This is a genomic window from Bradyrhizobium sp. CCBAU 53351, assembly GCF_015291745.1.
Lineage (GTDB): Bacteria > Pseudomonadota > Alphaproteobacteria > Rhizobiales > Xanthobacteraceae > Bradyrhizobium.
This window is the reverse complement of sequence record NZ_CP030059.1, coordinates 6,563,747-6,619,049: the sequence shown is the minus strand read 5'-3', so window position 1 is coordinate 6,619,049 and position 55,303 is coordinate 6,563,747. Positions and strand designations below refer to the sequence as shown.

Sequence of the window (55,303 nt, the reverse complement as noted above, 5' to 3'; positions counted from 1 at the left end):
GTTCTTGGTATTGCGCAGATTGGCGAGGTCAGGGGCGGCCACGATCAGGATGTCGTCGGCTCCGATCAAGGCGCGCTTGGTCCAGCCCGACCATTGGTGCGGGATGTCGAGCACGATGCAGGGCATGGTGGAGCGCAGCGTGTCGAACACGGAGTCGAAGGCGTCGGTGCCGAAATCATAGACCCGGTCGAGCGTCGCCGGCGCCGCCAGCAGGCTGAGATGGTCGGTGCATTTCGACAGCAGGCGGTCGATGAAGGCGGTGTCGACCCGGTCGGGCGAGAACACGGCGTCGGCAATGCCCTGCGGCGGATCCTGGTTGTAGTCGAGCCCGGCGGTGCCGAAGGCGAGGTCGAGATCGGCGACGACGGCGTCCATTGCGAGGTCGCGTGCGATCGCCCAGGCGACGTTGTGGGAGATCGTGGACGCCCCGACGCCGCCCTTGGCGCCGACCACGGCGATGATGCGGCCGACCGCTTTGGCTTCCGGCGCCGAGAACAGGTTGCAGATCGAGCGAACGACGTCGATCGCGCCGACCGGCGCGAGCACATAGTCGCTGACGCCGCGGCGCACCAGCTCGCGGTAGAGCATGACGTCGTTGATGCGGCCGATCACGACCACGCGGGTGCCGGCGTCGCAGACGGTGGCGAGGTGGTCGAGCCCGCCCAGCAGGTCGTTGCGGCCGTCGCTCTCGAGCACGATCACGTTCGGGGTGGGAGCCGAGCGGTAGGCTTCGATCGCGGCCGCCATGCCGCCCATCTGGATCTTGAGGTGGGCCTTGCCGAGACGGCGATCCTCGCCGGCCGACTGGACCGCGGCAGCGGTTTCCACGGTCTCGCAGAAGGCCTGGACCGAGACGCGGGGCGCAGGCGCAATATGCTCCTCGACCGGCGGAAGCGCTGCGTCCGGCTGCTCTTCTTGTGTCTGGCGAGCGTAGCTGATCATTTGCCGGTATCGCTGAGTTTGGCCTTGTCGGCCTCGGGATAGGTGGTCGCGCTCGTCGTTCCCTTGCGATACTTCTCGAAGCCGGTGATGCGCCGGGGCGTGTAGGACGGCGTTTCAGGTCGTGGCTGCTCGAGGTCCGACGGATTGTCGACCATCGCGGCGAGGTTGCGCTGATAGGCGCAGCCGTAATTGTAGTAGTCCTTGTTCTCGAACCAGGTCTTGTTCTTGATCGAAGGGCCGATGTCGTCGGGCCACAGGCCACAGGGGCCCGCGATCGCGGCGACCTTGGAATAGGTGAGGCGGATCGGCGGCAGGAAGCGCTTGTCGTCGGGCTGGTAGGGGCGAACATTGATGCCCCGCGGCGGAACGCCTGCCCCGGCCAGCATCGCCTGGATTTCGCGCATTGAGTCCGCGACCGGACGCGCATTGGGCGTGCCGGACGGCACGTCGATGCGGATGGCGCCTGTCCCCTCGTGCAACCAAGCCGATGCGACGCCCATCACGTCGGCGCGCTGGGCAGCGGTCAAGCCGCCGCGGGCATGGCCGACGAAGACGACGATCGAGCGGTTCTGCTCCTCGATCGCGATCGGATGGCGCTGCTTGTAGTCGTCCGGAATGGAGGCGGTAACGACCTCGTCGTGTTGGCAGCCGCCGAGTGCGAGCGCCATGCCGACGAGCGCACCGCCGAGGCGAATGGCGCGTTTGCGAAGCTGGGGTGGTCTTGTGATCATCGTGAATCCCCGTTTCGCATCAGTCGGTAATGAAGCCGTAAGTGCCGCGGTAGTTCTTGGCCGGTTCGGTCCGGCCGGGCACGCCGTAGATGCGGTTGATGTTGCCGAGCAGCTGGGCCTGAGGATCCGCAGGCGGGGTGAAGCCGTCATCCGGTCGCGACAGGTCCTTTGGCGCCACCGCGCGAACGACATAGGGGGTCACGATCACGACCAGCTCGGTCGCGTTGTTGACGAAGTCGCGGCTGCGGAACAGCGTGCCGAGGACCGGGAGCTGCATCAGTCCCGGCAGGCCGCTGATGGCCTGCTTGGTCTGCTGCTGGATCAGGCCGGCCATCGCCATCGCGCCGCCGGAGGGAATTTCCAGCGAGGTCTCCGCGCGGCGGGTCCTGATCGAGGGCACCGTCAGCGAATTCACCGAGGTCGAGGTGACGGCCTGCGACAGCGTGATCGCGTTTTCGTTCGAGAGCTCCGAGACCTCGGTCATCACGCGCAGGCTGATCTTGCCTTCGCTCAGCACCACGGGGGTGAAGTTGAGCGAGATGCCGAACTTCTTGAAGCTGATCTGGGTGGTACAGACATGGGTGGTGGGGTCGCACGCATAGCCTGCCGGGACCGGGAATTCACCGCCGGCGATGAACGTCGCCGATTCACCGGAGATTGCGGTCAGGTTCGGTTCGGCCAGCGTGCGGATCACGCCCGCGGTTTCCATCGCGCGCAGGGTGGCCTGCACCGACGACGCGCCGCCGAACTTCGTCGTCAAATTGTTGCCGTCCACGAGGTTCTTGCCGAGAGCCGTGAACGGATTGGAGTTGGTGAAGCTCACCACCGACGTGCCGTAGTTGAGGCTGGCGCTCAGGTCGATGCCGAGCTGCTTGACGATGGTGCGCTGGACTTCCGCGACCGTCACCTTGAGCATGACCTGGTCGCGGCCGCGCACCACGATCGAGTTCACGACCTTGTCGGCGCCGCCGGCCAGGCGCGCCGCGAGATCGTTGGCCTGCTGCGCCTCCATCGGATTCGCCGCCGTGCCGGTCAGGACAATGCCGTCGCCGAGCCCGTCGATTTGAATGTCCGAATTGGGCAGGATCTGCTTCAGCGCGGCGCGCACGCCGTTGAGGTCGCGCTTGACCGCGATGTCATAGGCCGCGATCTGCTGCCCCGCGGAATCGAAGAACACGATGTTGGTCTGGCCGACCGTGGCACCGATGATATAGGCGCGCTGCGCCGAGCGGACCACCGCGTTGGCGATCTTGGGATCGGCGACCAGCACATCCTTGATGTCGCGCGGCAGGTCGATCACGATGGATTTGCCGACGCCGAGCGAGAGGAAGCGCGCGTTCATCTGGCCGTCCGCGGCGGCCGAGGCCACGGGACGGTAATCGGCGGCGACCACGGGGTTCAGCACCGGGTTGAGCGCCAGCGCGAAAGCGGCCGAAAACGACAGGGCGCGAACCGCCGAGGTTCGCATCGTCGTCAAATCCACCCTGTGCTTCATATCGACTGTCTTCATCGTGCTTTCGCCGTCTGACTTGGAATGCCGTAGCGAATGATCGAAATACCGTCCCGCTTCTGCGCGGAATCATCGAGCGTGATTTCGCTCATCTTGACGTCGACGATGCTGCGCAGCGCCAGCGACAGCGTTCCGCTCTGGCGGGCCGCGGAGAGTGTCGCGGTCTGCGCGGGATTGAGCTCGAGGGTGACGGTCTTGCCGACCACCGCGTTCTGGCCGTCCTTCTCCTTTGGCGCCTGGTCGATGGCCAGGACGCGGATATTGGCCAGGATGATCTCGGAGGTGACGACGTCGGGGGCGCCGCTGGTCTGGTCCGGGTTCTTCAGCCGGCGCGTCAAAAGGACGTCGACGCGATCGTTGGGCAGGATGAAGCCGCCCGCGCCGGTTTCCGGCGAGATCTCGGTCGAGATCGCCCGCATGCCGGTGGGCAGGATTGCCGCCATGAAGCCGGAGCCTTCGGCCTTGACCAGCTTCTGGTCGCGGATCGGCTCACCTTGAATGAAGGGGGCGCGGGCGATGGAACCGGCAACCTGGGTCGCGCCCTCGGGACGCTCGTTGCGGCGAATGAAGGTGGCGCTGGCGGTCGCGGCCGGCCAGGTCTGCCATTGCACGTCTTCCGGCTTCACGGTCTGGCCGAGGCCGATGTCGTTCTTGGCCACGAGAACGTCGACGGTTGGAAGCTGTGCGACCGGAGCCGCCGGAGGCGGCGCAGATTGGTCCGAGCCGCTCGCCAGGTACGCGGCGACACCGCCGGCGCAGATGGCGACCGTCAGGACGACAATGCGTGCCCTATTCATACGCTTCACTTTCCAACAAGACGCCGCGACGCTGCCGCCGCCGTAATCGGCAGTTGACCAGCTATTCGTCAAAGCATGGTTAATGAGGCGTATCTAAATCGCCTTAACGCCGGGTTTACCCGGCGCGTTCAGCGCAGTGCGAGGTGGGCGAGGTCGATCGCCTTCACCCATTCGGTCTCCGGGTAGACCATCAGCGCGCCAAGCGTGAGCGCGATGCCGTAAGGAATGCCGGTTTGCTTGTCGTGCAGCCGTGCAAGCCAAGCCTGTCCCGCAAGGCCGTAAGGCAGGGGCCATTGCCGGAACTGGAGCAGCAGCAGCGTCAGCGCGCCGCCGAACAACGAGGCGTAGAGTAGGAAGTCCATCAGGGGCGTGAAACCAAACCACAGCGCGACGGAGGCGGCGACCTTGGCATCGCCGCCGCCCATCCAGCCCATTGCAAAGCAAGCAAAGGCAATGACCAGCAGCAGCGCGCCGGCGCCGACATGACTGAGCATCTCGTAAGGTGCCATGCCACCGGCGAGGGCGAGCGCGAAGAAGCCTGCGACCAGCGCCAGCGACACGCGGTTCGAGATCGTCATCGTGAAGAGATCGCTCGCGGCGGCGAACGCCATCAGGGCAGGGAAGAGCAGAAGGCGCGCAAGGTCGAGGATCATGGGCTGCGTCTTGAGGCCTGGGTTTGCCGCGGGAACTGGCGTCGCCGGAGTCTAGCCACGAGTTGCTAAACAAACCGACAACGGCAGCTAAGGGCACGCGGGGCCGAAACCGCGGAACGCGTGCCTACCAGAGGCTGGCAATGCGGGCGGCGAGTGCGACCGTCGCGAGCAGCAGCGCAAGGCAGACCCAATAGACCGGCGAGCCGGCCTGCGCCGCCACCGCCTCGTTCGCCGCGACCGCGGCATCGGTTCTGTACTCGCGCAACGCCACTGGAACTCGCCGTCTTCGGAAAAACAAAGGCCCCGGAGGTCCGGGGCTTTTGCCGTCGTTCGCTTGTCGCTTACTTCAGCGAGGTGCTGATCGCGGTGAACTTGGCGTTCAGCGTGGTGCCGAGGCTGTTGACGACGGTGATGATGGCCAGCGCGATGCCGGCGGCGATCAGGCCGTATTCGATGGCGGTGGCGCCGGACTCATCCTTCGCAAAACGCGCAATCAAGTTCTTCATGAACAAAACTCCATTCGGTTGGGATCGCCTCGTTCGGCGCTGTCTATGACGCGGTGAACATGGGAGCCGAGCTCTTTCGGTAGAGTTAATTCGATCGCGCAAACCGGCTTCTGGCGAGATGCTTTGGTCCAGAGTGAATTTCGCCTTAAAGCCGGGCTTCAATTCTCTCCGGTTCCAGATGCATCGCCAGCGCAGCGGCCGCTTCATCCTCCCTTAAATTTCACGGAGTAGGCGTAAGAGGATTGGAATTCGCGGAGAGAGGCGACGATGTCGAGCCTGCCCATGGAAGTCGCCCTGATGCTCGGCGAGACCATCGCGAAAGTGGTCCCCGTCACCTTCGTGCTCGCGGCGGTCTTCACCGTGCTCGAGCATTTCTGGGCGTGCAATCCCGGCGCCCCGTGGTGGCGCAAGCGCGAGATCATCACCGACATCTGCTACTGGTTCTTCGTTCCGGTGTTCGCCCGCACCATGCGGATCGGACTGCTGATCGTCGGCGCCGGCGCCGTCTTCAACATCCACGATGCCGACGAGCTCATCGCCTTCTACGACAACGGCCATGGTCCGCTGGCGCAGCTGCCCCTGTGGGTGCAAGCCCTGCTGTTCCTGGTGCTGTCTGATTTCATGCTGTACTGGATCCACCGGCTTTTCCACGACGGCGGTTTCTGGAAGTACCACGCCATTCATCATTCGTCGGAGGAGATCGGTTGGATTTCCGCGGCCCGCTTCCATCCCATTAATCTCATGCTCGGGACGATCAGCGTCGACGTCGTTCTGCTGATGGCCGGCATCTCCCCGAACATCATGCTCTGGGTCGGCCCGTTCACCACCTTCCATTCGGCCTTCGTGCACGCCAATCTGAACTGGACCTTCGGACCGTTCAAATATCTGCTGGCAACCCCGGTGTTCCACCGTTGGCACCACACCTCGCTCGCGGAGGGCGGCAACACGAATTTCGCCGGGACGTTCCCGGTCTGGGACGTGCTGTTCGGCACCTTCCGCATGCCGGAGGGGCAGCTTCCGCAGGACTACGGCAAGGACGAAGCGGCCATACCGAAGGAGATCGCGGGCCAATTGGCCTATCCGTTCCGCCGCTAGGCTGGAGATAGCGACCGCGCAAATGCCGGTCCGTCGAACAATCGTCTGCGAGTTTGCGGAACGTTCATGAATTAAGGGCAGGTTAGCCGGGTCGGGCACCGGCTCCGTTGTTATCCGTTCGCTTCTGCCGGTTTGTGACGTCCCGGGGGTAAGAGTATGCGTAAAGAATTGCTGCGCCGTCATGCGCGGGTCTGTCTTCTGGTTGCTGCCGCCGTGCTGGCATCGCCGGCTGCCGGCCTTGCCGAACCGACCGCCGACACCATCGCCGTCAATGTCGACCAGGCCAAGCTGGTGCGGCTGCCCGGCAAGGTGGCGACCATCGTGGTCGGCAATCCCCTGATCGCCGATGTCACGCTGCAGCCCGGCGGCATGATCGTCGTGACCGGCAAGGGCTACGGTGCCACCAATTTCATCGCGCTCGACCGGAGCGGCGAGATTCTGGTCGACCGCCAGATCCAGGTCGAAGGCCCGAGCGACCGGCTCGTCACCGTCTATCGCGGGATCGAGCGCGAGTCCTACAGCTGCATGCCGCTTTGCCAACGCCGGGTGACGCTCGGCGACAGCGACACCTACTTCAACAACACGATGAGCCAGGCCGGTTCGCTGAGCAGCAGTGCCAGCGGCAACGCCGGTGCGGCCACCAAATCCAACTAGCCAGACCGATTGACCGGTTCGCGCCGGGGTGGATCGCCTGATCCGCCTCGGCGCTTCCCGGACGCCAGGCGACTTCCGGCTGCGCGCGCCGTCTTTTCCTGCCGCCGGCATGCGTGGTTAACGCATCCTTAGCCGTGCGGTTCGCGCAGCGTGAATCGCCTGCAACACTTAAACAATCAGTTTTAGCTATTGAATGAAGCAGAGGATCGCCGCTGCTGGGGAATCTGACGCGATGCCATCGCTTCCGTCTACGAGATTTACGCTCCGCAAGGCGCTAAGCCGGTTTCGCGGCAGCCGCCGCGGCTCTGCGGCGGTCGAGTTCGCGCTCGTTGCTCCGATCTTCTTCGGGCTGCTGTTCGCCATCATCGAGACGGCGCTGGTGTTCTTCGCAGGCCAGGTGCTCGAGACCGTCACCCAAGCTTCGGCACGTGCGATTCTGACCGGTCAGGCGCAAGCGCAGGGCGGCTCGGTGGCGGCCTGTCAGACGGTGCCCAACACGGTGTCGGCGTGCGATCAGACCACGTTCAAGGCCTATGTCTGCAGCCAGATCCCGGCGCTGTTCGATTGCAATAAGCTCTACGTCGACGTGGTGAGCACCAGTTCCTTCACGACGCTGAGCCTCACCAATTACGGCGATTCCTGCACCTTCAATCCGGCCGGCGTGCAATACAATCCCGGCAGCGCCAGCCAGGTCGTCGTGGTGCGGCTGTTCTACCAGTGGCCGCTCGTCGTCACCGGCCTCGGCTACAACATCGGTTGCAGCAACAAGCGGCTGCTGGTGGCGACCGCAGCCTTCAAGAACGAACCCTTCTGAGGCAGATGGATCTGGGCGGACCAATGCAGGCGATTGCGAATTTCTTGGGAAATGCCCGCTGCTCATTGCGTGACTTCGTCGCCGACAAGCGCGCGCTCGCGGCGACCGAATTCGCGGTCATCGTCCCGCTGATGCTGGTGATGTTCTTCGGCACCGTCGAGTTCTCGTCGGCGGTGGCGATCGATCGCAAGGTCACGTTGATTGCACGGACCCTGTCCGATCTGACGTCGCAGTCGACGACGCTTGCCGATTCCGACATGCAGAACACGTTCACGGCCAGCATCTCGATCATCATGCCTTACGACGCAACGCTCGTGAAAGGCGCGATTTCCCAGATCTATATCGATGAGAACAGCATTGCCACGGTCCAGTGGAGCAAGGCCGGAACCATCGCGAGCGGCGCGACGCAAGCGACGCTGGCGACCTCGGCTCGGAAGGCTGGCGACAAGGTGACCAACGAAATTCCATCGACGCTGCTCATTCCGTCGACCTACCTCATCCTCAGCGAGGCGAGCTACACTTACACACCGTCGGTGGGCTACGTGTTGAAGTCGAGCCTGCCGCTGAGCGATCTGTCGTATACGCGGCCGCGCCAGGTCACTTGCGTTCCCTACAACGGCGTACCGTCCTCGTGCTGATGTCCTCGAGCAGGGTGTAGAATGAAAATGAAAAAGGCCGTGCGGTGCGCACGGCCTTCTTGTTTCTTGCGAGCCGATCGGGCGAGGCCCGGCGGGTTCAGCCTGCGTCGCGGAGATTGTCTGCCGCCGACTTGCCGGAACGACGGTCGGCCACGATCTCGTAGGAGATCTTCTGACCTTCACGCAGCGTGCCGAGGCCGGCACGTTCCACGGCGCTGATGTGGACGAACACGTCCTGGCCGCCATCGTCGGGCTGAATGAAGCCGAAGCCTTTGGTCGCGTTAAACCACTTCACGGTTCCCATGCTCACGGGGGTAGTCCCTTCTCAGATAACACAAGGTTGGAGCCCACTCGCGCGGGCCGGTTAGATCGAATTTTTGGAAGGGTCGTCAGCGTGTCTGAACCGGCTGTACCGGTGGATGCTAATGTCGTCCGGCCGAAAATCGATAAATTCCTTTTATCGGAATTGGGGACTCAAAACAATCGGGGCGCGCACGATTTTTTGATCCGCCGTGGGTGCACGGCGGATCAAAATAAAGATCGGCATTTTATTTCCGCGCTTGCGCGCCAACCATAGGCTAGCGGCGACGGAACTGACCGCCGCGCTGTCCGGGACGAGGCGGTCCACCCACCCCGCTGGGACGTTCGTCCTTGTGGCGGAAAATCAGCCGGCCCTTCTCCAGGTCATAGGGCGACATCTCCACCGTCACGCGGTCGCCCGCCAGCGTCTTGATGCGGTTCTTCTTCATCTTGCCGGCCGTGTAGGCGACGATCTCGTGTCCGGCGTCGAGCTGCACGCGGTAGCGGGCGTCGGGGAGGATTTCGGTGACCAGTCCTTCGAACTGGATCAGCTCTTCCTTAGCCATGTGGGGGTCTCCAGTCGTGGACTGTTAGTTCGAATGAGGATTGCGGTTCGGTCGGCCGTTGGGGCGACTCTCGCGACGCAAAAAGGCAACGCCTTGTATTCCATCAGGCTTGCCGGCGCTATGCGCGGGACGCTGTTCCGACCGATCGGCTGGTGAGGAATTCATCTTACCACCCGAACCGCGGCGGCGGCGAGACCCTTTGGAGGCCTTGTGGCCCTCTCCGGGCCTGCCATCAACAGGTCTGCCCTCGCCATAACGTCCTTCGCCGGGCCGTCCGTCGCTGGGCCTGCCGGCGCTATGATGGCGTCCGTCGGCATGCCGTTCGTCGCCACGCCGTCCGTCGCCGTGCCGGGCGCCTTGCGGACGCTGGCCCGGGCGGCCACCCGGCCGGCCCTGCCGTTGCTGGGACGGGGGAGGACCGGCGTCGCGGCGGCCGGCATCGGTACGGAGGTCTTCGCGCGGCAGCGCCACCTTGATCAGCCGCTCGATGTCGCGGAGGTAGCTGAGTTCCTCGCCGCCGGCCACCAGCGAGATCGCGGTGCCCTCGGCGCCGGCGCGCGCGGTGCGGCCGATACGGTGGACATAGGTTTCCGGCACGTTGGGCAGGTCGAAATTGATGACGTGGCTGATGCCGTCGACATCGATGCCGCGGGCGGCAATGTCGGTGGCGACCAGGGTGCGGATCTCGCCCGAGCGGAACTGGGCGAGCGTGCGCTCGCGATGGTTCTGCGACTTGTTGCCGTGGATGGCGCTGGCGGGAATGCCGGCCTTCTCGAGTGACTTCACCACCTTGTCGGCACCGTGCTTGGTGCGGGTGAAGACCAGTGCGCGGTTGACCGGCTCGTCTTTCAGCAGCTTGGTCAGGAAGGCGGGCTTGGCGGAGAAGTCGACCTGGACGATGCGCTGGTTGATCCGTTCGGCGGTCGAGGAGACCGGGGTCACCGCGACGCGGGCGGGGTCACGCAGCATGGCGTCGGCGAGCTCGGCGATGTCCTTCGGCATGGTGGCCGAGAAGAACAGCGTCTGCCGCTTGATCGGGAGTTTCGCGACGATTTTGCGGATGTCGTTGATGAAGCCCATGTCGAGCATGCGGTCGGCTTCGTCGAGCACGAGGAATTCGACGCTCGAAAGTTTCAATCCGTTGCTTTGCACGAGGTCGAGCAGGCGGCCGGGGGTGGCGACCAGCACGTCGACGCCCTGCATCAGGGCACGGACCTGGCGGCCCATCGGCACGCCGCCGATGGCGAGCGTCGAGGCCAGGCGGAGGTGGCGGCCATAGGCGTTGAAGCTATCGAGGATCTGGCCGGACAGCTCGCGGGTGGGCGACAGCACCAGGACGCGGCAGGTCTTGGGCTGCGGCTTGATGCGGTTCTCGAGCAGGCGGTGGAGGATCGGCAGCGCGAAGGACGCGGTCTTGCCGGTTCCGGTCTGGGCGATGCCGACGACGTCGCGCCCGGTCAGCGCGATCGGAACAGTCTGGGCCTGGATGGGGGTGGGGGTGACGTAGTTCTCTTCGGCGAGAGCACGCGCGATCGGTTCGGCGAGGCCGAAATCTTGAAACGAAGTCAAAAGATGGGTTCTTTCCATGTCAAAAGCGCAACGCCCGGCGCATTCAGCGCGGCGCGCGCAAAAGGGTGTCGAGAAGACACCTGCGTGTTTAGGGTGTCGGATGGCTTGGGAGATATGGGGCAAGCCAGAGGCCCGTAGGGGGCTTAAGAACACGCGGCTCGCAACGACCCCTTGATTCGCAAGAGGTCTCGGCTGTTCATATGGAACATTCAGCGGGCGCTTTCAAGGCAAGCGTGCCCGAAACGGCGGTTGCGGTGCAGAAATAGTTATGCCGGAAATTTAGCCAGAGCTAGCATTTTGCTCAAAAAATAGACCGCCTGCCGCTTTGGCATACATTTGAATTGCTCAAGTTTTGAGCTGCTTCTTAATGGCGAAACTTTGATTTCGGGCGATTTGTTTAGCGAAACCAATTGGTTGATGGGTGCTCAGTCCATGGCACGGTTCTTGCGAATCCGTTAATCGCAGGCGGCCGTGGGGCCGTTTCGCAGCGTTTTCACGTCTGCGTCAGGGAGATGAGACACTCATGCTTAGCAAATCCATTCACGATATAGCGGCGTCATTTAGCCGCCGTGGCGTTCTCGCCGCGACCGCCGGACTGATGCTCGGACTGGCTCCATTGACCGGCGCGAAGGCCGCCGACGACACCATCAAGGTCGGTGTGCTGCACTCTCTTTCCGGCACCATGGCCATCAGCGAAACCACGCTGAAGGACACCATCCTCTTCCTGATCGACGAGCAGAACAAGAAGGGCGGCGTGAACGGCAAGAAGCTCGAGGCCGTCGTCGTCGATCCCGCCTCGAACTGGCCGCTGTTCGCCGAAAAGGCGCGCGAGCTGATCACCAAGGACAAGGTCTCGGTCGTGTTCGGCTGCTGGACCTCGGTGTCGCGCAAGTCGGTGCTCCCGGTGTTCAAGGAGCTGAACAGCATCCTGTTCTACCCCGTGCAGTACGAGGGTGAGGAGAGCGAGCGCAACGTCTTCTACACGGGCGCGGCACCGAACCAGCAGGCGATCCCCGCCGTCGACTATTTGATGAAGGAAGAGAAGGTGAAGCGCTGGGTGCTCGCGGGCACCGACTACGTCTATCCGCGCACCACCAACAAGATTCTGGAAGCCTATCTGAAGTCCAAGGGTGTCGCCCAGGAAGACATCATGATCAACTACACGCCGTTCGGTCACTCCGATTGGCAGACGATCGTGGCCGACATCAAGAAGTTCGGCTCGGCCGGCAAGAAGACTGCAGTAGTCTCGACCATCAACGGCGACGCCAACGTTCCCTTCTACAAGGAGCTCGGCAACCAGGGTATCAAGGCGAAGGACATCCCGGTCGTCGCGTTCTCGGTCGGTGAGGAAGAGCTCGCCGGCATCGACACCAAGCCGCTGGTCGGCCATCTCGCTGCCTGGAACTACTTCCAGTCCATCAAGTCGCCGGAGAACGAGAAGTTCATCAAGGCGTGGCAGGCCTACACCAAGAATCCGAAGCGCGTGACAAACGATCCGATGGAAGCGCACGTGATCGGCTTCGACATGTGGGTCAAGGCGGTCGAGAAGGTGAAGTCGACCGATCCCGACAAGGTGATCGACGCTCTCCCGGGCATCGAAGCCAAGAACCTGACCGGCGGCGTGTCGAAGATGCTGCCGAACCACCACATCACCAAGCCGGTGTTCATCGGCGAGATCAAGGGCAACGGCCAGTTCGACGTGGTCTGGAAGACCCCGGGCCTCGTCGCGGGCGATGCCTGGTCGAAGGAGCTCGACGGCTCCAAGGACCTGATCGGCGACTGGGTCGGCAAGAAGTGCGGCAACTTCAACACCAAGACCAACAAGTGCCTCGGTTCCGGCTCCTGATCCGGATCTGACACGCCATTGCACGATCGGAGAGGGCGGCGATCCCGCCGCCTTCTCCACCCATTTCTGCCGGGGTCATTCACAGTGCCAGCCTATTTGTCCGCGCGCCTCTGCTCGCTTGCGTTCTCGTTGTTGCTGATCGCGTTCGCGCTGCCGGCCTTCGCCGGTCCGTTCGAGGACGGGGTCGCCAAATTCGCCAATGACGATTTCTCCGACACTGAAGAGGCGATCGGCGTGGTTGCCGGGAGTGGCAACAAGCTGGCTTTTCCCATCATCAGCGCGCTCCAGGACGGCCGCCTCATGGCCGATCCTGACAGCAAGAAGGTTTACGTCACGGGCGCCGACGGCAAGTCGATCGATGCCGCGACCGGCGAGGCGGTCGCCAGCGTTCCCGACAGCGCGAGCGCCGTGCGCCTCAATAACCGCCTGCGCCGCAGCGTCGATGCTGCGCTCGGCGGCCTGACGCTGCAATCGCCGGATGTCGGGACGCGCCTGCAGGCCGCGCAGTCCGTCTTCAAGTCGCATGAGGAGACGGCGCTCGAGGCCGTCGACGGCGCGCTCGCCAAGGAAACCAACAAATCGGTCAAGGCTGCGCTCGGCGAGGCTCGCGCGGCCATCCTGCTGTTCAAGACGGATGCCTCCGAGGTCGAGAAGCTCGAGGCGGTTGCCACGCTCAAGGCGCGCGGCGATCAGGAAGCGCTGGCGCTGCTCACCGGCATGGGCGACCAGCCGGCCTCGGTGACCAAGGCCGCCGCGAGCGCGATCGGCTCGATCCAGTCCTCGCTCGCCGTCTGGTCGGGCGTGCAGAATGCCTGGTACGGCCTCTCGCTCGGCTCGGTGCTGCTGCTCGCGGCGATCGGGCTCGCCATCACCTTCGGCGTGATGGGCGTCATCAACATGGCCCATGGCGAGATGGTGATGATCGGGGCCTACACCACCTTCGTGGTGCAGGAGGTGATCCGCACCCGCTATCCCGGCCTGTTCGACTATTCCCTGCTGATCGCCGTGCCGCTCGCCTTCCTCGTCGCCGGCGCCATCGGCGTCCTGATCGAGCGCAGCATCATCCGCTTCCTCTACGGCCGTCCGCTGGAGACGCTGCTGGCCACCTGGGGTCTCTCGCTGGTGCTGCAGCAGGCGGTGCGCACCATGTTCGGCCCGACCAACCGCGAGGTCGGCAATCCCTCCTGGATGAGCGGCGCGTTCGAGCTCGGCCAGATCACCATCACCTATAACCGGCTCTGGATCCTCGTGTTCACGCTGGCCGTGTTCGCGATCCTGCTCGCAATGCTGCGCTACACCGCACTGGGCCTCGAGATGCGCGCAGTGACGCAGAACCGTCGCATGGCGGCCTCGATGGGCATCGCCACCTCGCGCGTCGACGCGCTGACCTTCGGGCTCGGCTCGGGTATCGCCGGTATTGCCGGCGTGGCGCTGTCGCAGATCGACAATGTCAGCCCCAATCTCGGCCAGAGCTACATCATCGACAGCTTCATGGTCGTGGTGTTCGGCGGGGTCGGCAATCTCTGGGGCACGCTGGTCGGCGCCTTCACGCTCGGCATCGCCAACAAATTCCTGGAGCCGGTCGCCGGCGCCGTGCTCGGCAAGATCGCCATCCTGGTTCTGATCATCCTGTTCATTCAAAAGCGGCCGCGCGGCCTGTTCGCGCTCAAGGGCCGTGCGGTGGAAGCATGACCCCTCACATGCTGACGCGATCGCTGGACCGCAGCGCGACGGTCTTCCTTGCCGTCGTCGTGGCCTGCGGCATCCTCATCCCGCTCTCCAACCTGCTGCTGCTCGCGGGCTCGTTCCTGCAAGTGCCGACCTATCTCGTCGCGCTCTGGGGCAAGTATGTCTGCTACGCCATCCTGGCTCTGGCGATCGACCTGATCTGGGGCTATTGCGGCATTCTCTCGCTCGGCCACGGCGCCTTCTTCGCGCTCGGCGGCTACGCGATGGGCATGTACCTGATGCGGCAGATCGGCACCCGCGGCGTCTACGGCAATCCTGTTCTGCCCGACTTCATGGTGTTCCTGAACTATTCGAAGCTGCCCTGGTACTGGTACGGCTTCGACATGTTCTGGTTCGCCGCACTGATGGTGCTGGTCGTGCCCGGCCTGCTCGCCTTCTGCTTCGGCTGGCTCGCCTTCCGTTCCCGCGTCACCGGCGTGTATCTCTCGATCATCACGCAGGCGATGACCTATGCGCTGCTGCTCGCCTTCTTCCGCAACGATTTCGGCTTCGGCGGCAACAACGGCCTGACCGACTTCAAGGACATCCTCGGCTTCAACGTGCAGGCGGAGGGCACCCGCGCGGCGCTGTTCGCGCTGAGCTGCCTGGCGCTGATCGTCGGTTTCCTGATCTGCCGCGCCATCGTCTCGTCGAAGCTCGGCAAGGTGCTGATCGCGGTGCGTGATGCGGAATCGCGCACGCGCTTCCTGGGCTACCGCGTCGAATCCTACAAGCTGTTCGTGTTCACTGTGTCGGCCTGCATGGCCGGCGTCGCCGGTGCGCTCTACGTCCCCCAGGTCGGCATCATCAATCCCTCCGAGTTCGCGCCGGGCAATTCGATCGAGGCGGTGATCTGGGTCGCGGTCGGCGGCCGCGGCACGCTGGTCGGCGCGGCGCTCGGCGCCGTCGTCGTCAACTACGCCAAGACGTTCTTCACCTCCGGCATGCTCGCGCCTTACTGGCTGTTCATGCTGGGTGCGCTGTTCATCCTGGTGACGCTGCTGCTGCCCAAGGGCATCGTCGGCACCTTCAACGCCTGGTGGGACTCCTCGAGGGAGAAGCGCATCGCCGCGGCCTCAACGAGCGCTGCGGCCGAGGACGGCGTCACCGAACCCAAGATGGCGGAGTAGCGCGATGAACGTCATGGACAACCGCGCGACCTCCGCGATGCTTTACCTGGACGGCGTGCACGTCTCGTTCGACGGCTTCCACGCCATCAACAATTTGTCGTTGACCCTCGAGCCCGGCGAGATGCGCGCCATCATCGGCCCGAACGGCGCCGGCAAGACCACCATGATGGACATCATCACCGGCAAGACCAAGCCCGACGAGGGGACGGTTCTGTTCGACGGCGTCACCGATTTGACGCGGCTGGACGAGACCCGCATTGCCGAGCTCGGCATCGGCCGCAAGTTCCAGAAACCGACCGTGTTCGAGAGCCAGACCGTGCAGGACAACCTCCTGCTCGCGCTGAACGTCGACCATTCGGTCCGCGGCACGCTGTTCTGGCGCGGCAGCAAGGCCGAGTCCGAGCGCATCGACAAGGTGCTGGAGACGATCCGCCTCACCGACGCCCGCAATCGCCTTGCCGGCAGCCTCAGCCACGGCCAGAAGCAATGGCTCGAGATCGGCATGCTGCTGGCGCAGGATCCGAAGCTGCTGCTGGTCGACGAGCCCGTCGCCGGTATGACCGACGTCGAGACGCATCTGACCGCCGAGCTGCTGAAAGAGATCAACAAGACCCACACCGTGATGGTGGTCGAGCACGACATGACGTTCGTGCGCGAGCTCGGCGTCAAGGTCACCTGTCTGCACGAAGGCACGGTGCTCGCGGAAGGCACCATCGACCAGGTCTCGTCCAACGAGCGGGTCATCGAAGTCTATCTGGGGCGCTGAGCGATGCTTGAGGTCAAGGACATCAACCTGTTTTACGGCGCGGCGCAGGCGCTGCGCGGCGTGTCCATCTCGGCCGAGCCGGGCAAGGTCACCTGCGTGCTCGGGCGCAACGGCGTCGGCAAGACCTCGCTGCTCCGTGCCATGGTCGGGCAATATCCGATCTCGTCGGGTGCGATCGTGCTCGACGGCAGCGACATCACCGGGCTGAAGCCCTATGAGCGGGCGCGCAAGGGCATCGGCTTCGTGCCGCAGGGACGCGAGATCTTCCCGCTGCTGACGGTCGAGGAAAACCTCAAGACCGGTTTCGGTCCGCTCAAGCGCGAGGACAAGCACATCCCGGACGACGTGTTCTCGCTGTTTCCGGTGCTGCAATCCATGCTCGGCCGTCGCGGCGGCGACCTCTCAGGCGGCCAGCAACAGCAGCTCGCGATCGGCCGCGCGCTGGTGATGCGGCCGAAGCTTCTGCTGCTCGACGAGCCGACCGAGGGCATCCAGCCCTCCATCATCAAGGACATCGGCCGCGCCATCTCGTACCTGCGCAATCTCGGCAACATCGCCATCGTGCTGGTCGAACAATATCTCGACTTTGCCTGCGAACTCGGCGACAGTTTCGCCGTGATGGATCGCGGCGCGGTGAAGTTCACCTGCGACCGTTCCAATCTCGACCCGGCCGAAATCAGCCGCCAGATGGCGCTGTAGTCCCAAGATTTTTGCCGCGGCCGGCCGGGGAGAGGGATGCGCAGCGACGCTTTGACGACATCTTCGGTGTTCGAAGCCAACCGTGCCCGTGGCGCGGTGCGCTTCGACGTCCATGCGCGCGATGGCGTGACCCGGCGCGGCACCTTGCATGAATCCGGCTCCTTGCGAATCCGCTTCCCTTCGCCGGAAGACGAGGGGCTATCCGGCGTGTTCGTCAACACGGCCGGTGGCGTTGCGGGCGGGGATCGCTTCGACATCGAGATCACGGCCGCAGCCAGCTCGCGGCTGACGCTGACGACGGCGGCCGCAGAAAAGGTCTATCGCGCGCCGGGGCAGGCGGCAGACCTCAATATCGGGCTGAAGGTCGCCGCGGGTGCACATCTCGCCTGGCTGCCGCAGGAGACGATCCTGTTTGATCGCGCCCGCGTCCATCGCCGCTTCGACATCGCGCTCGACGAGGCGGCGTCGCTCCTGCTTTGCGAGATCGTCGTGTTGGGCCGCACCGCCATGGGCGAGCGGATGGAGCAGGGCGAGTTCGTCGACCGCTGGCGGCTGCGGCGCGGTGGCCGGCTGGTCTTCGCCGAGACGGTTCGGCTGGACGGCAATATCGGCGCAAAGCTCGCGCGATCGGCAGTTGCCAGGGGCGGGGCGGCGATCGGCACGGCCCTGATCGTCCCCGGTGACGAGGCTCTGGTCGAGCGCATCCGCGAGGCCTCGGACTCGTTCTCAGGGGAGGTCGGAATCTCGGCCTGGAATGGCTTTGCAATGGCGCGGTTCTGTGCCCAAGATGCGGCGCGTTTGCGCGCCGACATGATGGCCGTGCTGGCGCGCACCGGCGTGGCCCTGCCGCGGCTCTGGCTGAATTGAAGTGTTGAACGGAAGAGATTTCGCATGAACCTGTCTCCCCGCGAAAAGGACAAGCTCTTGATCTCGATGGCCGCGATCGTGGCCCGCCGCCGGCTGGACCGCGGCGTCAAGCTCAACCACCCCGAGGCCATCGCGATCATCTCCGATTTCATCCTCGAAGGCGCGCGCGACGGCCGCACCGTCGCCGAACTGATGCAATCCGGCGCGCAGGTCTTGACCCGCGACCAGGTGATGCCTGGAATCCCCGAGATGATCCACGACATCCAGGTCGAGGCGACGTTTCCGGACGGCACCAAGCTCGTCACCGTGCACGAGCCGATCAGGTAGGAGGGCAGCATGATCCCCGGCGAACTCTTCATCCAGGACGGCGAGATCGAGCTCAATGCGGGCCGCAAGACTGTGACGCTGACGGTGGCCAACACCGGCGACCGCCCCATCCAGGTCGGCTCGCACTACCATTTCTTCGAGACCAACCCGGCGCTGAAATTCGACCGCAAGAAGTCCCGCGGCATGCGCCTCGACATCGCCGCCGGCACCGCGGTGCGTTTCGAACCTGGCCAGACCCGCGATGTGCAGCTGGTGGCGATGGCGGGCAAGAAGACGATCTACGGTTTCCGCGGCGATGTAATGGGGAAGCTGTGAGCGTCGCAGGAACGAGCGCGGCACGGCACGGTTGAGGCGAGAATGGAGGTCCTTGCCATGCTCTCCCCCATCCGTCTCATATCTGAAGCTGCCGAGCTCGCCGCACAGCGCCACAACGGCATGGCACGCAAGGGGCGCGGCAGCGAGCCCTATATCAATCATCTCGCCGAGGTTGCGAACCTGCTTGCGACCGCGACCGACGGCGCCGATGCCGAGCTGGTCGCGGCCGGCTGGCTGCACGATGCGATCGAGGACACCGACACCACGCGCGAGGAGCTTGCGCAGACGTTCTCAGAGCGAGTCGCCGCCCTGGTCGTTGAGTGCACGGACGACATGAATCTGCCGAAGGCCGAGCGGCGGCGGAAGCAGATCGAGGACGCTCTGCACAAATCGCCCGGCGCGAAGCTGATCAAGATCGCCGACAAGATCAGCAATATAGGGGCACGCCTTCATACGGATCCGACCACCGAGGAGCTTGACGACCTCGCCGACTACAGTGGATGGGCCACGCAAGTCGTTGCGGGCTGCCGCGGCGGTAATGCGTGGCTCGAGGCGAAATTCGATGATGCCGTGAAAGCAGCGAAGGCCTTGCTGTGATCCACCAAACGTTCAACCGCAAACGGGGCTTGTGATGTCCGTAAAGATGAAGCGTTCCGTCTATGCCGACATGTTCGGCCCCACTACGGGCGACAAGGTGCGGCTGGCCGACACCGACCTCATCATCGAGGTCGAGAAGGATTTCACCACCTACGGCGAGGAGGTGAAGTTCGGCGGCGGCAAGGTGATCCGCGACGGCATGGGTCAGTCGCAGGTCACCAACAAGCAGGGCGCGGCCGATACCGTGATCACGAATGCGCTGATCGTCGATCACTGGGGCATCGTGAAGGCCGACGTCGCCATCAAGGACGGCATGATCTCCGCGATCGGCAAGGCCGGCAATCCGGACATCCAGCCCGGCGTCACCATCATCGTCGGTCCCGGTACCGACGTAATCGCGGGCGAAGGAAAGATCCTCACGGCCGGCGGCTTCGACAGCCACATCCATTTCATCTGCCCGCAGCAGATCGAGCACGCGTTGATGAGCGGCGTCACCTCGATGCTGGGCGGCGGCACCGGCCCTTCGCACGGCACCTTCGCCACCACCTGTACGCCGGGCCCCTGGCACATCGCGCGGATGATCCAGTCGTTCGATGCTTTCCCGGTCAATCTCGGCATTTCCGGCAAGGGCAACGCCTCGCGGCCCGCAGCCCTGGTCGAGATGATCAAGGCGGGCGCCTGCGCGCTGAAGCTGCACGAGGACTGGGGCACGACGCCGGCTGCGATCGACAACTGCCTGTCGGTGGCCGACACGCACGATATCCAGGTCATGATCCACACCGACACGCTGAACGAATCCGGCTTCGTCGAGGACACGATCAAGGCATTCAAGGGGCGCACCATCCACGCCTTCCACACCGAGGGCGCCGGCGGTGGCCACGCCCCCGACATCATCAAGGTCGCCGGCCTGAAGAACGTGCTGCCGTCCTCGACCAACCCGACGCGGCCCTTCACCCGCAACACCATCGACGAGCATCTGGATATGCTGATGGTGTGCCACCATCTCGATCCCTCGATTGCGGAAGACCTCGCCTTCGCCGAAAGCCGCATCCGCAAGGAAACCATCGCCGCGGAAGACATCCTGCACGATCTCGGCGCGCTCTCGATGATGTCCTCGGACTCCCAGGCGATGGGCCGGCTCGGCGAGGTCATCATCCGGACCTGGCAGACCGCCGACAAGATGAAGAAGCAGCGCGGGTCATTGCCGCAGGACAAGGGTAAGGACAACGACAATTTTCGCGTCAAGCGCTACATCGCGAAATACACCATCAATCCCGCCATCGCGCACGGCGTGTCGAAGCTGATCGGCTCGGTCGAGAAGGGCAAGATGGCCGATCTCGTGCTGTGGTCGCCGGCCTTCTTCGGCGTCAAGCCGGACTGCATCGTCAAGGGCGGCACGATCGTCGCAGCTCCCATGGGCGATCCCAACGCCTCGATCCCGACGCCGCAGCCGGTGCACTACCAGCCGATGTTCGGTGCCTTCGGCAAGGCGCGCACGGCGTCCTCTGTGGTGTTCACCTCGAAAGCTGCGATCACCGGTGGTCTCGCGCGAAAGCTCGGCATCGAGAAGAAGCTCTATGCCGTGCAGAACACCCGCGGCAAGATCTCGAAAAAGAGCATGATCCACAACGACGCCACGCCCAATATCGAGGTCGATCCGGAGACCTATGAGGTGCGCGCCGACGGCGAGCTGCTCACCTGTGCACCCGCCGAGGTGCTGCCGATGGCCCAGCGATATTTCATGTACTGAAATAGCGCCTCAACGCATGTCCCCGGCTTGTATCCGGGGACGGTTTCTTGCGATTTTGCGTTCGATCCCGCCTGGTCTAATGTCCCGCCCGGTATTGAACCCAGAAGAAAAGCCGGGAGGATTTCTCGTGATCTATGTCGTCGCCACCCTGACCATCAAGCCCGAAACGCGCGCCGAATTCATTGCGGCCGCCACCGCCTGCATCAAGGAGACCCGGAAAGAGCCCGGCAATATCGCCTATGATCTGCACGAGAGCGTCACCGACCCTGCCAAGATGGTGTTCGTCGAGCAGTGGGAGAACGCCGAGGCGCTGGTGCCGCATCGTGGCATGGAGCATATGAAGACGTTCGGCCGCGTCGCGGTGAAATGCTTCACGGCGCCGCCGAAGATCGAAGTGATCACGCCCGAGAAGGTCGAGACACGGTAACGGGGTAAAAGCATGATCCGGGCGACGCAGGTCAAGGGACAGCACCGCTTCGCGGAAACGCCGGCGGACACGGTTGTGCTCGATTTCGACGATCGGCACCGCCGCCGCATGGCGATGACGGGCACGCGGGGGCTCGAATTCCTGCTCGACCTCGAGCACGCCACAGCACTCCGCGGCGGCGATGCGCTGGTGCTCGAGGACGGTCGCCTGGTCGAAGTGGTGGCGGCACCCGAGCCGCTGCTGGAAATCCGCGGCCGCGATCCCCATCACCTCATCCGCGTCGGCTGGCATCTCGGCAACCGTCATCTGCCGACCCAGATCATGGCGAAGGCCTTGCGCATCCGCCGCGATCACGTCATCGAGGCCATGGTGATGGGCCTCGGCGCGCGCGTGATCGAGATCGAGGCGCCGTTTGATCCCGAAGGCGGCGCCTATGCCGATGCCGGCAACGCGCATGGACATGACGACCACGCGCATCACGATCATGGCCATCATCATGATCATGGTCACGATCACCATGATCACCACGGACATGATCACCAGCATGGTCATGCCGCGCATGACCACGGCCACGATCATCACCATGACGAGCATTGCGACCATCCGGACCATCACCACGGCCACAAGCATGCTCATGACCACAAATGAGCGGGTCGGCGCCGGCGGCCTCGACGAAAGCGAGGCGGCGGCGCTGTATCGGCTGATGACCTGGCTGTCGCCGGCCTTCCCGGTCGGCGGCTTCTCCTATTCCAGCGGCATCGAATGGGCGGTCGAGGCGGGGGACATCGTCGATGTTGCAACGCTGGACGACTGGCTCGACGCGATGCTCAGCGACGGCTCCGGCTTTTGCGATGCGACGTTTCTGGTCCACGCCTATCGCGCCGCAGAGGCGGGCGAGAAGGTCTCGTTGAACGAGATCGCCGAGCTTGCCGCGGCCTTCGTGCCTTCGCGCGAGCGGCAGCTGGAGACGAGCTCGCAAGGCCGCGCCTTCATCGACATCGCGCGTGCGGCGTGGGATGCCGACGGGCTGGATGCCATGGTTGCGGCGTGCCACACGCCGCCGGTCTATCCGGTCGCGGTCGGTGTGGTCGCAGCCGTGCACGGCGTGCCGCTGGGGTCGACGCTGCACGCCTTCCTGCATGCGCTGGTCTCGAACTGGATTTCTGCGGCCAGCCGCCTCGTTCCACTCGGCCAGACCGACAGCCAGCGCGTGCTGGTGAGGCTGGAAGCCGCCGTGGCCGCGACCGCGCTTCGTGCGCTGAATGCGACATTGGACGATCTCGGCGGCGCGACCTTCCGCGCCGATCTCGCCAGCCTGCGGCACGAGACCCAATATACGCGGCTGTTCCGCTCGTGAGGGCGCCGCGCCTTCAACCCATCGGGAGAAAGCGAACGACATGTCGAAATCTCACGGCCCTTTGCGTGTCGGCGTCGGCGGTCCGGTCGGATCGGGCAAGACCCAGCTGATGGACCTGCTCTGCAAGGCCATGCGCGAACGCTATGACATCGCCGCCATCACCAACGACATCTACACCAAATGGGATGCGGAGTTCCTGGTGCGGTCGGGCTCGCTGACGCCGGACCGCATTGCCGGCGTCGAAACCGGCGGCTGTCCGCACACCGCGATCCGCGAGGATGCCTCGATGAATCTGGCTGCGGTCGCGGACATGCGCGCCAAGTTTCCCGGGCTCGATCTCGTGCTGATCGAATCCGGCGGCGACAATCTCGCTGCCACTTTTTCCCCTGAATTGGCCGACCTCACCATCTACGTGATCGACGTCGCCGCCGGCGACAAGATCCCGTCCAAGGGGGGGCCAGGCATCACCCGGTCCGATCTCCTGGTCATCAACAAGATCGACCTTGCTCCCCATGTCGGCGCCTCCCTGGAGAAGATGGACACGGACGCCAGGCGCATGCGCGGCGAGCGTCCCTTCGTCATGACCAACCTGAAGAAGAGCGAAGGGCTCGACCGGATCATCGGCTTCATTGAGGCCAAAGGCGGCCTGAAACGGGCGGGCTGACGGCGCGACGACTTGGCGCACGCGTTTTTCGCCGTTAACCTTGGCGGCCGGGCCGCAACGGCGGAACAAATTTCGGACACGGCGATTGATTACCTCCGGTGCCCGGGCGATCCATCCTGGCCAGACCATCGGCCGGGCGGATTAAGCTTTTCAGGCGACCTACGTTGCGTACCGATGTCTCCTCCTCCATTATCTCTGCCACCGGGGTTCACCCTGTTTCGGCACATGGCCGTTCGAGCGGCGTTCATATGCTCCTTGTTTATTGCCGACCTCCTGCTTTCGCCTGAGTAGTCGCGTGGTCCGGCTGGGTTTCATCATCGGTTTCATTGCTCTGCTCGGAGCCTTGCTCTCCGGGCTTGCGGCCTATCGCGTCCACGATCAGGAGCTGGCACTGGACCGGATCGCGCTCGCGCGTGCGATCGACGTGCATGCCAGCCTGGTTCAGGACCGGCTCACCGAGCGCGAATTGCTTGCGCGTGTCGCCTCAGGCCTGTTCCGCACGCCGTCCGTGATCAAGCCGAACATGCTGGAGCCGCTGCGCTCGGCCATCTACGCCTTCAAGACGGATTTCGTGGTGGCCGGCTGGATCGCCCGGTTGAAGCCGAACGAGTTGACGGCGGCGCAGGCCGCCATTGGGGGCGCCGGCTTCCCGAATCCGACGATCCGCAACTATGACGACAAGCCGATCAATCCTGCCGAGATTACCCAGCCGATCGACGTGCTGCTGGATCTCGAGCCGCGCAGCGACGAGACCAAGGCCCTGCCGGGCCGCAGTTACGATCAGGACCAGGTTCGCAGCGCCATGCTGACGCGTGCGCGGATCGAGAAGAGGTCAGTGGCTTCGGACCCGGTTCCGCTGCTGCGCGCAAACGGGCCGGTCGGCGTCATCGTGGCTGCGCCCGTCATTCCCGAGGGGGCAACCGAGCCGGCTGGGTTCGTCACGTTTTCCTACGAGCTGGCGTCGCTGATGCTGACCAATGACGACATGTCGTTGTTCTCGGTCGCGCTCAGGGATCCGCGCAAGGAGGGCGGCGAGCTGATCGCCAACGACCAGGGCGTGGTCTCGACGCGCAGCGTGGCGGCGGACGGAGCGGCGCCGTCGGCGACGCGTACGGTGAGCTTCGGTGGCCGTGATTGGCAACTCGGCTATTACGCGAAGACCAACTCGGTGCGGCGTGCCGAGCAGACTGCGATCATCGTGGCGGCGATCGGCTTTGCGATCACTGCGATGGTGTGCGGTCTGTTTGGCTATGTCGCCTACAACAATCTGCGGCTCAGCCGGGAAATCCAGGTCCGGATCGGCTTCGAGCGCCGGCTGACCGCGGTCATCGACGAGCTCAACCATCGGGTCAAGAATATCCTTGCGGTGATCCAGTCGATCGTGACGCGCACCTTGCGCCACGGCTCGGACATCGACGTCGCCCGCGAGCTCCTGATCGGGCGAATCCATGCCATGTCCAACGTGGTCTCGCTGCTCAGCGAGAGCCAATGGCAGGGCGTCAAGTTGAAGGGCCTGTTCGAGGCGCGAGCCATCCCGCATGCCGACCGCATCGCCGTCACCGGTCCGGATATTGCGGTCAGCGCACGCGCGGCGCAGAGCCTCTCGCTGCTGTTCTTCGAACTCGCCTCGCATTCGGACGAGGGCCTGTCGCTGGTTGGCAAGCATCCGCACATCACGGCTAATTGGACCGTGACGGGCGAGGGGACCGAAGAGATCTTCAGTTTCCGCTGGGAGGAGTTCAACACCAGCGAGGCGACGCGCCGCCCGGATTCCGATTTCGGCCTGATCCTGCTCGACCGTGTCGCCCCCGAGGCGCTCGGCGGCACCGCCAAGCGCTATTTCACCGAGGCCTCCTACGTCTATGAGCTGACCGCTCCCATGGAGACCGTGGTCGACATGACCGAACGCGATCGCACGGACAAGATCTCGGCTCCGGTGCGGCCTGCGCGCGGCTAGGCTTTCGGCCGCAAGATCAGATCGACCAGATTGCGCGCATAGGCCGGCGTGATCGGCGCGATGCCGAAGACGTAGCGGTAGAACAGGCCGCCGTAGATCGCGTCGTAGAGATCCTCGGCCGGCCCTGCGGCCAGGATGCTGCCGTCCTGCTGGCCTGCCGCAATCATCTCCACCAGCGCGTCGCGGCGGAACTGCAGATAGCGGGCGTAGAACAGCTCGGCAGAGCCGGTCCTGGAAATGCATTCGGAGATGACGGCGAGCTGCACCTTGCCGAACTCGCCCTGGAGCGCCTCGGCATAGGCCGCGGCATGACGGCGCGCGCGGGCCGCGGGACTGCCGGAGCTCACCGGGGGAAGTGGCAGCATCTGCGCGGCATGTTGAAGGAAGGCGTCGATCAGAAGCGCCTCGCGAGACGGCCACCATTTGTAGATCGTCATCTTGGAGACGCCGGAGTGGCGGGCGACCGCGTCGATGGTGGTGGCGGCAAGGCCGGTGGACGCCATCAGCACATAGGCGCTTTCGAGAATGGCGTTGCTGGTCTCGATCGATCGCGGCCGGCCGCGCCGGGGGGCGCTGTCGGCCCCGTCATCCCCGCCATTCGCCGTCACCACGTCCGGTCTCCCCGCGCAACCCGCTCCTTTACCGGGATAGCGCAGCGGCGGCGGTCAACCTAGCGGAATCGCGCTTCAGGCCTGCTGCCGCAAGGCCTTGGGCAGGTCCTGCCATTTCGACCAGGCGACGTAATAGGCCACCGCGGTCATCGCGGCGAATCCGGCGAGGCTCACCACGATCTGCATCACGACCAGATTGGCGCTGGTGATCAGGATGAGATGGCCGGCGAAAGACAGGAACACTCCGACGCAGAACACGGCAAGCCATTCCTCGCCGCATCGGATGACCGCCTGGAGCGGCTTCAGCCGCAGTCCGGGGTGATCGGCGGGAATAAGGTGAGTCACCAGCAAAGCGAGGGCGAGGAAGTGGACCACGCGATAGGGCGCGAGGTTTTCCTTGTCGGTCGGCGCGATGCTGTCGAGGAGAACGTCCGGCAAGTAGCCAGACAATTGCGGAGAATGGCGCAGCATGGTGACGGCCATCGCGAATATGAGATAGGCCCCGGCGAGTATCCGCAGCCAGGGCATGTCGCGGAGCGCGCGCCCCGGCGCGCCTGTCACGGCGAACCAGCCGCCAAGCACCATCAGCATCTGCCAGCACAGCGGATTAAAGGTCCATTCCTGGTCCGGATAGACCCGGAAATTCCAGTCGAACCAGCGTGCGGCAAGGTACAGCGCGACCGATGCCGCCAGCGTCAGGTTCGGCCGCCGCAACAGGCCCCACAGCGCGAGCGGAAAAAACGCCATCAGCGGGATCATCAATTGCAGCAGATCGAGATTGAGCGGCTCCTCCTGCAGCACGAGGCCGCGGACCAGGATGCGCAGCGGGTGCTCGAGAATCCCCGAAATGTTGTATTCGTGGATGATTTCCGGAGCCATCGACTGCGAGGCGACATAGGCGATGGTGTCGATGTAGATCACGAACAGCACGACATAGGCGGCATAGAGCCGCCAGACGCGCCGGAAAATGCGCGTTGCGGCGACGAAATAGCCGCGCTCCAGCGCAATCCGGCCGTGGATGATGGCGACGCCATAACCCACCACGAACACGAACAGATCGGCAGCGCCGCTGAAGCCGAAGTTGCGCAGCGTCAGCAGGTTGACGACGTTATTGGGGATGTGGTCGACGAAAACCGACCAATTGGCGATACCGAGCGTCAAATACAGCCTGGCGTCGTGGTGGAATGCGGCGAGGTTCGCCTTGACGGACGGGTTCATTGAGTAAAATAGCTTTGGGAATCAGGATGACGCTTTTACCGGCAACCGCCTGCCCATCCGAGTAGCGTTTGCGTGAGGTAACGATCATCCGCTTAAAATTGCGCAAAACCGGCCGATAAATTCCGCCGCGTACCCGCCGTCCGTCTTGCGGCGAAATTTTCTTAACGTGGTCCGGTCCTTACTCAGCCGGTTCGGCCGATACCTCGTCGGACACGCCGGCGCGGCTCGCCATGATGCCCAGTGCGACGCCACCGATCGCCAGGATCGGCAACAGCCGCTTGACCCCGATGGCCCGAACGATCTGGAGCCCGGTCGCGAGCAGCATGGGGTCCGCGAGCATGCTCTGCGACGCCGATTTAGCGGCACGCTCGGCCGCGATCTGGGCTTGCTTACGCAGCTCTCGCTTGTAAGCCCAGTAGCTCACTGCGGCGGCCAGGGTCAGCAGAAAAAAGACACCGGCGCCCGCGAGGCAGGCCTGCACCGGACCATATTTGTTGAGCACGGAAATGAATGCCGCCGCACACAGGAAGCAGGTGGTGATGAACAGCGCGAAAGCCGCGCCTGCGGCCAGGGAGGTCAGCCGCACAGTCGTACCCGTGGATGCGCTGATCCCGTCGATAATGCGCTGAAACATGGCCTTGCTCCTCAGATCCCCACAAGCCTATTCGTCCACAAGCCAGCATCGGCGGCGCGGTAGCGCCGCCGTTCTCATGTTCCTTTACGCTTCCTACCGCCGCCACGCGGCCCCGATCAGGAAGCCGATGCCGAGCGCGAGCCCGACGGTCGCGAGCGGCCGCTGGGTGATCGCGTCTTCGAGCGTCTCCTCGATCGATCCGTAGGCCTCCTGGGCGGCGTCCATCATTGCGCTGCCGCGCTCCGACATGTCGTCCATGGCGGTGTCCATGTTATCGCGCGCCTGGCGGTAACCGCGGCGAGCCTGCTTGCTGGTGGAATTGGCAAAGGTGTTGAGCGCGTCGGTGATCTGGTCGGTGAGGGCGGCGATATCGCTTTTCACGGCTGCTACATCCTTCTCGAGGCGTTCTCTGGTGGCTTTGTCGGTCCAATCTCTCATCCCGGCTTCGGCGTTGGGCGTGGACATCGGGAGCTCCGAACTGTTGGCGGCTGAGATAGCCGGAAAACGTTTCGTCACCCGGGAAGTTCCGTTCGTGGAAACCGGTCAGCCCTGCGGAAGCTGCGGTGCATCCACCGGCATGAGATGCTCCTTGAGGATCAGAGCGACGATCAGGAGCGGCGACGACAGGAAGGCGCCCATCGGGCCCCACATCCAGGTCCAGAATGCCAGCGCAAGCAGGACTGCAAGTGCATTCAGCGCCAGCCGCCTGCCGATGATAGTGGGGGTGATGAAGTGCCCTTCCAGGAAGGTTAGACCGCCGAAGGCGAGTGCCGCCATCAGGCCGCCGCTGATGGTCGGAAAGGCAACCAGCCCCACAACGACCAGCACCGCGAACATCGCAACCGGCCCGATGATCGGGATGAAGTTGAGCGTCGCCGCGAGCGCGCCGAGCCCGGCTGGATTGGGCATGCCGGTCAGCGCACAAATGAGGCCGGTGCCGATGCCGACGCCGACGTTGATGAGGGTGACGGTCAGGAGATAATTGCCGAGATGCTCCTCGATCTCGTTGAGAATCCGGAGCGTGCGAAGCCGCGCGTCACGATCGCCGAAGTTCATGATCATGGCGCGCCTGAGGTCGCGCCAGCTGGCGACGAACAGGATCAAGGTGACGAAGAACAGCAGGAATTCGGTGAAGGTCGGTGACAGGAATTCCAGCGTCGGTTGCACCCACTCGACTTTCGGCATCTGGAAGCTCGGCAACCCTTCGGAGCCGCCGATCATGGCTTGCGTCTCCCGCCACAGCGACAGCGGCCGGTCGAACACGTGCAGCTTGTCCTTCAGTTGTGCGCCGAGCTCCGGCAGGCGCGTGCTCCACTCCATCACCGGGGAGGCGATCAACGCCACAACGAAAGCGACCACGGTGGTTCCTGCGAGCACGATCAGAACGGCACCGACTGCGCGCGGGACCTTATACCGCTCCAGAAAGCCGGCCGCGGGCGACAGCATGGTGCCGACGACAAAAGCCATCACCACAGGCAGGAAGAATGCCCTTCCGACGTAGAGCACGGTCACGACGGCAATCAGCAGCAGGCCTGCGAGCGCAAAAGCGACGAATTCGGTGCGGCGGATGACCGGCGGCAGCTCGACATGGCTGTCGGGAAGCGGAGCGCCTTCGCTATTGCCGGGAATCGGACGTTCACTCGGAAGGACGCGCACAATCTCTCTCCCGCACGGAAGCCTCGCACCGCGCGCCCATTGGTAACGGATAATGCGCGAGGCTTAAGCTGGTTCCATCGCGGCTTCGTGAAGATGTGCTCGCTTGACTGTGACAAGCCTGCCGCGCGTTGCGCCGGAACTTGGGTCGCCCCCGCGGCGTTCTACGGGAAGCGCATCACCCTGATGCACGCATCCAACGGGGCAGCACATGACAAAGTTCTCTGCAGTCCGTCGCAGCTTCTCGCCGCGCGCGGTCACCGCGTTCGCCTTCGCAACCACTCTGCTCGTGGTCCCCCTCGGCGCCGCGAGCGCGCAGACCTTCGGTTATTCGCCGATGCAGCCGCAAGCGTACCCGCAGGACCAGGGCTACGCGCAGGGCTCCGTGAACGAAACGCCGCAGGCAACCGACGAGGATGCCCAGCTGCCCGATCGCCTGCGCAAGCAGATCGTCGGCTTTGATCGCAGCGAGCCGGCCGGCACCATCGTGATCGATACCAACAACACCTATCTTTACTACGTGCTCGGCAACGGCCGTGCGATCCGCTATGGCGTCGGCGTCGGCCGCGAAGGTTTCACCTGGTCCGGCGTGCAGAGCGTCAGCCGCAAGGCGGAGTGGCCGGATTGGCATCCGCCTGCAGAGATGATCGCGCGTCAGCCGTATCTGCCGCGCTTCGTCGCCGGCGGCCCCGGTAACCCGCTCGGCGCGCGTGCGATGTATCTCGGCTCAAGCGAATACCGCATCCACGGCACCAACGATCCCTCCACGATCGGCAAGTTCGTCTCCTCCGGCTGCATCCGCATGACCAACGAGGACGTCACCGACCTGTTCGGTCGCGTCAATGTCGGTGCGAAGGTCGTGGTGTTGCCGAAGAATGCTCCGCTGATGGCCAAGGGCGGCGACCCGGTGCGCAAGCGTCCGGCCGTGACAACGCTCCCCTCGGGTCGGCAGGCGCTGAATATCCCGGCGTCGTCGGCCGTGAACTAGAGTTCCGTGAGGTCACATGAGTAAACGATCAATCCGCAAACTGGCCGTTGGCACAGCGGCACTGCTCGCCGTCGCCGCCTCCGGTCTGGCACTGGCGCCGTCGGCGCATGCGGAAGATTTCTTCTCGGCGCTGTTCGGCGGCTTTCGGATGCGGCCACCGCCGGAGATCCGAACGCCGTTCCCGAACGACGACATGCCCCGCTATGAAGGGCCGCGCCAGCGCGCCTCCTATGGCGGCGGCACCGCCTATTGCGTCCGCGGCTGCGATGGCCGCTACTTCCCGGCGCAAGGCAACGACGCGGAGAGCAAGGCGCAATCGTGCAAGAGCTTCTGTCCGTCGTCGGAGACCTCGCTGGTTTATGGCGGCAACATCGACGACGCCACGACTGACAAAGGCAAATCCTATTCCGACTTGCCCAACGCGTACCGCTATCGCAACGAGATCGTTGCGGGCTGCACCTGTAACGGCAAGGACCCTGTCGGGCTCGCGCAGGTCAAGGTCGAGGACGATCCCACGCTGCGCAAGGGCGATATCGTTGCCGGCACTGACGGTCTCGTTGTCGCCAGTCGCAACGCCGGCGATCGCCGCGGCGTCGCGATGAATTTCTCGCCGCTGCCGGAGTCAGTGCGCGCCAAATTCCGCCAGGTGCCGGTGGTCGCGAAGGAGTAGCGGCAAGATTATAAATTTGGCGCGGCGCTGTCTCGCCACATCGAGCTATTGTTCCTGCGTTCGCAGGGACGACAGTGAGCGTGCGGCGCCGTCGTGCCCTACGCCGCGCGGATCTTGCCGAGGAAGTCGCTGACCTCCTGACCGAGCTGGCGGCTCTGCGTCTCCAGCATCTCGGACGCCTGCTTCACATTGTCGGCGGCTGCAGCGGCAGCGTCCGCATCGGCTTTGACGCCGGTAATATTATCCGAGACGTTCTTGGTGCCCTGGGCCGCATATTGCGTGCTGCGGGTGATCTCTTGGGTCGCCGCGCCCTGCTCCTGCACGGCGGCGGCAATCGCGGTCGCCACTTCGTTGACTTCGCCGATGATGCCGCCGATCGCCTGGATCGCGTTGATGGCGTCACCCGCGACCTTCTGGATGTCGGCGATCTGCTCGGAGATTTCCTCGGTCGCCTTGGCGGTCTGGCTCGCCAGCGACTTCACCTCGGAGGCGACGACGGCAAAGCCGCGGCCGGCCTCGCCGGCGCGCGCAGCCTCGATCGTGGCGTTGAGCGCGAGCAGATTGGTCTGCGCCGCGATGGTGTTGATCAGGCCGATGACCTCGCCGATGCGTCCCGCCGACTGCGCCAACCCCTGAACGGTGCTGTCGGTTTCGCGCGCCTGATTGACGGCCCGGCTGGCGATGCCGGCGGCGTGGGAGGCCTGCTGGCTGATGTCGTTGATCGAGGCTGAAAGCTCCTCGGCGGCCGCGGCCACGCTGTCGACGCTCATCGAGGCGTCGTTGGAGGCCTTGCCGGCGACCTGCACGCGGTCGTTGGTCTGGCGCGACACGGCGGAGAGGTCACCCGAGGTCTTGCGCATCTCCCCGGAGGCCTCGCTCAATTCGCCCAGCGTCTTGCGCACCGCGCCCTCGAATTCGCCGACATAGGCCTCGACGGCGCGCTGGCGTGCGGCAGCGCCCGCATTGCGCTCGCTCTCCTGCTGTTCGATCTTGAGCTTGTCGGTGGCCTGCTGCTTGAAGGTTTCCAGCGCTCCGGCAAGCGCGCCGATCTCGTCCTGGCGGTCGAGATAGCCGCTGTCGACGGCAAGGTCGCCGCCGGCGACCTTCAGCATGGCGTCGCGGATGGTGTTGAGCGGGGTGATGACGCGGCGGCTGACCAGCATGATCGCCGCTGCGGCGAGACCGATGGCGAGCGCGAGCAGTCCAAGCTGCATGATCAGCGCGCGTTGCGCTGCGGAGCGCTGCTCCAGCGTGTGGTTCTTGGCCGCGTCAAGCGCGGTCTCGGCGACGGCAACGGCGCTGGACAGGCGGCCGACCGTCACGGGAGTCCACTGGTTCGCGGTCATCTCGGCCTTTTCGCCCGCGGCGAGCGCGGCCACCAGGCGGTCGCGCAGGGTCAGATATTGCGGATCGAAATATCCGGTCTTGGCCGCCGCCATGGCGGATGACAAGGCCGGCGGCAGTTGCATGCCCGAGGTGGACAATTCCAGCGCCTTCCACATCGCGGCTGTCCCGCCGACATATTGGGTGTAGGCGAGGCGGGCCTCGGGCGTGACGCGGCCGGCGTTCAGTCCGGTCGAGACGACCAGCGAGGCTTCGCCGCCGGTGTTGCGGAGCAGCCAGGCGTTCTGCTTGATCGACAGCAATTGATCGATCGCGGCGTCCTGGTGATTGACGGTGGCAGCCAGGGCGTTCGAGAGCTTGTCGAGCGTATCGAGCAGGCCCTGCGTCGTCTCCATATAGGCCTTCGGCAGGCCGGCGCGGCGCTGGTCCTTCGGTTTGGCGACATCCTCCCAGAACTGCTTCTGCTGTTCGGTCAGCTGCTTGTGGAGGCGCGCGAGCTCCGGCACCATCGTACCCGATTGCAGGAAGTCCATCGCCGGCAGCAGCTCCAGCGCATGGGTCATGGCGGGCATCTCGGCGTCCCGGATCCCGCGGAGATATTTCTCGATCTCCGCGTCCATCGGCTCGGTCGCGTTGAGCAACCGATTGGTGGTCGAGCGGTCGGTGCGCAGATTGTGCATCGCCTTGAACAGATCGGCGGACGCGTCGGCGATCTGCGAGATGCGTTGGGCGGTCTTGAGGCGATCCCAGGACTCGTAGGCGGTGAGCGAGAGCGCAATCACCACACAGGCCGATGTGATCGCGATCACCGCCTTCAGCAGCGCGGACACGGTCAGACGATTGAACATCGAAGTCCCCCAATTCCCAAGTGCAAAGCTCAAACGAACGCCCGGCAACATCGACAAACGTGGGCGTGGCAGATCGGCAATCGCATGCCGTTTGCGGCTCAGAGCGCAAACGGTCGTCGCATCTGAAAGGCAAAGGGTAAAATTTTAGGCAGGCCGGACGATGGTAGAACTACGGATTTACTAGAAGTTGCAATGGGTTGCCGAGATGGAACCGAGGCGGGCGACGGGCGTTAGAACAGCGTCGCAATTTGCCTGAAGGGGGTCTCGCGATGCTGGTGGGCGTGCTCGTCACTTTTCTCGTCGTTATTCTCGTCCTCTATCTCATCAACATGCTGCCGATGGACGGCCGCGCCAAGCAGATCGCGCGCGTGATCGTCATCATCATCGGCATCGTGTCTTTGTTGAAATATCTCGCGGTGTTCTAGCGAGGGGCTATGTTCAACAAAAAGCCCCGGCTTTCGCCGGGGCTTCGTTCGTGCTGCTTCAGTGCAGCGATTTCAGCCAGTCGTCGACGTCCTGACGAACCTGGTCCTTGGCCTTGCCGTAACGTTCCTGAAGCCGGCCCTCGAGCTGCTCGCGGCGTCCCTCGATCAAGCTGAGATCGTCGTCAGTGAGCTTGCCCCATTTCTCCTTGGCCGAGCCCTTGAACTGCTTCCAGTTTCCTTCGATTCGATTCCAGTCCATGACCATCTCCCGTGGTTTGATGGCCCGATAACGCGAGGCGCACGCGGCCCGTTCCGAGGCGTAGCGCGACCTTTCGTCCAACAAAAAAGCCCCGGCGGGTGCCGGGGCTTTGATCCAGTGACAGGGCTCAGCCGGCCGCCTTGGCCTCGCGGCGGCGCGCGGTGAGGATGTATTCGGTGTAACCGTTCGGCTGCTCACGCCCCTTGAAGATGAGGTCGCACGCGGCCTTGAAGGCGACGCCGTCGAAGGCGGGCGCCATCGGCTTGTAGATGGCATCGCCGGCGTTCTGCTTGTCGACGACGACGGCCATGCGCTTCAGCGATTCCATCACCTGCGCCTCGGTGATCACGCCCTGGTGCAGCCAGTTGGCGAGGTGCTGGCTGGAGATGCGCAGCGTGGCGCGGTCTTCCATCAGGCCGACATCGTGGATGTCGGGCACCTTGGAGCAGCCGACGCCCTGGTCGATCCAGCGCACGACATAGCCCAAAATGCCCTGGCAGTTGTTGTCGATCTCCTGCTTGACGTCGTCAGGCGCCCAGTTCGACTTCGACACCGGAATGGTGAGGATGTCCGAGAGCTTTGCGCGCGGTCCGCCCTTGGCCAGCTCCTCCTGCCGCGCGGTGACGTTGACCTGGTGATAGTGCAGCGCATGCAGCGTCGCGGCGGTCGGCGAGGGCACCCAGGCGGTGGTGGCGCCGGCCTGCGGATGGCCCAGCTTCTGTTGAAGCATGTCGGCCATCTTGTCGGGCGCGGCCCACATGCCCTTGCCGATCTGGGCATGGCCGGGCAGGCCACAGGTCAGGCCCATGTCGACGTTCCAGTCCTCATAGGACTTGATCCAGGGCTGCGCCTTCATCTCGTTCTTGCGGATCATCGGGCCCGCTTCCATCGAGGTGTGGATCTCGTCGCCGGTGCGGTCGAGGAAGCCGGTGTTGATGAACATGATGCGCTTGGAGGCGCGCTGGATGCAGGCCTTGAGGTTGACGGTGGTGCGCCGCTCCTCGTCCATGATGCCGACCTTGAGCGTGTTCTCGGGCAGGCCCAGCATCTGCTCGACACGGCCGAAGATCTCGCAGGTCAGCGACACCTCGTCCGGGCCGTGCATCTTCGGCTTGACGATATAGGCAGATCCCGTGCGGCTGTTCTTGACCTTGGAGTTGCCTTTCAGGTCATGAATGGCAAGAAGCCCGGAGACGGCGGCATCGAGCAGGCCTTCCGGAACCTCCTCGCCTTTCTCGTCCAGCACCGCGTCGGTGAACATGTGGTGACCGCAATTGCGCATCAACAGCAGGCTGCGGCCGTGCAGCTTGATCTCGCCCTTGCCGTCGGGAGTCTTGTAGCTGCGGTCGGCGTTGAGCGAGCGCGTCAGCGTCTTTCCGCCCTTCTCGAAATCGGCCGACAGCGTGCCGTTCATCAGGCCCAGCGTGTTGCGGTAGACCAGCACCTTGTCCTCGGCATCGACAGCGGCAACCGAGTCTTCCATGTCGAGGATGGTGGAGACCGCGGACTCCATGATCATGTCGGCGACACCGGCCGGATCGTCCTTGCCGATCGCGCTGTTGCGGTCAATCTTGACCTCGACATGCAGGCCGTTGTTGGCGAGCAGCACGGCCGAGGGCGCAGCCGCATCACCCTGGAAGCCGGCGAACTGCGCAGCGTTCTTCAGTGCGGTGGCGTTGCCGCTCTTCAGCTTCACTGCGAGCTGGCCCGCGACGACGCTGTAGGCGGTGACATCGGTGTGGCTGCCGGTCGCGAGCGGCACGGCGGCATCGAGGAACGCCTTGGCCTTGGCGATCACCTTGTCGCCGCGCGCCTTGTTGTAGCCCTTGCCGCTCTCCGTGGGATCATGCGGGATCGCGTCGGTGCCGTAGAAGGCATCATAGAGCGAGCCCCAGCGCGCGTTGGCCGCGTTCAGCGCGTAGCGCGCATTGGTGAGGGGCACGACGAGCTGCGGGCCGCAGATCTTGCCGATTTCGTCGTCGACATTGGCGGTCTCGACTTTCTGGGTCGCCGGCTCCGGAACGAGATAGCCGATCTCCTTCAGGAAGGCGGTATAGGCGTTGAGGTCGAAGGCCTTGCCCTTGTTGGCGCGGTGCCAGTCGTCGATTTTGGCCTGCAGCGTGTCGCGCACCGCCAGCAGCGCGCGGTTCTTCGGCCCCAGGTCCTTGATGATGGCGGCAACCCCGGCCCAGAACGCGTCCGGCGCGATGCCCGTTTTCGGGGCCGCTTCCTTGGCGATGAAGTCAAACAGGACAGGGGCGATCTTCAATCCGTGGGCATCGACGCGTTTCATGATGGGCTTTCTTGTTGGAAATGGCTGTTTTTGGCTGCTTTTGACCCGATAGCAGCAAAATGCGCCCCCAGGGGCGGCTTTCGGGGGCCTATTAGCCCCAAAAAAGGGGCGGTGAGAAGACCCCCGGGGGCTTGTCAAAATGTCAAGGAAAGGTGGGGCCAGCCCACCGCTGTCATTCCCCGCGAAGGCGGGGAATCCAGTACGCTGCGGCTTTTCCGCATACCAACGCTGTCTCTGGAATACTGGGTCGCCCGGTCAAGCCGGGCGACGACAGCGGGGATTGGGGCGCGTCCTCAAATATTCGCGGCGAGGTCCACGGCTTCGTCGAACAGCACGCCCGTCGTCTTCAGCATCTGCTCGATCTCGTCGGCCGCCTCGGCGACGGTCCGTGTCGAGGTGTCGATCACGAGCTCGGCTGCCCGCGGCGCTTCGTAGTCGTTGCCGATGCCGGTGAACGATGCCAGGGCGCCGGCGCGCGCTTTCTTGTAATGGCCCTTGGGATCGCGCCCCTCGCACACCTCGGCAGGCGTCGCGACGTGGATCTCGCGGAACGCTGTGTCGGCGATGCGGCGCGCGGTGGCGCGGTCCTCGCGGGCCGGCGAGACGGCGGCGACGATGGCGATGTGGCCGTTACGCGCCAGATGCGTCGCGACCTCCGCGAGGCGGCGGATGTTCTCGCTGCGGTCCGCGGCAGAGAAGCCGAGATCGCTGTTGAGGCCGGCGCGCAGCGTGTCGCCGTCGAGCAGGATCGGCGAGCCGCCATTGGTGAAGAGACGCCGCTCCAGTGCCTTGGCGAGCGTCGACTTGCCGGACGCGGGCAGGCCGGTGAGCCAGACCACGGCACCGTTGTGCTGATAGCGCGCGGAGCGTTCGTCAGGACGCAGGGCCGATTCCACCGGCACGATGTCGACGGGCAGGGCGCGCTGGCCGGCATCGACCGACAGCACGAGGCCGCCGCCGGCGATGCGCCCCGCGACCTCGATCACGAGACGTCCGGTGCGCGGGTTCTCGGTGTAGGGATCGGTGGCAATCGGATTCGAGAGAGAAATGTCGATCTCGCCGACATGGTTGCGGCCGATCGCCTTGTTCTCGGTGCTCGACAGCTCGCCCGGATCGACCGCCTTCTCGATCGCAACCACGGTGGCGCGGCTTTCCTTCGGCCCGCAGCGAACCAGCAGCTGGTCGCCCTTGGCGAGCGGCTTGTCGTGCAGCCAGAAGATGCGGGCGCGCAGCCGGCGCGTCTCGCGCGGGGCACTGCCGGCATGCGCGACGATGTCGCCGCGCTCGATGAACAATTCGCGGTCGAGCGTGATGCCGACCGAGCGGCCCGCGCCCTGCCGCCCCGCGACCGGCGTCATCGGCCAGCTCTCGACGGTCTTGATCCTGGCGATCTTGCCGGCGGGCATGATCACGATCTCGTCGCCGGCAATGAGGCTGCCGGACTCGATGCGGCCGGCCACGATGCGGCGGTCGTCGAACTTGTAGATCGCCTGCACCGGCAGCCGCAGCGCCAGCGTTTCCAGCGGCCGCGCCGGCTCGAGGGCGTCGAGCGCCTCGACCACCGTCGGTCCCTTGTACCAGCCGATCCGATCGGTGTGCTCCGCGACGCCGTCGCCGTCACGGGCGGAAATCGGGATCACGGCCGTGGGCTTCACGCCGAGGCCGTTCAGATGTGCCGAGATCTCGTCGCTGATGTCCTTGAAGCGATCGGCGGAGAAGTCGACGCGGTCCATCTTGTTGACGACGATCGCGACCTGCTTCACGCCGAGCAGATGCAAGAGATAGCCGTGCCGCCGTGTCTGGTCGCGCACGCCTTCCAGCGCGTCGATGATCAGCACCGCACCGTCGGCCTGCGAGGCGCCGGTGATCATGTTACGCAAAAATTCGGCGTGACCGGGCGCGTCGATCAGCACGATGTCGCGCGAATTGGTGCGGAAGCGGATCTGCGTGGTGTCGATGGTGATGCCCTGGTCGCGCTCGGTCTGCAGCGCATCGAGCAGGAACGACCATTCGAACGGCATGCCGCGCCGTGCGCTCACGGCCTTGAGCATCTCGAGCTTGCCGTCGGGCAGGCTGCCGGTCTCGTGCAGCAGGCGGCCAACCAGCGTCGACTTGCCGTGGTCGACATGGCCGACGATGACGATGCGCACTTGCGGGCGGGTGGTGCCGTTCGGCGTGGCGGGCGAAGTCGGGGTGACGATCATGTTCATATCGCGCTCGCGTCCTTGATCAGAGATAGCCGGCGACGCGCAGGCGCTCGAAGGCGTCCTCGGTCTCGTGGTCGAGCGCGCGGCCGGCGCGCTCCGGCACCTTGGTCTGCTCGAGCTCGATCAGGATCTCGTCGATATTCGACGCCGTCGAATTGACCGGATTGGTGATGTCCTGATCGCCCAGCGAGCGGTAGCGCTTGCCGTTCTGCGACAGATAGAGCGGGATGATCGGGATGTTCTCGCGCTTGGTGTAAGCCCAGATATCGGCCTCGGTCCAATGCAGGATCGGATGGATGCGCAAATGCGCGCCTTGCGGCGGCGAGGCGTTGAAGTGATCCCAGAACTCCGGCGGCTGGTCGCGCACGTCCCAATTGCCTTCGAGGCCGCGCGGCGAGAACACGCGCTCCTTGGCGCGGGTCGCTTCCTCGTCGCGGCGGATGCCGGCGATCAGGCCGTCGAAGCCGTATTTGCCGAGCGCCATCTTGAGACCTTCGGTCTTGCGCGCGGCGGAGCGGGCGGCCGGTGGCAGCGTCGGGTCGACGGCATCGATGGGCGGGCAGGGCTCGACGCGCAGATCGAGATCCCACTCTTTGCCGTAATGATCCCGGAAGCGGTACATCTCCGGAAACTTCTTGCCGGTGTCGACATGAAGGGCCGGGAACGGCATCTTGCCGAAGAACGCTTTCCGCGCCAGCCAGATCATGACGTTGGAGTCCTTGCCGAGCGACCACAGCAGGGCGATCTTCTTCAGCCGGGCGAAGGCCTCACGGAAGATGTAGATGCTCTGCGCCTCGAGCTGGTCGAGATGGTCCATGCTCGGCGCAACATCGGCAGAAAATTCTTGTGAGCCCGAGCGTGCGACGGGGACTTGGCTGCTCACTCCGACAGCTGCGGAATCGTCCTTGAGAAGATGCATCTCTGCCACTTTGCGTTTGGAGGCGAAAATTCTATAGTCGCGGCGCAGAAGAGAAGAAAAAATTTCTCTTTGCGAGCTTGAAACGACACATATATAGAAAATAATTCCAGTCAACCCCGGATGTGGGGGAAGCGAGTATCGTATGCGGTTCTTGCCGGTGTTCCTCGATCTCAAGGCCGGTCCGGTGGCTCTCATCGGCGCGGGCGAGCTTTTGCGCGCCAAGCTGCGCGTGCTCGCCGCCGCCGGCGCGCGCATCCGCGTGCACGCGATCGACGGCAACAATGATCTCGGCCTCAGCGTGGAAGACGCGGCGCGCGTCGACATCCTGACGGGCGATCCGCTCACCGCCGATCTCGCGGGCGTCATCGCCGTCGTCTGCGCCGGCGCAGGCGATGTCGGCGTGGCGATGTCGGCTCGGGCCAAGGCGCTCGGCCTGCCCGTCAACGTCATGGACGATCTCGAGCATTCGAGCTTCATCTTTCCTGCGATCGTCGATCGCGGCGATGTCGTGGTCGCGGTCGGCACCGGCGGTACATCGCCGGTGGTAGCGCGGCGCGTACGCGAGAAGATCGAGGCGCTGCTTCCGGCGCGCATCGGCGAACTCGTCGAGTTCATCGGCGGCTTCCGCAAATCCATCAACGAGCGCATCGCCGAGTTTCCGCTGCGCCGCCGCTTCTGGGAGCGGGTGATCGACGGTCCGATCGGTGCCGCCGTGCTCGCTGGTCGCAAGAGCGAGGCGGACGTCGCGCTGAAGGCGATTTCCGATCCCTCCGCCTTCGCGCGTGCCGACAAGCCGGAAGGCTCGGTCGCGCTGGTCGGCGCCGGTCCCGGCGACCCTGATCTTCTCACCATCAAGGCGCTGCGCACATTGCAAGACGCCGACATCGTCTTCCATGACGAGTGGGTCTCTGGCGAAATCCTCGACCGTATCCGCCGCGACACCACGCGCGTTACCGTCGGCAAGCCCGGCACCGGCGAGGATGCCATCAACCAGCGCATGATCGAGGCCGCGCAAGCCGGCCAGCGGGTGGTGCGGCTGAGGGTCGGCGATTCCTTCGTGTTCGGGCGCGGCGGAGAAGACGTGGCAGCCCTGCGCGCCGCCGGCGTCGCTTATTCGATCATTCCCGGCGTTACCGCAGGACTCGGCGGCGCCGCTGATCTCGAGACACCCAACCCCATCATCTCTGACCTATTGGATGCAGCCGAATGACCTCTCCGCTTGAACAGAAGAAGATCAAGATCGCCGGCCCCTCGATCGTGACCGCCAACCGGACCTGGGACGGCATCGTGGTTTACCGCACCGCCGCCAAGAGCTGGTCCGCGGACCTGTCGGAAGCTGCGATCGTGCGCAACTCCGACGAGGCCAAGGCGTTGCTTGCGGAGTCCGTTGCCGATGACGTCGGCGCGATCGGACCCTATATCGCTCCCGTGCAGGTCGGCGCGGACGGCAAGATCGAACCCGGCAATCTGCGCGAACAGATCCGCCGCACCGGTGTGACCATCGGACAGTCGGCCCAGGCTTAAGGCATCTTCTTATGTATGCTTACGATGAAATCGACCGCACGCTCGTCAACGAGCGCGTCTCGGAGTTCCGCGACCAGGTGAAGCGACGCCTCTCCGGCGAGCTCACCGAGGACGAGTTCAAGATCCTGCGCCTGCAGAACGGCGTCTATCTGCAGCTGCACGCCTACATGTTCCGTGTCGCGATCCCCTATGGCACGCTGGCGACGAACCAGCTGCGGGCGCTCGCCCATGTCGCGCGGAAATACGACCGCGGCTACGGCCATTTCACCACGCGGCAGAACATCCAGTTCAACTGGATCAAGCTCGCCGAGCTTCCGGACGCGCTGGAAGATCTTTCCAAGGTCGGCATCCATGCGATGCAGACCTCCGGCAACAACATGCGCAACGTCACCTCGGACCAGTGGGCCGGCGTCGCGCCGGGCGAGATCGAGGATCCGCGCATCTGGTCGGAACTGATCCGCCAGCACACCACGCTGCATCCGGAATTCTCGTTCCTGCCGCGCAAGTTCAAGATCGCGATCACCGCCTCGGACCACGACCGCGCGGCGATCAAGATCCACGACATCGGTCTCCGCCTGATCAAGAACGAGAAGGGCGAGACCGGCTTCGAGGTGCTGGTCGGCGGCGGCCTCGGCCGCACGCCGTTCATCGCCAAGACCATCAAGCATTTCGTGCATGGCCGCGATATCCTGAGCTACATCGAGGCGATCCTGCGCGTCTACAACCAATACGGCCGCCGCGACAATATCTACAAGGCGCGCATCAAGATCCTGGTGCACGAGCTCGGCATCGAGAAATTCTCCCGCGAGGTCGAGGAGGAGTGGCAGCATATCCGCAACTCCTCGCTCCAGATCGACGACGAGGTGATCGAGGACATCCGCTCGCGGTTCACCTACCCCGCTTACGAGAAGCTGCCCCACATGCCGGACGAGCTGCGTCAGGCCGCGGCTGATCCCGATTTCGAGGCGTGGCGCAAGAACTCGGTGGCCCCGCACAAGGTGCAGGGCTATTCCATCGTCACGATCTCGCTGAAGCCGATCGGCGCGCCTCCGGGCGATGCCACCGCCGAGCAGATGGACGCGCTGGCCGATCTCGCCGACAAATATTCATTCGGCGAGATCCGCGTCGGCCACGAGCAGAACCTCGCGCTGCCGCATGTCGCCAAGCGCGACCTGCCGGCGCTGTGGAAGGCGCTCGACAAGCTCGGGCTCGCAACCCCGAACGTCAATCTGATCTCCGACATCATCGCCTGCCCGGGTCTCGATTATTGCTCGCTGGCGAATGCGCGCTCGATCCCGATCGCGCAGGAATTGACGCGTCGCTTCGCCAATCACGAGCTCGCCAATCTGATCGGCCGGCTCCACATCAACATCTCCGGCTGCATCAACGCCTGCGGCCATCACCATGTCGGCCATATCGGCATTCTCGGCGTCGAGAAGAACGGCGAGGAAGTCTACCAGATCACCATCGGCGGTCGTGCCGACGAGAACGCCGCGCTCGGTACCCTGATCGGGCCGGGCGTCAAGTTCGACGAGGTCGCCGACGTCATCGAGGACGTCGTGGAAGCCTATCTGGCGCTGCGCGAGCGGCCCGAAGAGCTGTTCATGGACACCGTGAAGCGCCTCGGCGTCGAACCCTTCAAGGAGCGCGTCTATGCCACTCGTTAACGGCGGAAAGATCACGGACGACAGCTTCGTCAAGCTCGCCGTCGACACGCCGCTGCCCGAGGGCGGCGACATCCTGGTTCCGGCCGAACGCTTCCTGGGCGAGGCCGACACGTTGCTCAATCGTTCGGGCAAGGTCGGCGTGATCTGGCCCAACAACCGCGATATCAGCGAGCTGGTGCCCTATCTCGGCAAGATCGCCGTCGTCGCGCTGGTGTTCCCCACCTTCCGCGACGGCCGTGCCTACAGCCAGGCCCGCCTGTTGCGCGAGCGTTACAATTATCGCGGCGATTTGCGCGCCACCGGCCAGGTGCTGCGCGATCAGTTCGTGTTCATGCTGCGCGCCGGCTTCGATTCGTTCGAGGTCAAGAAGCAGGCCGACGCGGAAGCCTTCATGCAGACCGCAAAGCGCTACTCGGTGTTCTACCAGCCGACCGGCGACGGCCGCATCACGGCTTTGCACCGGCGCATGCAGCTGCGTCATTCCGAGGGTGTCGGCACGTGAACGTCGTTGCGTCCCAGCTCACTCCGGTCTCTGTCTCTACGCTCCCTTCAGCGGAGGAGCTCGATCGGAGCTTGCGCACCGCCTCGCCCGCGGAAGTCATCGCTGCCGCGCTGAAGACGGTCGGGCGCGAGAAGCTGGCACTGGTGTCGTCCTTTGGCACGGAATCGGCGACGCTGCTGAAGGTCGCGGCGGACGTCGACCCGGCGATCCCCGTGATCTTCCTCGATACCGGCTGGTTGTTCGAGGAGACGCTCGCCTATCGCGACACGCTGATCGCGTCGCTCGGGCTGAAGGATGTCCGCTCGATCAAGCCGGCCGAGGAGACCCTGTCGCGCGAGGATCCCGACCGCGACCTCTGGTTCTCCGATCCCGACGCCTGCTGCCGCATCCGCAAGGTGGAGCCGCTGGCGCGCGCGTTGAAGCCCTTTGATGCCTGGCTCAACGGCCGCAAGCGCTTCCAGGGCAATGCGCGCACCGACATTCCCGTCGTCGAGGACGACGGTGTGCGGTTGAAGTTCAATCCCTTCGCCAACGTTTCGCGCGAGGAACTCGAGGCGATATTCGTCCGCGCCAAATTGCCGCGTCACCCCCTGGTCGCGTCCGGTTTCCGGTCGGTTGGGTGTATGCCTTGCACGAGCAGAACGGCCGAGGACGAGGATGAACGCGCCGGTCGTTGGCGCGGCCGAGCCAAGACAGAATGCGGCATCCACACGATGAAGACTTCGTAGCACAGCCACGTCGCCACGCTGCGAACAAGAAAATCCGGTTTCGTTGACTTAGGCGCGTTTCGCCGCGAGTTTCGCCTGCATGTCTTCGCTGACACCGACGTCAGTGAAGTGAATGGAGATGGACATGATGCGCCGTATCGTTCCGCTCGCTGCAGGCCTGGTCTTGACGGGTTTCTTGGCAAGCTCGGCTCTCGCCGCTGACATCAACCTGCTGAACGTGTCGTACGATCCGACGCGAGAGCTCTATGCCGAGTTCAACAAGGCATTTGCGAATGCCTATCAGAAGGAGACCGGCAAGAGCGTCGAGATCAAGCAGTCGCATGGCGGCAGCGGTTCGCAGGCGCGCGCGGTGATCGACGGCTTGCAGGCCGATGTCGTCACGCTCGCGCTGGCCTATGACATCGATGCCATCGCCGCCAAGGGCCTCACCACAGCCGATTGGCAGAAGCGGCTGCCGCAAAATTCATCACCCTACACCTCGACGATCGTATTCCTCGTCCGCAAGGGCAATCCCAAGGCCGTCAAGGATTGGGACGACCTGATCAAGCCGGGTGTTGCCGTGATCACGCCGAACCCCAAGACCTCGGGCGGCGCGCGCTGGAATTATCTGGCGGCCTGGGGTTTTGCGCAGACGAAGCTCGGCTCGGCCGACAAGGCCAAGGATTTCATCGGAAAGCTCTATCAGCAGGTGCCGGTGCTCGATACCGGTGCGCGCGGCGCCACCGTGACCTTCGTCGAGCGCGGCGTCGGCGACGTGCTGCTGGCCTGGGAGAACGAGGCGTTTCTCGCGCTGAAGGAGTTCGGCCGGGAAAAATTCGAGATCGTGGCGCCGCCGCGATCCATCCTCGCCGAGCCGCCGGTCGCGATCGTCGACAAAGTCGCCGATAAGAAAGGCACTCGCAACGCCGCCGACGCCTATCTCCAGTACTGGTACACCAAGGAGGGGCAGGAGATCGCCGCGCGCAACTTCTACCGTCCGCGCGATGCCGAGATCGCCAAGAAATATGAAAACGCTTTCGCCAAGGTCGAACTGTTTACGATCGACGAAGTTTCCGGTGGTTGGACCAAGGCACAGAAGGAACATTTCGCCGACGGCGGAATCTTCGACCAGATCTACAAGAACTGATCGGGCGCTGTCGCAGCGGTAACAGGTGGCCTGGTGAGCGCAATCGCAGCACGACGCCGGACATTGCCGGGCTTCGGTCTCACGATGGGACTGACGCTGTCTTGGCTGTCCGTCATTATTCTCATTCCGCTCGCCGGGCTGTTCCTGAAATCGCTCGAGCTCAGCCCCGAACAGTTCTGGAATATCCTCTCCAGCCGCCGCACCCTGAATGCCTTGCGCGTCTCCTTCGGCCTCGCCTTCGCGGCGGCCTGCGTCAATCTCGTCATGGGCAGCATCATCGTCTGGGCGCTGGTGCGCTACCGCTTTCCCGGCCGCCGGCTGTTCGATGCCATCGTCGATGTGCCCTTCGCGCTGCCGACGGCGGTCGCGGGCGTGGCTTTGACCGCGCTGTTCGCCGAGAAGGGCTGGCTGGGCGCGCCGCTTGCGGCGCTCGGCATCAAGGTGGCGTTCACGCCGGTCGGCATCTTCGTCGCCATGATCTTCATCGGCATCCCCTTTGTGGTGCGCACGGTGCAACCGGTGCTGCAGGATCTCGATCCCGAGATCGAGGAGGCCGCGGGCAGTCTGGGCGCCAGCCGCTGGCAGACCATCATCCGCGTGATCCTGCCCTCGCTGGCCCCGGCGCTGCTCACCGGGCTCGCGCTCGCCTTCGCCCGCGCGGTCGGCGAATACGGCTCGGTGATCTTCATCGCCGGCAATCTGCCCAACGTCTCCGAGATCGCGCCGCTCTTGATCGTGATCCGGCTCTCCGAATTCCGCTACGCCGACGCGACCGCCATTGCGGTGGTCATGCTCGTGGTGTCCTTTGTCATCATCTTCGCCGTCAACCGGCTCCAGCGCTGGGCGCAGAGCCGGATTCCGGAACGGTGAGGGCGGACCATGACGATGCAGATCGCAGAGTCCGTTTCGCCTTCGGCTCCCGATGCCAAGGTGCGTGCCAAGGCGCGTGCAAAGGCGCGCGCGCATGCGGCGGCCGCGCGCGACAGCCTGCGCACCGAGCCGCGCGCGGTGCGCATCGTCATCATCGCGCTGGCGATGATCTTTCTGTCGGTCTTCGTGGTGCTGCCGCTGGTGGTCGTGTTCGCGCAGGCCTTCTCCAAGGGGATCTTCGCCTATTTCGCCGCGCTCGCCGAGCCGGAGGCGCTGGCTGCCATCAAGCTGACGTTGATCGTCGCGGCGATTTCCGTCGGCCTCAACCTCGTGTTCGGCCTTGTCGCGGCCTGGGCAATCGCCAAATTCGACTTTCCCGGCAAGACCTTTCTGATCACGCTGATCGACCTGCCGTTCTCGGTGAGCCCGGTGATCTCGGGTCTCGTTTTCGTGCTGCTGTTCGGCGCGCAAGGCTATTTCGGTAGCTGGTTGAGGGATCACGACATCCAGATCCTGTTCGCGGTGCCGGGCATCGCGCTCGCCACCACCTTCGTGACCTTCCCGTTCGTGGCGCGTGCACTGATCCCCCTGATGCAGGAGCAGGGCACGCAGGAGGAGGAGGCCGCGGTCTCGCTCGGCGCCTCGGGCCTGCAAACCTTCTTCCGCGTCACGCTGCCCAACATCAAATGGGGCGTGCTTTACGGGGTGCTGCTCTGCAACGCGCGCGCGATGGGCGAATTCGGCGCGGTCTCCGTCGTCTCCGGCCATATCCGCGGCGAGACCAACACGATGCCGCTCTTGGTCGAGATTCTCTACAACGAGTACCAGTTTGTCGCCGCTTTCGCGATTGCCTCGCTGCTGGCGATGCTGGCGCTGATCACGCTGATCGCGAAGACCGTTCTGGAACGTCATCTGGACGAGGGACACGACGCCAATGACCATTGAAGTCAGAAATCTCGTCAAGACGTTCGGCAGCTTCAAGGCCCTCGACGGCGTCGACCTCAAGGTCAATGACGGCGAATTGCTTGCGCTGCTCGGCCCCTCCGGCTCCGGCAAGACCACGCTGCTGCGGATCATCGCAGGCCTCGACTGGCCCGATGCCGGCGAGGTCTCCTTCAACGGCGAGGATGCCCTGGCGCAGGGCGCGCGCGAGCGGCATGTCGGCTTCGTGTTCCAGCATTACGCGCTGTTCCGCCACATGACGGTGTTCGAGAACGTCGCCTTCGGCCTGCGCGTGCAGCCGCGCGCGGTCCGCAAGGACGAAGCGACCATTCGCGCCCGCGTCAAGGAATTGCTCGATCTCGTCCAGCTCGATTGGTTGTCCGATCGCTATCCGAGCCAGCTCTCCGGCGGCCAGCGCCAGCGCATCGCGCTCGCCCGGGCGCTTGCGATCGAGCCGCGCATCCTGCTGCTCGACGAGCCGTTCGGTGCGCTCGATGCCAAGGTGCGCAAGGAGCTGCGCCGCTGGTTGCGCTCGCTGCACCACGAGATCAACGTCACTTCGATCTTCGTCACCCACGACCAGGAGGAAGCGCTGGAAGTCGCCAACCGCGTCGTGGTGATGGACAAGGGCAGGATCGAGCAGATCGGCTCGCCGGATGACGTTTATGAAAGCCCGGCCAGCGCGTTCGTTCACGGTTTCATCGGCGAATCCATCGAGCTGCCGGTCCAGGTCGAAGGCGGCGTCGTCAGGCTCGGCGACCGGCCGCTCGCGCTGGTGGCGGATGGGCTTGCGCCTGGCGCGTCAAAACTGTTCGTGCGGCGACATGACATGCTGGTCGGCCCGCCCGGCAGCGGCGCCTTCGAGGGCGCCGTGCAGCACGTCCGTAATTTCGGTCCCGTGCAGCGGGCCGAAGTCGCACTATCCGGCGGCGAGACCATCGAGATCGACGCCCCCCGCGACAAGGAACTGCGCGCCGGTGATATGATCGGCCTCGAACCCCGCCGCTACCGGATCTTTGCGGGCGCTTGAGCGGGGGCCGACAGGTCGAATTTTCCTCAAAATTCACCTTTCAGCCACGGTTGGTATGCAACAACGGCCCTTCATTGGGGGCCCCGATTCATGCGCGCTGCGGCCGCGATACTCATTTCTTTGCTGCTCGCCGGCTGTGCCGGCAACGAAGCACCGGTCCAGCAGCCGTCCATGTATGCAGACATGGCGGTCCCGGGCTCCAAGCTCGATGCGCAGGCCGCCGCGATCATGATCTCGCAATACCGCCAGAACAACGCTCTCGGCACCGTCGTGATCGACCCCGATCTGATGCGGCTCGCCGAATCCCAGTCCAATGCGATGGCCGCGGCCAACAAGATGGACCATGACGTCCGTGCGCCCCTGGCCAAGCGCCTCGCCGCCGGCGGCTATCCCGCGACCGTGGCCGTCGAGAACATCTCGGCCGGCTATCATACGCTGGCGGAAGCGTTTTCCGGCTGGCGCGACTCGCCTCCGCACCGCGCCAACATGCTCAAGGGCGGTGTCACAAAATTGGGCATCGCGGCGAGTTATGCTCCCGGCACCAAATACAAGGTGTTCTGGACCATGATCCTGGCCTCGACGGAGCCCCGATAAGCCAGACTTGATCCGGCATGCATTGACGCCGCCGCGGAGTGTCGCCACGGTGGCGCGCCATTGCTATTGTTCCCCGATGACAGATCGTAGCCCGGAATCCGCCAGCATCCCCGCGAATGCGCAACGCGTCCTGGTCCTGCAGGGCGGCGGTGCGCTCGGCTCCTACCAGGCCGGCGCCTATCAGGCGCTGTGCGGCGCAGGCTTCGAGCCGGAATGGGTCGCCGGCATCTCGATCGGCGCGGTCAACGCCGCGATCATCGCCGGCAATGAAGGGCAAACCCGCGTCAAGCGGCTCAAGGAATTCTGGGAGATGGTCTCCGCGCCGGTGCCGTGGAAGCCGATCGGCAAGAGCGATCACAGCCGCGAATTGTTCAACTCGACCAGTGCCGCGCTGATCGCCACCTTCGGCGTGCCCGGCTTCTTCGTCCCGCGCGTCCCGCCGGCGCCGCTCTGGCCGCCCGGCAGCCCGCAGGCGGAGAGCTATTACGACACCGCACCGCTGAAGAAGACGCTGGAGCGTCTCGTCGATTTCGACCGCATCAACGACCTGAAGACCCGCCTGTCGGTCGGTGCGGTCGGCGTCACCTCCGGCAATTTCAAATATTTCGACAATTACGAGTTCAAGAAGCTCGGCAAGAAGATCGGCCCCGAGCACATCATGGCCTCCGGCGCGCTGCCGCCCGGCTTTCCCTCCGTGATCATCGACGGCGAGCATTATTGGGACGGCGGCATCGCCTCCAACACTCCGCTCGACTATGTGCTCGATGCCGAGGTCGACCGCGACATGCTGATCTTCCAGGTCGACCTGTTTTCCGCGCGCGGCGATCTGCCGACCTCGCTGCTGGAGGCTGCCGAGCGCGAGAAGGACATCCGCTATTCCAGCCGCACGCGGATGAACACCGACAAGAACAAGCAGTTGCACAACGCCCGCAGGGCGATGCGCGACCTAATCGGCAAATTGCCGGATTATCTGAAGAACGACCCTTCCGTCGAATTCCTGGCGAAAGTGTCGCGCGAAAGCACCGTCACCGTGGTGCATCTGATCTACCGCAGCAAGAACTATGAATCCTCGTCCAAGGATTACGATTTCTCGCATGTCGCGATGGTCGAGCATTGGGAGGCCGGCGTGAACGACGTGCACCTGTCGATGCGCCACAAGGATTGGCTCGAGCGGCCACAGTCCGGCGAGACCATGGTGACTTACGATCTCACGGGGGACGTCTCTGCGCCCCCGGCAAAAAGGAGCGAATAGAATGGGTAGTCTGTCAGGCAAGAACGCCGTCGTGACCGGGTCGACCAGCGGCATCGGGCTCGCCTATGCGCGTGCGTTCGCCGGCGCCGGTGCCAACGTCGTCATCAACGGCTTCGGTGCGCCGGATGACATCGAGAAGGAACGTGCCAAGATCGAGTCCGAGTTCAAGGTGAAGGCGATCTATTCGCCGGCCGACATGAGCAAGCCCGCTGAGATCGCCGGGATGATCGCGCTCGGCGAGACGACGTTCGGCTCGGTCGACATCCTCGTCAATAATGCCGGCATCCAGTTCGTCTCGCCGGTCGAGGAGTTTCCGATCGAGAAGTGGGACCAGATCATCGCGATCAATCTGTCCTCCGCCTTCCACGGTATCCGCGCCGCGGTGCCCGGCATGAAGAAGAAAGGCTGGGGCCGCATCATCAACACGGCGTCCGCGCACTCGCTGGTCGCCTCGCCCTTCAAGTCGGCCTATGTCTCGGCCAAGCACGGCATCGCCGGCCTCACCAAGACCGTGGCGCTCGAGGTCGCGACCCACAAGATCACCTGCAACTGCATCAGCCCCGGCTATGTCTGGACGCCGCTGGTCGAGAAGCAGATCCCCGACACGATGAAGGCGCGCAGCCTGACGCGGGAGCAGGTCATCAACGACGTGCTGCTCGCCGCGCAGCCGACCAAGGAGTTCGTCACCTCCGAGCAGGTCGCAGCGCTCGCGCTGTTCCTGTGCAGCGACGATGCCGCCCAGATCACCGGCACCAACCTCTCGATCGACGGCGGCTGGACCGCAGCGTAAGGCTACGGTGCCGTAGGGTGAGCGGTGGGCAAAGGCGCACTTGCGCCATCCCCACCACTTGTCCGCGATCGAGAAAAATGGTGGGCACGCTTCGCTTTGCCCACCCGCCGATTCCGTCGTCCGGTCGCTGCCTAGTGCCCCCAGGCCAGCGCGGTGACGAAGGCCGACGACAGGTGGAGCTCCGCAAACATGATCTTGCCGGCGACGAGGAACAGCACGCTGGCAAGCGTCAGGCGCAACACTGTCTCGGGCACACGCGTCGCGCTGTAGCTGCCGACGATGATGCCGGGCAGCGAGCCCATCAGCAAGACGCCCATCAGCGCCCAATCCACGTCGCCGAGCGCCCAGTGCCCGATACCGGCGACCAGCGTCAGCGGCACCGCATGGGCGATATCGGAGCCGACGATGGTCACCATCGGCAGGCGCGGATAGAGCAGCAGCAGCACGGTGACGCCGACCGCGCCCGCGCCGACCGACGAGATCGAGACCAGCACGCCGAGCACGACGCCGGTCACGACGGTCGCAATCGCGGTGGTGCGATCGTCGACGCCCTCCAGCCGGCTGCGATAGCGCTCCATGATCGACTTGCGGAAGATCAGCGACGTCGCAGTCAGCAGCAGCGCAAAGCACAGCACCAGATTGATCAGGCTGCGCTCGGCATCGCTCCTGAGGTCGAGCTTCCACAGCACGAGCAGCGTCAGCGCGCTCGCTGGAAGGCTGCCGCAGGCGAGCCGCAGCACCGCCGGCCAGTGCACGCTGCGCGACCAGCCATGCACCACGCTGCCGCCGGTCTTGGTCGCGGCGGCATAGAGCAGGTCGGTCCCGACCGCTGTGGAGGGATGAACGCCGAACAGCAGGATCAAGAGCGGCGTCATCAGCGAGCCGCCGCCCACGCCGGTCATTCCGACAAGCAGGCCGACGCCGAATCCAGAGGCGACGTACAGTGGATCGAACATATCAGGGGAATCTTAGGTTGATCTCGTCGGTTAGGCAATACGACGTAGAATAAAGTTCCCCCAACGCGCAACCGCTTGGACAGAATAAGAAAAATTTTGCTGCAGGTTGGAGAAGGAGAGGCGTTTTGCCTCGTTCGCGCGCGTGCTCTGACAGAGCCGTTCCCCGGGGAGGCAGCGAGCAGGGCAGGCGCGCAGCGCCTATTTACCGAACGCCAGCACGTGCAGTCCGAGCCGCTGCCGCACGATCCAGAACAGGAGCACCGTCTCGAAGCTGAGGGAGATCGAGGTCGCGGCCGCGGCGCCGTGGCCGCCGTAGCGCGGCACCAGCGCGATGCAGAGCACGACGTTCATCACGAAGGCCAGCGCATAAGCGAGCGCGCAGATCTTCTGCTGACCGAGCATGTTGAGCAGCCGCTCGACCGGCCCGATGGCCGAGCGCACCACGAGCCCGATCGCGGCAACGAACATGATGTCGTAACCGATCACGAATTGCGGCCCGAACAGCCAGAGCAGCGGCTTGCCGAGCGCGAGCAGCACGATGGTCGCCGCAAGCGACGGCCAGAACGTCCAGTTGATCGCATGCGCCACATAGGCCGACAGCCGTGCCTTGTCGCCGCTTGCGTTGTATTCGGCGAAGCGATGTGCCGTCGTCGCCGACATCGCGTAGTGGATGAACGAGACCAGCGCCAGCGTCTTCACCACCGCAAAGTAGACGCCGACCTCGTCGGAGGGACGGAACTGTTGCAGCACCAGCACGTCGGTATAGGACAGCAGCAGATAGAAGCTCTCGACCAAGAGGATCGGCAGCGAGACGGCGAGCCAGCCGCGGATGTCGTAGGTCTTGGGTCCGGGCGCGATGTGACTGGCGAGCTTACGGTTCAGCACCACCATCTGCCCGCTCATTGCAATCCAGACGGCACCGGCGCTCGCAACCATCGCGGCGACCGCACCGAGATGATAGCCGAGCAGGAAGGCCGCGCCGGTGATGCCGATGATCAGCGCCTGGCGGATGATGAATTGCGGCATCAAGCCCAGCTGCATCCAGTCATGCGAACGCGCAATGCCGTCCTGGGTGTTGGCGACCACGAAGGCGGGCAGCGTCATGCAGCCGATATAGAGCGGCAGCTCCTCCGCCGGGTCGATCCAGGGCGACAGCAGCCTGACGATGCCGGCAAGGGCGAGCGACACCAGCGCAGACACGGCAAAAGTCAGCCAGCGGCTGCCGGAGAGGAAGCCGCGCAGCAGCGCCTGCTCACCGCTGGCGCGATACTCCGGAATGATTTTCTGCGCCGAGGCCGAGATGCCGAAATCCATCATGCTGCCGAGCAGCAGCACCCAGGTCCAGACATAGACATAGATGCCGTAATCGGACGTGCCCATCCAGCGTGCGAGCAGCACCTGCGAAAAATAAGCGAGCCCAGCGCTGATGACGCGGATGATGAAGATGGTGCCGGCGAGCCGCCGCGTCAGCGAGGCCTCGCTCGAGCCGCCCGTCAACTTGGCCCGCAGCCGCGCGATCAGGCCGGCCGGTCCGGTCGTTGCGGGTTCTGCATCCATCACGGCCACGAAGAGTCCCCAGGGCGTCCCGCGTGCTGCGGCAGGCCCGGGACTTAGCAACCATTCCTTAAGATTCGGTTGGACCGCCTCCGGCGGCTTCCTCCGAAGGCCGGCGCAGGGAGGCGAACGTCATTTCGCTTGGCGCGGGGGCGCGGATGGCGTCGTTGCCGCAATCCCTCCAATTTAGCGCGTGACCTTCCGGGCCGCCTCGAACTATGCTGGCCGCATAGTGAATTCATTTGGAATATGTGCGGGCCGGTTGGTCGCGCACGGGACGCCATTTTCAGGCCTTTTCAGAAGGAGCGATTGATGACTCGATTCATGATGTGCATGACCGTGCTCGCCGCGATGGCCAGCTTCGATCTCTATTCCATGACGCCCGCGCGGGCGGACGCCTGGGGATGTTCCTACGAAAAGTGCCTGGCTTACTGCGCCAAGGTCGGCGGTCAGCGCTGCAGCACATATTGCACGAAGAAGCTGCAGGAAAAGCAGACTTCGAAGGTCTGCCCCGCATCCTGATCGGCTTCGTTGCTCCGTCCGCGACGAGCTATTCCAGGTTGGTATTGAACTCGTAAGACTTCTCCGGTCCGACCAGCGTGAATTTCAGCGCTGCGCCGTCGGGCTTGGCGCCCGGCGGCAGGCCGTCGAGTTCGAACGAGAAGCGCTTCACGCCGGCCGGGCTTTCCTTGACCGGCTCCGGAATCGGCAACGCCCATTCGGGCGTCGGCCCTTCCACGAACAGATTGACGTTACGGCTGTCGGGCACGACGACGTCGACCACCACGTTCTTGGGACCGTCGCGCTTGACGTCGCGGATGGTGAGCGGATTGGGATCGCCGATATTGGCTGGCTTGGGCACAGCGTCGAGCGCCGCGCGCAAATTGGCATCCTCGGTGGAGGCAACGTTGTTGAAGCCGAGCTCGAGTTTGGCGTCGACCGGAATGCAGAGCTTCTCGCACACGGCGTAATTGATCTCGGCACGCAAGGTCACGGGCTTGTCGGCCGCCTTGGCGACGATGCGCAAGGGCAGCACGATCTGGTCATGATAGCCGATCGAATGGCCGCCGGCGCCATCGTCGAATTTCAGCGGCGCCGGCCACATGATCGTCACCGCCTCGACATTGTCCGACTTCGAGAAGTCGAACCGCGGCGGAACGCCAGAATCGCCGGGACTGCGCCAATAGGTTTTCCACCCCTGCTGGAGCTGGAAGGCGATACCGCCGAGCAGGACGGCGCCGCTGCGGGATCCCGCCAATAGCCGCACTGCGGAATGTCCGTCGCGCTGCCACGGCGAAGCGTCATCGGCGTGGGCTGCGATGACCAGTGACGACGCAAGCAGGGTTGTCGCGACGCCAATCGCCGCATGCAGGGGAACTCTTGTGAGCATGGCACGTCTTTACAGGGTCGCCCTCGCGCAAACCATTGAATTGCTTGTGATGGATGCACTTGAATCGCATCCCTGCAAGCCTTGATTTGACAGCGGCCCGGCCCGACATCAGGATAGGAATTGAAACCGGAGTGCTTCACCGATGGCTCCCACAGGCAAGAGGACGGGCGAAAGCACCCGCGGGGCGGGCTCCGGACTCCCGAATTCGGCCGGTTATCTCGACGGCCGGCTGTTGATCGCGATGCCCATCATGGGCGATTCCCGCTTCGAGCGCTCGGTGATCTATCTGTGCGCCCATTCGGCGGAGGGAGCGATGGGCATCATCGTCAACCACCCGGCCGGCAGCATCGACTTCCCCGAGCTCTTGCAGCAACTGGGCATCATCAAGAAGGGCGAGCACATCAAGCTGCCTGAGAATGCCGAAAGCATGAAGGTGCTGCGCGGCGGCCCGGTCGATACCGGCCGCGGCTTCGTGCTGCATTCGAGCGACTTCTACATCGAGAACGCGACGCTGCGGATCGATGACGGCGTCTGCCTCACGGCGACCGTCGACATCCTGCGCGCCATCGCCAACGGCTCGGGCCCCAAGCACGCCATTCTGGCGCTCGGCTATGCCGGCTGGGCGCCGGGCCAGCTCGAGACCGAAATCCAGAGCAACGGCTGGCTGCATTGCGATGCGGATGCGGATCTGATCTTCGGCGACGACGTCGACGACAAATACAACCGCGCCCTGCACAAGATCGGCATCGACCCCGGCATGCTCTCGAACGAGGCCGGACACGCGTAGCTGGTGCGTTTGTCGGTGGCGACATACTCCGGTGTTGCGCCACCCACCGCTGTCGTCGCCCGGCTTGACCGGGCGACCCAGTACGCCGCAGCTTCTCGGTTCGATCACAGCCATCTCTGGAATGCTAGATCGCCCGGTCAAGCCGGGCGATGACACCGATTGCTGAGTAGCGTTGCGTCCGGTCGTTCCTACTCCGCCGCCTGCTGCTGCACCGTCGGCTCCGTTCCTGCCACCGTGGCGCGGCGCATGTCGCGCGGCTGCGACTGGTCGTAGCGCCGGACGCGGTGCATGGTCTGGCGGTTGTCCCACATCACGAG

Annotated in this window: 59 protein-coding genes and 1 pseudogene (2 of these 60 cut by a window edge); 36 read left to right on the top strand and 24 right to left on the bottom strand. The window is 64.4% G+C overall.

The genetic code is table 11. The features are described 5' to 3' along the window. From XH83_RS31485 to XH83_RS31455, 7 genes are all read right to left on the bottom strand, one after another. Positions 1-942 carry the 5' portion of an AAA family ATPase gene (locus XH83_RS31485; RefSeq protein WP_194404472.1) on the bottom strand. It extends 327 nt beyond the left edge of the window, so the window shows 942 of its 1,269 coding nt (coding positions 1-942); the start codon lies at positions 940-942; its stop codon lies beyond the left edge, outside the window. Continuing rightward, a complete protein-coding gene (locus tag XH83_RS31480; protein ID WP_194404471.1) occupies positions 939-1,673 on the bottom strand; it encodes a CpaD family pilus assembly protein in 735 nt (244 codons plus the stop codon). The genes XH83_RS31485 and XH83_RS31480 overlap by 4 nt, the downstream gene beginning before the upstream one ends. A gap of 19 nt (positions 1,674-1,692) precedes the next feature. Further along, positions 1,693-3,168, bottom strand: a complete 1,476-nt coding sequence (locus XH83_RS31475) for a type II and III secretion system protein family protein (RefSeq protein WP_194408458.1) — start codon at positions 3,166-3,168, stop codon at positions 1,693-1,695. A gap of 11 nt (positions 3,169-3,179) precedes the next feature. Continuing rightward, a complete protein-coding gene (gene cpaB / locus XH83_RS31470) occupies positions 3,180-3,980 on the bottom strand; it encodes a Flp pilus assembly protein CpaB (protein ID WP_194404470.1) in 801 nt (266 codons plus the stop codon). A gap of 128 nt (positions 3,981-4,108) precedes the next feature. Beyond that, positions 4,109-4,633 (bottom strand): prepilin peptidase, encoded by a 525-nt coding sequence (locus XH83_RS31465; RefSeq protein ID WP_194404469.1) that lies wholly within the window; start codon positions 4,631-4,633, stop codon positions 4,109-4,111. A gap of 124 nt (positions 4,634-4,757) precedes the next feature. Further along, the gene (locus XH83_RS31460; RefSeq protein WP_194404468.1) at positions 4,758-4,904 is read right to left on the bottom strand and encodes a hypothetical protein; all 147 of its coding nucleotides are present in this window, start codon (positions 4,902-4,904) and stop codon (positions 4,758-4,760) included. Between the two features lie 70 nt (positions 4,905-4,974). Continuing rightward, positions 4,975-5,139 (bottom strand): Flp family type IVb pilin, encoded by a 165-nt coding sequence (locus XH83_RS31455; protein WP_194404467.1) that lies wholly within the window; start codon positions 5,137-5,139, stop codon positions 4,975-4,977. A 267-nt stretch (positions 5,140-5,406) separates the two neighbouring features. Between XH83_RS31455 and XH83_RS31450 the strand changes: the two genes are divergently transcribed. From XH83_RS31450 to XH83_RS31435, 4 genes are all read left to right on the top strand, one after another. Next, positions 5,407-6,234, top strand: a complete 828-nt coding sequence (locus XH83_RS31450) for a sterol desaturase family protein (protein ID WP_194404466.1) — start codon at positions 5,407-5,409, stop codon at positions 6,232-6,234. 156 nt (positions 6,235-6,390) lie between these two features. Further along, positions 6,391-6,888: a pilus assembly protein N-terminal domain-containing protein gene (locus tag XH83_RS31445; RefSeq protein WP_194404465.1), complete on the top strand. Its 498-nt coding sequence runs from the start codon at positions 6,391-6,393 to the stop codon at positions 6,886-6,888. A gap of 232 nt (positions 6,889-7,120) precedes the next feature. Next, on the top strand, positions 7,121-7,702 hold the full coding sequence (locus tag XH83_RS31440) for a TadE/TadG family type IV pilus assembly protein (protein WP_194404464.1): 582 nt from the start codon (positions 7,121-7,123) through the stop codon (positions 7,700-7,702). A gap of 23 nt (positions 7,703-7,725) precedes the next feature. Beyond that, on the top strand, positions 7,726-8,340 hold the full coding sequence (locus XH83_RS31435; RefSeq protein ID WP_194404463.1) for a TadE/TadG family type IV pilus assembly protein: 615 nt from the start codon (positions 7,726-7,728) through the stop codon (positions 8,338-8,340). Positions 8,341-8,437: 97 nt separating this feature from the next. Here the strand turns inward: XH83_RS31435 and XH83_RS31430 are convergent, their stop codons facing one another. The 3 genes from XH83_RS31430 to XH83_RS31420 form a co-directional block, all read right to left on the bottom strand. After that, entirely contained in the window at positions 8,438-8,650 is a 213-nt protein-coding gene (locus XH83_RS31430) for a cold-shock protein (RefSeq protein ID WP_194404462.1), read from the bottom strand. A 268-nt stretch (positions 8,651-8,918) separates the two neighbouring features. Next, positions 8,919-9,206, bottom strand: coding sequence for a translation initiation factor IF-1 (infA, locus tag XH83_RS31425; protein ID WP_008131890.1), 288 nt, complete (start codon positions 9,204-9,206; stop codon positions 8,919-8,921). 24 nt (positions 9,207-9,230) lie between these two features. Further along, positions 9,231-10,793: a DEAD/DEAH box helicase gene (locus XH83_RS31420; RefSeq protein WP_194404461.1), complete on the bottom strand. Its 1,563-nt coding sequence runs from the start codon at positions 10,791-10,793 to the stop codon at positions 9,231-9,233. A 505-nt stretch (positions 10,794-11,298) separates the two neighbouring features. On the opposite strand from XH83_RS31420, the gene urtA reads away from it, so the two are divergent. From urtA to XH83_RS31345, 15 genes are all read left to right on the top strand, one after another. Then, positions 11,299-12,621, top strand: coding sequence for an urea ABC transporter substrate-binding protein (gene urtA / locus XH83_RS31415; protein WP_194404460.1), 1,323 nt, complete (start codon positions 11,299-11,301; stop codon positions 12,619-12,621). A gap of 84 nt (positions 12,622-12,705) precedes the next feature. Next, the gene (urtB, locus tag XH83_RS31410) at positions 12,706-14,313 is read left to right on the top strand and encodes an urea ABC transporter permease subunit UrtB (RefSeq protein WP_194404459.1); all 1,608 of its coding nucleotides are present in this window, start codon (positions 12,706-12,708) and stop codon (positions 14,311-14,313) included. After that, positions 14,310-15,479 (top strand): urea ABC transporter permease subunit UrtC, encoded by a 1,170-nt coding sequence (gene urtC / locus XH83_RS31405; protein ID WP_194404458.1) that lies wholly within the window; start codon positions 14,310-14,312, stop codon positions 15,477-15,479. The genes urtB and urtC overlap by 4 nt, the downstream gene beginning before the upstream one ends. Before the next feature lie 4 nt (positions 15,480-15,483). Continuing rightward, positions 15,484-16,245, top strand: coding sequence for an urea ABC transporter ATP-binding protein UrtD (urtD, locus tag XH83_RS31400; protein WP_194404457.1), 762 nt, complete (start codon positions 15,484-15,486; stop codon positions 16,243-16,245). Between the two features lie 3 nt (positions 16,246-16,248). Then, on the top strand, positions 16,249-16,944 hold the full coding sequence (gene urtE / locus XH83_RS31395; RefSeq protein WP_128927974.1) for an urea ABC transporter ATP-binding subunit UrtE: 696 nt from the start codon (positions 16,249-16,251) through the stop codon (positions 16,942-16,944). Between the two features lie 36 nt (positions 16,945-16,980). Continuing rightward, positions 16,981-17,811, top strand: coding sequence for an urease accessory protein UreD (locus XH83_RS31390; RefSeq protein ID WP_194404456.1), 831 nt, complete (start codon positions 16,981-16,983; stop codon positions 17,809-17,811). Positions 17,812-17,835: 24 nt separating this feature from the next. Further along, positions 17,836-18,138, top strand: coding sequence for an urease subunit gamma (locus XH83_RS31385; RefSeq protein ID WP_007605424.1), 303 nt, complete (start codon positions 17,836-17,838; stop codon positions 18,136-18,138). A gap of 9 nt (positions 18,139-18,147) precedes the next feature. Continuing rightward, entirely contained in the window at positions 18,148-18,453 is a 306-nt protein-coding gene (locus XH83_RS31380; RefSeq protein WP_035708642.1) for an urease subunit beta, read from the top strand. A gap of 57 nt (positions 18,454-18,510) precedes the next feature. After that, the gene (locus XH83_RS31375; RefSeq protein ID WP_194404455.1) at positions 18,511-19,050 is read left to right on the top strand and encodes an HD domain-containing protein; all 540 of its coding nucleotides are present in this window, start codon (positions 18,511-18,513) and stop codon (positions 19,048-19,050) included. Between the two features lie 34 nt (positions 19,051-19,084). Continuing rightward, the gene (ureC, locus tag XH83_RS31370; RefSeq protein WP_194404454.1) at positions 19,085-20,800 is read left to right on the top strand and encodes an urease subunit alpha; all 1,716 of its coding nucleotides are present in this window, start codon (positions 19,085-19,087) and stop codon (positions 20,798-20,800) included. A gap of 127 nt (positions 20,801-20,927) precedes the next feature. After that, positions 20,928-21,227: a putative quinol monooxygenase gene (locus tag XH83_RS31365; protein WP_018318764.1), complete on the top strand. Its 300-nt coding sequence runs from the start codon at positions 20,928-20,930 to the stop codon at positions 21,225-21,227. Between the two features lie 12 nt (positions 21,228-21,239). Beyond that, complete coding sequence (ureE, locus tag XH83_RS31360) at positions 21,240-21,875, top strand: urease accessory protein UreE (protein ID WP_194404453.1); 636 nt, start codon at positions 21,240-21,242, stop codon at positions 21,873-21,875. Next, positions 21,856-22,584: an urease accessory protein UreF gene (locus XH83_RS31355; protein WP_194408457.1), complete on the top strand. Its 729-nt coding sequence runs from the start codon at positions 21,856-21,858 to the stop codon at positions 22,582-22,584. The genes ureE and XH83_RS31355 overlap by 20 nt, the downstream gene beginning before the upstream one ends. A gap of 40 nt (positions 22,585-22,624) precedes the next feature. Continuing rightward, complete coding sequence (gene ureG / locus XH83_RS31350) at positions 22,625-23,248, top strand: urease accessory protein UreG (RefSeq protein ID WP_194404452.1); 624 nt, start codon at positions 22,625-22,627, stop codon at positions 23,246-23,248. A gap of 295 nt (positions 23,249-23,543) precedes the next feature. Further along, complete coding sequence (locus tag XH83_RS31345) at positions 23,544-25,205, top strand: HWE histidine kinase domain-containing protein (RefSeq protein ID WP_194404451.1); 1,662 nt, start codon at positions 23,544-23,546, stop codon at positions 25,203-25,205. Here XH83_RS31345 and XH83_RS31340 read toward each other — a convergent pair. The 5 genes from XH83_RS31340 to XH83_RS31320 form a co-directional block, all read right to left on the bottom strand. Further along, a complete protein-coding gene (locus tag XH83_RS31340; protein ID WP_194404450.1) occupies positions 25,202-25,816 on the bottom strand; it encodes a TetR/AcrR family transcriptional regulator in 615 nt (204 codons plus the stop codon). The two genes, XH83_RS31345 and XH83_RS31340, sit on opposite strands and share 4 nt — an antisense overlap. Positions 25,817-25,891: 75 nt before the next feature. Beyond that, positions 25,892-27,034: an OpgC domain-containing protein gene (locus XH83_RS31335; RefSeq protein ID WP_194404449.1), complete on the bottom strand. Its 1,143-nt coding sequence runs from the start codon at positions 27,032-27,034 to the stop codon at positions 25,892-25,894. Between the two features lie 178 nt (positions 27,035-27,212). Next, on the bottom strand, positions 27,213-27,668 hold the full coding sequence (locus XH83_RS31330) for a hypothetical protein (RefSeq protein ID WP_194404448.1): 456 nt from the start codon (positions 27,666-27,668) through the stop codon (positions 27,213-27,215). Positions 27,669-27,761: 93 nt separating this feature from the next. Then, positions 27,762-28,133: a YqjD family protein gene (locus XH83_RS31325; protein WP_194404447.1), complete on the bottom strand. Its 372-nt coding sequence runs from the start codon at positions 28,131-28,133 to the stop codon at positions 27,762-27,764. A gap of 78 nt (positions 28,134-28,211) precedes the next feature. Then, positions 28,212-29,324, bottom strand: coding sequence for an AI-2E family transporter (locus tag XH83_RS31320; RefSeq protein ID WP_194404446.1), 1,113 nt, complete (start codon positions 29,322-29,324; stop codon positions 28,212-28,214). A gap of 208 nt (positions 29,325-29,532) precedes the next feature. On the opposite strand from XH83_RS31320, the gene XH83_RS31315 reads away from it, so the two are divergent. Together XH83_RS31315 and XH83_RS31310 are read left to right on the top strand one after the other, a co-directional pair. After that, the gene (locus XH83_RS31315; RefSeq protein WP_194404445.1) at positions 29,533-30,309 is read left to right on the top strand and encodes a L,D-transpeptidase; all 777 of its coding nucleotides are present in this window, start codon (positions 29,533-29,535) and stop codon (positions 30,307-30,309) included. Between the two features lie 16 nt (positions 30,310-30,325). Further along, positions 30,326-30,979 (top strand): DUF2865 domain-containing protein, encoded by a 654-nt coding sequence (locus tag XH83_RS31310; protein ID WP_194404444.1) that lies wholly within the window; start codon positions 30,326-30,328, stop codon positions 30,977-30,979. A gap of 98 nt (positions 30,980-31,077) precedes the next feature. Here XH83_RS31310 and XH83_RS31305 read toward each other — a convergent pair whose 3' ends face one another. Next, entirely contained in the window at positions 31,078-33,171 is a 2,094-nt protein-coding gene (locus XH83_RS31305; protein ID WP_194404443.1) for a methyl-accepting chemotaxis protein, read from the bottom strand. A 269-nt stretch (positions 33,172-33,440) separates the two neighbouring features. Here XH83_RS31305 and XH83_RS31300 point away from each other — a divergent pair, with 269 nt between their 5' ends. Beyond that, entirely contained in the window at positions 33,441-33,596 is a 156-nt protein-coding gene (locus tag XH83_RS31300) for a Thivi_2564 family membrane protein (RefSeq protein WP_008546817.1), read from the top strand. Between the two features lie 58 nt (positions 33,597-33,654). Here XH83_RS31300 and XH83_RS31295 read toward each other — a convergent pair whose 3' ends face one another. From XH83_RS31295 to cysD, 4 genes are all read right to left on the bottom strand, one after another. Next, entirely contained in the window at positions 33,655-33,855 is a 201-nt protein-coding gene (locus tag XH83_RS31295) for a CsbD family protein (protein ID WP_164718867.1), read from the bottom strand. Between the two features lie 127 nt (positions 33,856-33,982). Next, on the bottom strand, positions 33,983-36,148 hold the full coding sequence (locus XH83_RS31290) for a malate synthase G (protein WP_194404442.1): 2,166 nt from the start codon (positions 36,146-36,148) through the stop codon (positions 33,983-33,985). A gap of 293 nt (positions 36,149-36,441) precedes the next feature. Further along, positions 36,442-38,358 carry an adenylyl-sulfate kinase gene (cysC, locus tag XH83_RS31285; protein WP_194404441.1) on the bottom strand — a complete coding sequence of 639 codons (1,917 nt, stop codon included), beginning with the start codon at positions 38,356-38,358 and terminating at the stop codon, positions 36,442-36,444. Between the two features lie 19 nt (positions 38,359-38,377). Further along, positions 38,378-39,172 carry a sulfate adenylyltransferase subunit CysD gene (cysD, locus tag XH83_RS31280; protein ID WP_194404440.1) on the bottom strand — a complete coding sequence of 265 codons (795 nt, stop codon included), beginning with the start codon at positions 39,170-39,172 and terminating at the stop codon, positions 38,378-38,380. Between the two features lie 244 nt (positions 39,173-39,416). Between cysD and XH83_RS31275 the strand changes: the two are divergent. The 12 genes and pseudogenes from XH83_RS31275 to XH83_RS31220 form a co-directional block, all read left to right on the top strand. Beyond that, positions 39,417-40,445: pseudogene (locus tag XH83_RS31275) on the top strand (SAM-dependent methyltransferase); the annotation flags it as partial. Positions 40,446-40,480: 35 nt separating this feature from the next. Further along, positions 40,481-40,798, top strand: coding sequence for a DUF2849 domain-containing protein (locus XH83_RS31270; RefSeq protein ID WP_135166566.1), 318 nt, complete (start codon positions 40,481-40,483; stop codon positions 40,796-40,798). 11 nt (positions 40,799-40,809) lie between these two features. Continuing rightward, positions 40,810-42,465, top strand: a complete 1,656-nt coding sequence (locus XH83_RS31265) for a nitrite/sulfite reductase (RefSeq protein ID WP_194404439.1) — start codon at positions 40,810-40,812, stop codon at positions 42,463-42,465. Beyond that, positions 42,452-42,967, top strand: a complete 516-nt coding sequence (locus XH83_RS31260; protein WP_194404438.1) for a DUF934 domain-containing protein — start codon at positions 42,452-42,454, stop codon at positions 42,965-42,967. The genes XH83_RS31265 and XH83_RS31260 overlap by 14 nt, the downstream gene beginning before the upstream one ends. Then, positions 42,964-43,695 carry a phosphoadenylyl-sulfate reductase gene (locus XH83_RS31255; RefSeq protein ID WP_194404437.1) on the top strand — a complete coding sequence of 244 codons (732 nt, stop codon included), beginning with the start codon at positions 42,964-42,966 and terminating at the stop codon, positions 43,693-43,695. Before XH83_RS31260 ends, XH83_RS31255 begins: the two co-directional genes overlap by 4 nt. 124 nt (positions 43,696-43,819) lie before the next feature. Further along, positions 43,820-44,821 (top strand): sulfate ABC transporter substrate-binding protein, encoded by a 1,002-nt coding sequence (locus XH83_RS31250; protein WP_246776359.1) that lies wholly within the window; start codon positions 43,820-43,822, stop codon positions 44,819-44,821. A gap of 84 nt (positions 44,822-44,905) precedes the next feature. Next, positions 44,906-45,691, top strand: coding sequence for a sulfate ABC transporter permease subunit CysT (gene cysT, locus XH83_RS31245; protein ID WP_246776525.1), 786 nt, complete (start codon positions 44,906-44,908; stop codon positions 45,689-45,691). Positions 45,692-45,700: 9 nt separating this feature from the next. Next, positions 45,701-46,636, top strand: a complete 936-nt coding sequence (cysW, locus tag XH83_RS31240; RefSeq protein WP_194404434.1) for a sulfate ABC transporter permease subunit CysW — start codon at positions 45,701-45,703, stop codon at positions 46,634-46,636. Beyond that, positions 46,626-47,663, top strand: a complete 1,038-nt coding sequence (locus tag XH83_RS31235) for a sulfate/molybdate ABC transporter ATP-binding protein (RefSeq protein WP_194404433.1) — start codon at positions 46,626-46,628, stop codon at positions 47,661-47,663. The genes cysW and XH83_RS31235 overlap by 11 nt, the downstream gene beginning before the upstream one ends. A gap of 90 nt (positions 47,664-47,753) precedes the next feature. Then, complete coding sequence (locus tag XH83_RS31230) at positions 47,754-48,257, top strand: CAP domain-containing protein (protein WP_194404432.1); 504 nt, start codon at positions 47,754-47,756, stop codon at positions 48,255-48,257. A gap of 76 nt (positions 48,258-48,333) precedes the next feature. After that, positions 48,334-49,509, top strand: a complete 1,176-nt coding sequence (locus XH83_RS31225; RefSeq protein WP_194404431.1) for a patatin-like phospholipase family protein — start codon at positions 48,334-48,336, stop codon at positions 49,507-49,509. A 1-nt stretch (position 49,510) separates the two neighbouring features. Further along, positions 49,511-50,299: a 3-hydroxybutyrate dehydrogenase gene (locus XH83_RS31220; protein ID WP_194404430.1), complete on the top strand. Its 789-nt coding sequence runs from the start codon at positions 49,511-49,513 to the stop codon at positions 50,297-50,299. 131 nt (positions 50,300-50,430) lie between these two features. Here XH83_RS31220 and XH83_RS31215 read toward each other — a convergent pair whose 3' ends face one another. Continuing rightward, positions 50,431-51,255 (bottom strand): sulfite exporter TauE/SafE family protein, encoded by an 825-nt coding sequence (locus tag XH83_RS31215; protein WP_194404429.1) that lies wholly within the window; start codon positions 51,253-51,255, stop codon positions 50,431-50,433. Between the two features lie 198 nt (positions 51,256-51,453). Next, on the bottom strand, positions 51,454-52,821 hold the full coding sequence (locus tag XH83_RS31210; protein ID WP_371746193.1) for a flippase: 1,368 nt from the start codon (positions 52,819-52,821) through the stop codon (positions 51,454-51,456). A 300-nt stretch (positions 52,822-53,121) separates the two neighbouring features. Between XH83_RS31210 and XH83_RS31205 the strand changes: the two genes are divergently transcribed. After that, the gene (locus XH83_RS31205) at positions 53,122-53,331 is read left to right on the top strand and encodes a hypothetical protein (protein WP_194404427.1); all 210 of its coding nucleotides are present in this window, start codon (positions 53,122-53,124) and stop codon (positions 53,329-53,331) included. A gap of 28 nt (positions 53,332-53,359) precedes the next feature. Here the strand turns inward: XH83_RS31205 and XH83_RS31200 are convergent, their stop codons facing one another. Next, positions 53,360-54,199, bottom strand: coding sequence for a protein-disulfide reductase DsbD domain-containing protein (locus XH83_RS31200; protein WP_194404426.1), 840 nt, complete (start codon positions 54,197-54,199; stop codon positions 53,360-53,362). 142 nt (positions 54,200-54,341) lie between these two features. Here XH83_RS31200 and XH83_RS31195 point away from each other — a divergent pair, with 142 nt between their 5' ends. Continuing rightward, positions 54,342-54,986, top strand: a complete 645-nt coding sequence (locus tag XH83_RS31195) for a YqgE/AlgH family protein (protein ID WP_194404425.1) — start codon at positions 54,342-54,344, stop codon at positions 54,984-54,986. A gap of 188 nt (positions 54,987-55,174) precedes the next feature. Here the strand turns inward: XH83_RS31195 and XH83_RS31190 are convergent, their stop codons facing one another. Next, positions 55,175-55,303 carry the end of a TauD/TfdA family dioxygenase gene (locus XH83_RS31190; RefSeq protein ID WP_194404424.1) on the bottom strand. Its footprint extends 759 nt past the window's final position, so 129 of the gene's 888 nt are visible here — the last part of the coding sequence; its start codon lies beyond the right edge, outside the window — the gene reads right to left on this strand; the stop codon is at positions 55,175-55,177.

Bases quoted from the DNA above. Each gene is read 5' to 3' on its own strand.
- XH83_RS31220 (WP_194404430.1), top strand. From the start codon at position 49,511: ATGGGTAGTCTGTCAGGCAAGAACGCCGTCGTGACCGGGTCGACCAGC.
- XH83_RS31385 (WP_007605424.1), top strand. From the start codon at position 17,836: ATGAACCTGTCTCCCCGCGAAAAGGACAAGCTCTTGATCTCGATGGCC.
- XH83_RS31305 (WP_194404443.1), bottom strand. From the start codon at position 33,171: ATGTTCAATCGTCTGACCGTGTCCGCGCTGCTGAAGGCGGTGATCGCG.
- XH83_RS31325 (WP_194404447.1), bottom strand. From the start codon at position 28,133: ATGTCCACGCCCAACGCCGAAGCCGGGATGAGAGATTGGACCGACAAA.
- XH83_RS31215 (WP_194404429.1), bottom strand. From the start codon at position 51,255: ATGTTCGATCCACTGTACGTCGCCTCTGGATTCGGCGTCGGCCTGCTT.
- XH83_RS31235 (WP_194404433.1), top strand. From the start codon at position 46,626: ATGACCATTGAAGTCAGAAATCTCGTCAAGACGTTCGGCAGCTTCAAG.
- urtE (WP_128927974.1), top strand. From the start codon at position 16,249: ATGCTTGAGGTCAAGGACATCAACCTGTTTTACGGCGCGGCGCAGGCG.
- XH83_RS31450 (WP_194404466.1), top strand. From the start codon at position 5,407: ATGTCGAGCCTGCCCATGGAAGTCGCCCTGATGCTCGGCGAGACCATC.
- XH83_RS31200 (WP_194404426.1), bottom strand. From the start codon at position 54,199: ATGCTCACAAGAGTTCCCCTGCATGCGGCGATTGGCGTCGCGACAACC.
- XH83_RS31250 (WP_246776359.1), top strand. From the start codon at position 43,820: ATGATGCGCCGTATCGTTCCGCTCGCTGCAGGCCTGGTCTTGACGGGT.
- XH83_RS31355 (WP_194408457.1), top strand. From the start codon at position 21,856: ATGCTCATGACCACAAATGAGCGGGTCGGCGCCGGCGGCCTCGACGAA.
- cysT (WP_246776525.1), top strand. From the start codon at position 44,906: ATGGGACTGACGCTGTCTTGGCTGTCCGTCATTATTCTCATTCCGCTC.
- XH83_RS31270 (WP_135166566.1), top strand. From the start codon at position 40,481: ATGACCTCTCCGCTTGAACAGAAGAAGATCAAGATCGCCGGCCCCTCG.
- XH83_RS31310 (WP_194404444.1), top strand. From the start codon at position 30,326: ATGAGTAAACGATCAATCCGCAAACTGGCCGTTGGCACAGCGGCACTG.
- XH83_RS31465 (WP_194404469.1), bottom strand. From the start codon at position 4,633: ATGATCCTCGACCTTGCGCGCCTTCTGCTCTTCCCTGCCCTGATGGCG.
- XH83_RS31205 (WP_194404427.1), top strand. From the start codon at position 53,122: ATGACTCGATTCATGATGTGCATGACCGTGCTCGCCGCGATGGCCAGC.
- XH83_RS31260 (WP_194404438.1), top strand. From the start codon at position 42,452: ATGCCACTCGTTAACGGCGGAAAGATCACGGACGACAGCTTCGTCAAG.
- XH83_RS31445 (WP_194404465.1), top strand. From the start codon at position 6,391: ATGCGTAAAGAATTGCTGCGCCGTCATGCGCGGGTCTGTCTTCTGGTT.
- XH83_RS31230 (WP_194404432.1), top strand. From the start codon at position 47,754: ATGCGCGCTGCGGCCGCGATACTCATTTCTTTGCTGCTCGCCGGCTGT.
- XH83_RS31290 (WP_194404442.1), bottom strand. From the start codon at position 36,148: ATGAAACGCGTCGATGCCCACGGATTGAAGATCGCCCCTGTCCTGTTT.
- XH83_RS31330 (WP_194404448.1), bottom strand. From the start codon at position 27,668: ATGTTTCAGCGCATTATCGACGGGATCAGCGCATCCACGGGTACGACT.
- urtA (WP_194404460.1), top strand. From the start codon at position 11,299: ATGCTTAGCAAATCCATTCACGATATAGCGGCGTCATTTAGCCGCCGT.
- cysD (WP_194404440.1), bottom strand. From the start codon at position 39,172: ATGGACCATCTCGACCAGCTCGAGGCGCAGAGCATCTACATCTTCCGT.
- XH83_RS31480 (WP_194404471.1), bottom strand. From the start codon at position 1,673: ATGATCACAAGACCACCCCAGCTTCGCAAACGCGCCATTCGCCTCGGC.
- XH83_RS31380 (WP_035708642.1), top strand. From the start codon at position 18,148: ATGATCCCCGGCGAACTCTTCATCCAGGACGGCGAGATCGAGCTCAAT.
- urtC (WP_194404458.1), top strand. From the start codon at position 14,310: ATGACCCCTCACATGCTGACGCGATCGCTGGACCGCAGCGCGACGGTC.
- XH83_RS31375 (WP_194404455.1), top strand. From the start codon at position 18,511: ATGCTCTCCCCCATCCGTCTCATATCTGAAGCTGCCGAGCTCGCCGCA.
- XH83_RS31295 (WP_164718867.1), bottom strand. From the start codon at position 33,855: ATGGACTGGAATCGAATCGAAGGAAACTGGAAGCAGTTCAAGGGCTCG.
- infA (WP_008131890.1), bottom strand. From the start codon at position 9,206: ATGGCTAAGGAAGAGCTGATCCAGTTCGAAGGACTGGTCACCGAAATC.
- XH83_RS31335 (WP_194404449.1), bottom strand. From the start codon at position 27,034: ATGAACCCGTCCGTCAAGGCGAACCTCGCCGCATTCCACCACGACGCC.
- XH83_RS31265 (WP_194404439.1), top strand. From the start codon at position 40,810: ATGTATGCTTACGATGAAATCGACCGCACGCTCGTCAACGAGCGCGTC.
- XH83_RS31420 (WP_194404461.1), bottom strand. From the start codon at position 10,793: ATGGAAAGAACCCATCTTTTGACTTCGTTTCAAGATTTCGGCCTCGCC.
- XH83_RS31455 (WP_194404467.1), bottom strand. From the start codon at position 5,139: ATGAAGAACTTGATTGCGCGTTTTGCGAAGGATGAGTCCGGCGCCACC.
- ureG (WP_194404452.1), top strand. From the start codon at position 22,625: ATGTCGAAATCTCACGGCCCTTTGCGTGTCGGCGTCGGCGGTCCGGTC.
- cysW (WP_194404434.1), top strand. From the start codon at position 45,701: ATGACGATGCAGATCGCAGAGTCCGTTTCGCCTTCGGCTCCCGATGCC.
- XH83_RS31300 (WP_008546817.1), top strand. From the start codon at position 33,441: ATGCTGGTGGGCGTGCTCGTCACTTTTCTCGTCGTTATTCTCGTCCTC.
- urtD (WP_194404457.1), top strand. From the start codon at position 15,484: ATGAACGTCATGGACAACCGCGCGACCTCCGCGATGCTTTACCTGGAC.
- ureE (WP_194404453.1), top strand. From the start codon at position 21,240: ATGATCCGGGCGACGCAGGTCAAGGGACAGCACCGCTTCGCGGAAACG.
- cysC (WP_194404441.1), bottom strand. From the start codon at position 38,358: ATGAACATGATCGTCACCCCGACTTCGCCCGCCACGCCGAACGGCACC.
- ureC (WP_194404454.1), top strand. From the start codon at position 19,085: ATGTCCGTAAAGATGAAGCGTTCCGTCTATGCCGACATGTTCGGCCCC.
- XH83_RS31315 (WP_194404445.1), top strand. From the start codon at position 29,533: ATGACAAAGTTCTCTGCAGTCCGTCGCAGCTTCTCGCCGCGCGCGGTC.
- XH83_RS31475 (WP_194408458.1), bottom strand. From the start codon at position 3,168: ATGAAGCACAGGGTGGATTTGACGACGATGCGAACCTCGGCGGTTCGC.
- XH83_RS31440 (WP_194404464.1), top strand. From the start codon at position 7,121: ATGCCATCGCTTCCGTCTACGAGATTTACGCTCCGCAAGGCGCTAAGC.
- XH83_RS31390 (WP_194404456.1), top strand. From the start codon at position 16,981: ATGCGCAGCGACGCTTTGACGACATCTTCGGTGTTCGAAGCCAACCGT.
- XH83_RS31195 (WP_194404425.1), top strand. From the start codon at position 54,342: ATGGCTCCCACAGGCAAGAGGACGGGCGAAAGCACCCGCGGGGCGGGC.
- XH83_RS31225 (WP_194404431.1), top strand. From the start codon at position 48,334: ATGACAGATCGTAGCCCGGAATCCGCCAGCATCCCCGCGAATGCGCAA.
- XH83_RS31435 (WP_194404463.1), top strand. From the start codon at position 7,726: ATGCAGGCGATTGCGAATTTCTTGGGAAATGCCCGCTGCTCATTGCGT.
- cpaB (WP_194404470.1), bottom strand. From the start codon at position 3,980: ATGAATAGGGCACGCATTGTCGTCCTGACGGTCGCCATCTGCGCCGGC.